Genomic DNA, 50,252 nt, shown 5'->3' on the forward strand with positions numbered 1-50,252 from the left:
GATACCGAATCGGTACTTGGTGCCTCAGAGCACGAATAAGAAAAGGAATATCAATAGTTACACCATTAGGTGAGGGACGACTACGGCCTAAAAAGACTTGAAGATAGATTTGACGGGGTGCTTGACATTGTGCCGCATAAGAAAAAGGAGCAGACTGTTTAAACAGTCTGCTCCCTGATAGCCATGGGGCTTTAGAGGCTGAAACTAAGCTCTAGTGAGTGGTAGTCCCGGCCTTTTGCGCCGCATCTTTACAGGTCAGGCGTGCAAGTGCTCTCTGGAGAGCTGCCTGTGCGCGAGCTGATTCAATGCGATCCTGTGCTTTAGCCAAACGAGCCTTCGCTTTATCCTGAGCTTTCTGAGCCCGAGCGATGTCGATCTCAACGGCCTTTTCAGCAACTTCGGCGAGAATGGTCACTTTGTTGCTTCCGACTTCAGCAAAGCCGCCGGAAACAAAGATGTAGTGAGTGCGGTTACCTTCTTTAAAATAAAGGTTACCTACGCCGAGAGCCGAAAGAAAGGGTATGTGATTGGCCATAATACCAAACTCACCCTCAATCCCTGGTGCGCCGACATAGTCGACTTCCTGGGAAAGGACCTTGCGATCAGGAGTAACGATTTCCAAAAGGAGCTTACTAGCCATAATCGCGTCCTATGCTATTTGTTTTTCTCTTTTTCGATGGCTTCTTCGATTCCGCCAACCATGTAGAAAGAGTTTTCAGCCATGTCATCGTATTCGCCATCAAGGATTCCTCTGAAAGCCTTAACAGTGTCCTCGAGCTTTACGTAAACGCCGGGAGTACCGGTGAAAACTTCAGCAACGTGGAAGGGCTGAGAGAGGAAACGCTGGATGCGACGAGCACGTGCAACAGTCTGTTTATCTTCATCGGACAGTTCATCCATACCAAGAATGGCGATGATGTCCTGAAGGTCTTTGTATTTCTGCAGAACCATCTGAACTTCACGGGCAGTCGCGTAGTGCTCAGCACCCAGAACATCTGGAGCGAGGATACGGGAGGTGGAGTCAAGAGGGTCAACCGCAGGGTAAATACCAAGCTCTGCAATCTGACGGGAAAGAACGAGAGTACCGTCAAGGTGAGAGAAGGTGGTTGCCGGTGCGGGGTCAGTAAGGTCATCCGCAGGGACGTAAACAGCCTGAACAGAGGTAATAGAACCTTTGTTTGTGGAGGTAATACGTTCCTGGAGTCCACCAAGGTCAGTACCGAGAGTCGGCTGGTAACCAACTGCGGAAGGCATACGACCGAGAAGTGCGGATACCTCAGAACCTGCCTGGGTGAAGCGGAAGATGTTATCAACAAAGAGAAGAACGTCTTCACCTTCTACATCACGGAAGTACTCAGCGATGGTCAGAGCGGTCAGTGCAACACGTGCACGTGCTCCCGGAGGTTCGTTCATCTGGCCGTATACGAGAGCAGACTTCTCAAGAACGCCTGCGTCTTTCATTTCGTGGTAGAGGTCGTTACCTTCACGGGTACGCTCACCAACACCTGCGAAGCAAGATTTACCACCGTGCTGTTTCGCAATGTTGTTGATCATTTCCATCAGAATAACGGTTTTACCAACACCTGCGCCGCCGAAGAGGCCCATCTTACCACCCTTGGGGAAGGGAACAAGAAGGTCAACAACTTTGATACCGGTTTCCAGCAGTTCAACTTTGGTGGACTGCTCGGTGAATTCCGGAGCTGCGCGGTGAATAGGCATGCTCTTATCACTATTGATCGGTCCCAGTTCATCAACCGGGCGACCAACAACGTTAAGGATACGTCCGAGTACGCCATCGCCGACAGGTACGGAGATAGATTCGCCGATTGCTACGACTTCCATACCGCGAACGAGACCTTCGGTAGCGTCCATAGCGATGGTACGAACAACGTTATCACCGAGGTGCTGTGCAACCTCACACACCAGGTCAGGTGCGTCGGTGTTGTTCGGGTTATCAATCTCGACCGCAGTCAGAATGTTGGGCAATTGCCCTTCAGGAAATTCGACGTCAACAACCGCGCCGATAACCTGAACAATTTTACCTGTAACTTTACTCATCAGAGTAACCCCCTATATTATCCTTTCAGCGCTTCTGCGCCGCCGACAATGTCCATAAGATCCGCGGTAATAGCGGCCTGCCTGGTTTTGTTATAAAGCAAGGTCAGTGTTTGGGTCATATCGTCACATGCTCTGGATGCGTTATCCATGGCAGCCATACGAGCAGCGTGCTCACTGGTGGATGTGTCGAGCAGACCGCGATAAACCTGAACCTTAACAAAACGGGGCAGCAGCTCCGCGAGAAGGCCTTCAACGGAAGGTTCGTAAATGTATTCGCTGCTAGCGCCGGACTCTGCTTCTTCACCTACTGCGTCAGAAGACATAGGCAGGATCTGAAGGGTGGTCGGGGGCTGGCTGGCGACGCTTACGAATTTACCGAAGACAAGGAAAACCTCATCAAGCTCTTCAGCGAGGTAGGCGTCGATAACTTTGTTACCGATGGATGCAGCCAGATTGAAGTCGAAGGAGCTCATGTCATCATTGTAAGCTTCAATGATTTCGTGCTCAGTCTTCTTAACGGCGGCAGCGCCTTTTTTACCTACGCAGTAAAACTTAACAGCCTTACCTTCAGCCTTCTTTGCAGCAGCCAGTTTAAGGGCTGCATTTATCATATTCGTATTAAAACTACCGCAAAGTCCGCGATCGGAAGTAGCGAGGACAATGCCTACGCTTTTGATCTCTTCGTGAACTTCGAGCAGAGGGTGGACTGAAGAGTCCGCGCCTGCTGCCAGATCGCCAAGCATTTCATAGAATTTGTCAGCATAGGGGCGGAAGCGCTCAATTCTATCCTGAGCACCGCGCAGTTTTGCCGACGCAACCATGTTCATGGCTTTGGTAATCTGCTTAGTCTTCTTAATACTGACGATTTGGTTTTGGACATCCTTAAGAGAAGCCATCAGTACCTCCCAGGATTAAGCTGTGAAACCTTTATTGAACTCTTCCAGAGCGGCCTTCAGCTTGCCTTCGATATCGTCGTCAATAGCGCCTTTAGTCTTGATGCCTTCAATGATTTCAGGTTTCGCGTTAGCGATGAATTCCTGAAGATCATCTTCGTATTTACGTACTGCGGTAACAGGTACTTCATCCATGTAGCCGCGAGTACCGGCGTACAGGGAAATAACCTGCTGCATTACGTTCATGGGCTTGTACTGAGGCTGCTTAAGAAGCTCAACCATGCGTGCACCGCGGTTCAGCTTCTGCTGTGTGGCTTTATCGAGGTCGGAACCGAAAGCTGCGAAAGCGGCCAGTTCACGATACTGAGCGAGGTCAAGACGCAGAGTACCTGCAACCTGCTTCATAGCTTTAATCTGAGCAGCACCACCAACTCGGGATACGGACAGACCTACGTTAACAGCAGGACGGATACCGGAGTTGAAAAGGTTGGGCTCAAGGTAAACCTGACCATCGGTAATGGAGATAACGTTGGTCGGAATATATGCGGATACGTCACCGGCCTGAGTTTCAATGATAGGCAGAGCTGTCAAAGAACCAGCACCGAGGCTGTCGTTAACTTTGCAGGAACGCTCAAGGAGGCGTGAGTGCAGGTAGAAAACGTCACCGGGGTATGCTTCACGTCCCGGAGGGCGACGAAGCAGGAGAGACATCTGTCTGTATGCAACAGCCTGTTTGGAAAGGTCATCATAAGCGATCAGGGCGTGCTTACCACCGTCACGGTAGTACTCAGCCATGGTTGCACCGGTGTATGCAGAAATAAACTGCAGAGGTGCAGGCTCAGATGCTGTTGCAGAAATGATTGTGGTGTATTCCATTGCACCGTGCTTACGCAGAATGTCAGCAACAAGAGCAACTGCTGCTTTTTTCTGACCGATAGCTACGTAGAAGCAGTGGATACCGGAATCTTTCTGAGCGAGGATAGCGTCAACACAAATCGCAGTTTTACCGACCTGACGGTCACCAATTACGAGTTCGCGCTGACCGCGTCCGATGGGAGTCATAGCATCAATCGCTTTCAGACCGGTGTACATGGGTTCATGTACGGACTTACGTGCGATGATACCGGGAGCTTTAAGCTCAACCGGACGGGTTTCTTCCGCTTCAATGGGTCCGAGACCGTCAATGGGCTGACCGAGAGGGTTCACAACGCGACCCATAACTGCCGGTCCAACGGGAACGGAAAAGAGTTTGCCGGTACGTTTTACCGGGTCACCTTCTTTAATGCCGGTATCGTCACCCAGAAGAGCAACACCGACGTTATCTTCTTCGAGGTTGAGAACCATGCCCATCAGGCCGCCGGGGAACTCAAGGAGCTCCATAGCCATTGCGTTCTCAACACCATGAACACGAGCAATACCGTCACCAACATAGAGAACGGTACCGGTTTCGCTCATCTCGACCTTAGACTCATAATTCTGAATCTGATCTTCAATGATTTTGCTGATTTCTTCCGCTTTAATTTGCATGGCCCTACACACCCCTTTTAATCTGTTCTTTCATCATTTGCAGCTGTGCGCGAATGCTTGCATCAAGAACTTTATCGCCAACCTGAAGAACAACACCACCGAGGATGTCTTTATCCATAGCAAAATCGAGCTCGAGTTTACTTTTCAATTGTTCTTCAAGACGGGTTTTAATTTCTTTCTGACGCTTAACAGTCAGCTTGATTGCAGTCACCAGTTTGCCACGGACGACACCTTGTACGCTGTCCAGCATTCCTGCGAAGTCACTTGAGATCTCAGGAATGACCGGCAGACGACCTTTGTCGGCCAGAAGGCTGCAAAAGTTTTTAACCACAGGTCCTGCCGAGGTCTTCTCAAGCAGTTTTTCAAGTACGGCTTTCTTTTCTTCCGCACTGAAAACAGGATTCTGGAAGAGCCTCAGGGCCTCCGGGGAATCTTCCAGTATCTGGGACAACTCGGTCAGTGCCTTGCCATACTCCGCAAGGTCTTGTTCTCCCTGCTTTTGGCCAACAGAGAACAGCGCCTTGGCGTATCTGCGTGAGACTATGTTCCCGGTCATTAGAGCACCACCTTTGTTAAGTATTCATCCACCAGAGTCTCGTGCTGAGCTTTGGTAAGTTTACTCTTGACGATTTTCTCAGCTGCTTCAATGACCTGATCGGCCATTTCTGCACGCATTTCGTCGAGGGCAACATTTACTTCCTGCTCTGCGGAGACTGTGGCCTGAGCTTTGATCTGCTTGGCAGTCTGCTCGGCTTTCTGGATGATCGCCGCCTTCATGGCCTCGCCCTGAGTTCTGGCTTCGGAAAGGATGGAATCCTTCTCCTGTTCCAGATTAGCAATACTTGATTCGACGTCGCGGAGCTTTTTCTCTGCTGCTTCCTTGCGGGACTGCAGATCGTTAAGCTCCTGTTTGATACCTGCCTGGCGTCCTTTAAAGAGAGAGGCGATTTTCTCACCTGCAAACTTGTAAAGGATCCCGAGGACGAGGATCAAGTTAAGTACACGCCAACCGAAGTTTGCCCAGGGAATCTCGTGCGCCCCTTCACCACCGCTTGCATAGGCTGCGCCTGCTGCCAGCAGTACGGAAAGAGCGGCTGTTGCCATGATCATGTTTTTCCGCTTCAAGGCTAAACCCCCCTTCGATATTGATTAGGCCTAGCCAAGAACCTTGGCTGTAACCTTCTGAGCAAAAGCTTCAACTTCGCCACCAAGAACCTTCATTGCTGCACCTTTGTCAGCTGCAACCTCCGCGCGAGCTTCCTTCATAGTCGCGGCTGCGACTTTTCCGGCCTCGGCGAGCAATGTCTGTTCCTGATCGGCTCCCTGTTCTTTGAAGTCGTTCCGGATTTCCATTCCCTCTTTACGGGTAGAGTCCAGAGCAGCTTCGTAATCCTTAACCTTAGTTTCAGCCTGTCCGTTGAAATTTTCAACTTTGGAGAGCTGGTCGCTCATGAGCTCTGCGCGTCTCCTGATAATTTCACGAATAGGACGAAACATGAGAAGGTTGAGAACAAGAAGGGTGATGATGAAGTTCGCTAACTGGATAAAAAAGCTAATATCTAAATCAATCATGCCTGCTCCCGAAAAGGTTGTGAATTTTTGTCCAAAGTCAGTTGCGGTGTAGCTAAATTCTAAGCTTGTGTCAAAGGGTTTTTGAAAATGAATCGGTTACTTTTCGCCGATTAAGCCCCGTGAACACTGGCTTGTTATTTTTTTAACTAATTTCTTCTGTTTCTGTTTCAGGTGCGGCAGCAGAGCTTGAACTCATGGTTACACGCCCCTCAAGAACCGCTCCTTCTTCCACAACCATAACCGGAGTGACCAGGTTGCCCTGCAAATTTGCAGTTTTGTGCAGTACAGCTTTTTCAGCTGCGTAAACCTCTCCGGTTACATGGCCGCTCAAAACAAGCTGACCAACCCGCAAAACGCCTTCAACTTTGGCTTCCCGGCCCACAACCAGAGTTCCCTCTGATTCGACTTCACCGTTGAAATTACCGTCAATACGTACAGCACCCTGAAAATTCAGCTTTCCCTGATAATCGGTTCCGCTGCCTAAGAATGCATTTATTTCATCTCTTGCCATTTTTATCTCCTTTTCCCCAGAGCCGGTTTTAGAAAATCCAAACATACGGCTTACCCCTGTTTAAATACGTAACGTCTCATGGAAACGTTCAAAACGAGTCCCACGAGACAAAGATTGACCACAGTGCCGCTACCACCGTAGCTGATGAATGGTAAAGGGATGCCTACTACCGGCATTAGCCCGAGGACCATACCCATATTGATAAGGATTTGCCAGAAGAAATAAAAGAACACGCCTGCCGCAAGATAGCTTCCGAACAGGTCTTTTGCCTCTCTGGCCGTGACCACCATTTGATACAGAAACACGCAAAAAAGACTCAGCAAAGCCATGGCTCCGGCAAAGCCCCACTCTTCACCGAAAACAGCAATAGCAAAGTCAGTATGCTTTTCAGGCAGAAAACGCAGTTGTGACTGTGTGCCGCCCAAAAAACCCTTGCCCCAGACCCTTCCTGAACCGATGGCGATTTCCGATTGAATAATATGGTATCCCGCCCCCAGCGGATCGCTGGCTGGGTTCATGAACGAAACAATACGCCTCTTCTGGTAATCATGCAGAAAAAACCAGCCGATCGGTACAAGGCAAGGCCCTACAAGAGCCAATGTCTTAAACAACTTGGGAGTCAGCCCCCGGTACAGGATCATTCCGCCCAGAATAAGCAGGATATTAAGCCCCGACCCAAGATCCGGCTGAGTAATGACCATGGCCGCCGGGATCAACCCCACACCCACAACATAAGCCAATTTTTTGATATTAAGCGGATCACTGCTGCGCGAAAGAATCTTGGCCCCGATGACCAAAATGGTGATCTTGGCCATTTCACTGGGCTGGAAATTAAAAAAACCCAGATCAAGCCAACGCCGGGCACCGTAGATGGTTTTACCAATTACCGGAACGCAGGCCAGCAAGATTACTGTCACCCAGAAAAGGGGCCAGGCAATGGTCCGCAAATGTCTATAATCGAAAAGCATGAATGTAATCATGCCGGCAAAACCCATGAGACCCCAGATGAGCTGCTTCTGGTAAAAAGAACTGACACTCATGCCCTCTTCCAGCCGGAAGCCACTGGCAGAGTAGAGATTAAGGACTCCCACAAGGAAAAGCATGGCCGCCAGTCCCAGCAGGAACCAGTTCATGTGAATAAGTAGTCTGCGGTCAATGGGAGACATTATTTCTTACCTTTCTTGCCTTTGAAAATATAATCATAAATGGCTTTAACTATGGGACCCGCTCCGGAACCGCCGTGCAATCCGTGCTCCACCATGCAGACAACCACGTAACGCTCAGTTCCATTTTCCGCAAAACTGGCCATCCATGCGTGGTCTCTGTACTTGTAAGGTATATCCTCATCCTTCATATTCTTGAGTTCATCAGTAAGCTTAACCACCTGTGCGGTACCGGTCTTACCACCGACAACAACCCCCTTCATACGCAGTCTGCGCGCTGTACCACGAGGCTTATCAACTGTAGCGACCATGGCCTTGCGAATTATTTCACGTTGTCCATCTGTGAGAGGGACAACTCCCTGCTCTTCTGCGGGTTCCCCGGCCAGAAGCTGCGGACGGAGCAACCTACCGCCATTGATGAGGGAAGCAATGGAACGGGCCACCTGCAAAGGAGTAACAAGGGTGTACCCCTGACCGATGGAAAAGTTGAGGTTTTCTCCGGGATGCCAGATTTCACCGAATCTCCTGCGCTTCCATTTACGGGTCGGAATCAATCCGCCCTTTTCATGAGGCAGGGAAATACCTGTAGGCTTGCCGAATCCTGCGGCCACGGCATATTCACTAAGCCTGTCAACGCCAAGTTTTTTGCCTAATTTGTAGTAATAAACGTCACAGGATTCCACCAACGATTTTTCAAGATCAGTCTCACCGTGGCCGCCCCTCTTCCAACAGCGGAACACATACTTACCCAGTTTCATATGACCTGGACAGTAAACAGTGTCCTCCGGGGTAATCACACCGTAATGCAACCCGGCCCCGGCAACAGTCATTTTGAAAACTGATCCGGGAGGATACACGGATTGGATGACCCTGTTCTGCAACGGAGTTCTGGGATCATCTCGCAGTGCGACCCACTGCTTCTGGGAAAGGCCGTCAGTAAAAGAATTGTTATCGTAGGAAGGAGAACTGACGAAAGCCAGAATCTGACCGTTATCCGGGTTCATGACCACCACAGCCCCGGCTTTGCCTTTAAGTAGCTTGCCGCCCAGTTCCTGAAGCCCCAAATCAATGGAAAGATCTATATCCTCACCGGCGATAGGCGGATTAAGAATACGTTCTTTAAGCCTACGCCCGGTAGCGTCCACTTCACTCTGTCTGCGACCTTTGATGCCCCGGAATCTTTTTTCCAAAACTGTCTCAAGGCCCTGTTTACCGACGTAATCGCCGACCGCAAGATCAGAATCATCTTCCAGCTCCGCTTCGTCTACCTCTGAAACATAGCCTAGAACATGAGAAAGGAGCGGACCCTGCAAGTATTTGCGGCGGGGACGAACCACAACTTCCAGACCGGGCCAGTGAAGTGAATTGGCCTCGATAACAGCCACCTGTTCGAAAGTGAGATTGGGGACAAGAATAAGAGGTTCAAAGGGTTTGACCCTGCGCCGAGACTTCTTGAATACCTTTTTGAGCTTACCTAGATCTACCTCGGTCCACTCTGAAACGGTTTTCAACGTAGCGTCGAGATCCTTGCAGTCCTCACGGACAATACCGAGGGCATAAGCCGGTTCGTTAACCGCCAGCAAATCACCGTTACGATCCCTGATCAGACCACGCGGAGCATAAAGGTTATCCTGACGCAACTGGTTATTCCGGGCCTGCTCAGAAAAGTATTCACCCTTATGTATCTGTAGATACCAGAAACGCAGGGCAAAAATACAGAACAGAAGCAGGATCAGCCCCTGCAAGAGCAGCAGGCCGTTCTTGGGTGGCTGCTGGGTCTTGGATTCATACAGGCTCATGTTTAAACCTTTCCGGATAGAGATATTTCAGCAGGAGCCATTCGGCGGGGAAAAATGCGGCCTGAAGGATGCCCTCAAAAATATAACGGTCCGGCACCCAGACCATATCCGCAAGCATGGACATCATGCCGGTCAACGCGGGATGCAACGCACCTAACATGCAACCGCAAAGCAGAGCGAACATCATGGACTGCACGTCGAAAAACATGGCTCCGCAACGATACAAGGCAAGAATTGAAGAATACCAGAGAACGGAATAGCCGAAAGGAAGGCCGCCGATACCATCTTGAATAAGAGACCAGATCAAAATCAGCCAGATAATATGATATTTCTTTTCCAACTGGATGCAGAGCAGCAATCCCGGAGCAAGAAAATCAACTCCCGGCACAATCTTTTGCGCCCAGATCGCCGCAAAGCTGAAGCAGGCCCACCAGAAAGCGGAATACATGGCCTACCTCCCTTCTGTGGTAGAATTTCCGGCCTGTGCCGTGGAATTGGTGTTTCCTATTGTGGAATTGGAATCGAGCACAACCTTGTGCAGCAAGAGCACCTCTTCAGCATTCTCCATATCCACAAGAGGCACAGCCTCCACATTCAGAAAAAGCGAAATATCGGAACGTTCAACAGAAACGACTTTAGCCACCGGTAACCCCGGAGGGAACAACCCGGCAAGCCCAGATGTGACTAGAATCTCCCCTTCTGCAACCGGGGCGTTGAGCTTCATATACTTTACGCTGAGAGGTTCGCCCTCGCCGCTGCCGATGAGCAGTCCGGTGGAACGATGGATCTGCCCGCGAACAGAAATCCTGCTGTTAAGATCGGTAAGCAGCATGGCCTTGGAAGCACTGAGTCCCGGCTCCACCACCCTACCCACAACCCCAAGAGGGGTCATGACCGGAGTATCGGCTTTAACGCCGGAAACCACGCCTTTATTTATAATAATTGAATCAAGGGCTGCGGAAGGTCCCATGCGATGGGCAATGATCCTTGCTCCGTCGGTCTTCCTGTTCTGAACAGGCCCAATCTCAAGCAAATGCCGATAGCGCTCGGCCTCAGCGGCCTTTTCGCGCAACTTCATTATCTCAAGACGCATCAGATCATTCTGGGAGCTAAGCTGGTCATTGACCTGCTTCAAGCCCACGAGATAAATATACTTATCCCAGAATTCAACCGACTGGTCATGCACATATTCACAGGGCCACAGAACCCACTTGACGATTTCAAGACCGGTAAACCCGGCCAGACGGTCCAGCTGTCCGGACCTCAAGTTCCACGAATAGAGACTGAGGTAGACAAACAGGCCAATAATGACGGCTATAGCGGCGCGCTTAAGCTTCACACTTAATCCTCTGTAGATGAAAGCAGAGATTAAAAAACAATTAGAAAAAAGCTATAACCAGAAAGACGAAAATCCGGACAGGGATTGTTGAAATCAATCTCAAACCCGGGTGTGCTTAATTTCTGAGGACATAGTTTTTAGCAGATACAATCCGCAAAAAACTATGCCCTCAGCCGTAACAGGTGCACTCGATTCATCCGCGGCAAAAGAAGCGGAGTTTAATCAATAGTTACGTCTTTATAGATGTGTATCTCATCTAAAGCTCTACCGGAGCCGACAACAACAGCATCAAGGGGCAGATCAACCACAGTGATGGGCAGATGGGTTTCCTGACTTAAAAGCTGGTCAAGTCCCTTAAGCAGTGCTCCGCCGCCGGTAAGCACAATGCCCCGGTCAACGATGTCGGCTGCAAGTTCAGGAGGAGTCTGTTCAAGGGCAACACGTACGCCCTGAACAATAGAATCCACCTGTTCGGAAATTGCTTTCCTGATCTCTTCAGAGGTAATCAGGATATTCTGGGGGATACCGGTCACAAGATCGCGTCCCTTTACTTCCATCTCGATCTCTTCTTCCAACGGAAAAGCGGAACCGATCTTGATCTTGATGGTTTCGGCAGTGGATTCACCGATGAGCATGGAATATTTACGCTTCACATGCTGCATAATGGCCTCATCCATCTTATCTCCGCCCACGCGCACAGAGCGGGCGTAAACAATACCGGAAAGAGAGATCACCGCGATTTCGGAAGTACCACCGCCGATATCTACTACCATGTTGGAGGTAGGTTCGGTGATAGGCAGGTTTGCGCCGATAGCCGCTGCCATGGGTTCTTCAATAAGATAAACCTCACGGGCGCCCGCGCTCTGGGCACTTTCCTTAACCGCCCTCTTCTCCACCTGGGTAATCCCGGTGGGAACGCAGATCATGATCCGGGGACGGACCAGCCTGCGGCTGTTATGGACTTTTGAAATGAAATGGCGCAACATGGCTTCAGTAACCTCAAAGTCAGCAATAACGCCGTCTTTCATAGGTCTGATAGCTACAATGTTACCGGGAGTTCGACCAAGCATCCTCTTGGCTTCCAACCCAACGGCGAGAACCTTGCTGCCGCCGTTAACGTCTCTCTTGACAGCGACCACAGAAGGCTCGCTGAGCATGACGCCTTTACCTTTTACATAAACCAGTGTGTTAGCTGTACCGAGGTCGATTGCAAGGTCACTGGAAAACGAACCGAGTATCTTGTCGAAAATCGATGCCATATTAAACTGGAAACTCCAAAAAAAATGTGATTCTAAAAACACCTCAAAAGGAGGCGGACTTCACGTCTATCAAAAGAAAATCCTAGGAGTTAACTAGCAGAAGAAAGTGTGGCAGGCAACACATTACAGTACTTGGATCTGCTACTGAGATTTAACCTTAACTCTCTGTAAAGACATATATTTTAGTCTACTCAATAAATTAACACCCTGAAAAGCTTAAAATAAGGAATATTCATGCATCGTTTTTACGGTTTGGCTGCCCGGCTGAGACAAAGTTTTGGCGAAAGAGTTCAAAAAATCCCGCTTGATTTTGGTTTCACCTGTCCCAACCGGGACGGCTCCATTTCCCGCAAAGGGTGCATTTTCTGTAGCCCGCAAGGGTCCGGTTCAGGAATGCATGGTCTTGCCATGACAATTCCCGAACAGTGGGTTCACTGGCAGGAGAAGCTTTCCAAACTATACACTGCCAAACTCTACCTCGCCTACCTGCAATCATATTCCAACACCTATTGCAGCTACGATGAACTTAAATGCGCCTTAGACCAGCTTGATGGACTGCCCGGACTTGTAGGACTCTGCATCGGCACCCGCCCGGACTGCCTTGATGATGACAAACTGGCACTGATCAAAAATCTGGGGCTCAAGGAGACATGGCTCGATCTTGGGTTGCAAAGTTCCAACAACGAAACCCTTGAACGCATCAACCGCGGCCACACTGCCGAACAATTTGCCGAAGCAGTAAAAATGTCCCATGCACACGGACTTGATGTCTGCGCCCACCTGATCGCAGGGTTGCCCGGAGAAACCACCGAAGATTTTCTTGAATCGGTCCGTTTTCTCAACGAACTGCCCATTGCCGGAATCAAATTCCACAACCTTTTTGTAGGCAAAGGCACCCCGCTACAAAAAATTTATGATGCCGGAGAGTACACTCCCATTAAACAAGACGAATACATTGAAGCACTGGTGGAAGCCATCTCCATCCTGCGGACTGACATTGTCATCCACCGCCTGAAGGCTGACGCAATTCCCGGAGGATTGGTAGCTCCTGAATGGGTACGCATGAAACGCAAGGTGCTCAATGAAATTGAAAAAACTATGAAAGAAAAAGGCATCTGGCAGGGCTGTGCACGGCCCGATGCACCGGATGAGCCGCCCTTGTGGTATAGCCCCACCCTATCAACATAATTAGTACTGTCTCAAAAAGAGCCTAAACTTGACTTACATAAATAATAACAGCTATTATTATGAATGCGGGCGAATTATTTAAGTCAAAATAAGGTTTATCATGACTGAAACATTTTACAAAAAAATTCTAGATGCAGTTACTGATGGAATTTACTTTCTGAATACCGAAAGAATCATCACTTATTGGAACAAAGGAGCAGAAAAACTGGCTGGATATTCTGCTGCTGAAATTGAAGGAAAAAGCTGTAAAGACAACCTGCTTCGCCACGTTGATGGAAAAGGGACTGACCTTTGCGAGAACGGGTGCCCCCTTGAAGCAACAATGCTTGATGGTAAAGAGCGAGAAGCAGATGTATTCATGCACCACAAACTTGGGCATAGGGTTTTAATTCATGTAAAATCATTTCCCCTGAAAAACGAACTTGGACAAATTACAGGTGCTGCTGAGATTTTTACAGAAGTAAATGAAAAAACAGACCTAGCTTATGAACTTGAATTATTGCGTCAGGAAGCCATGACCGACCCCCTAACAGGTATGGCAAACCGACGCTACATGGATCTAACTGCTGTTCATTTTGAATCATCCATTAAACACAAAGAGCAGAGCCTTGGCGTACTATTCGTGGATATAGATAATTTTAAATCAGTCAATGACCGATTCGGACATGACACTGGCGACAAAGTCCTGACCATGGTATCAAAGACTCTGATTTCGGCTTTACGCCCAACAGATATAGCCAGCCGCTGGGGAGGAGATGAGTTTGTAATCTTTGTCCCCCATGTTAATGCGGAAGAATTAGGAGATCTCGCTGACCGCATTCGCAAATTGATTGAACTATCATGGATTGACACTGAAAAGGGGAGCATATCCGTCACGGCTTCAATTGGTGGAACTATTGTTGAACCAAATGAAACCATTTGCTCAGCAATCAATCGAGCCGACAAAAAAGCATATTTGTGCAAGCAATCCGGTCGCAACTGCACGAACATTAGCTAAAAAAGATTGTTATCTATAAACTGCGAAGACCTTCATCTAGTATATCCATTTATATAATACGGAAAATGGCCCGCACCCTGACTGCACGGACCGTTCCAAGCACGGGCAAAAGATTTAGGATGAAACCTATTTCATCTTTTTCTGCATCTTTGCCCTGATATAGATCGCCAGCATGTTCATGCTCAAAACTAAGGTAATCAGTACGAGGGAGGTGCCGTACTGAATGTGCCTTGTCTTCTCAATCTCAGTACCGGCGGTTGCCAAAACATAAATGTGGTAAGGAAGTGCCATAACATCATCGAACAAGGATTCCGGCATTTCCGGGGTGAAGAATACTGCGGCGGTAAACATGATCGCTGCGGTTTCCCCGGCTGCCCTTGAAAGGGTAAGAATGGCTCCGGTGAGCATTCCGGGCAATGCGGCGGGGAGTACAACTTTGTAGATGGTCTGCCATTTGGTTGCCCCGAGACCGAGCGAAGCTTCGCGGTAGGTCTGGGGTACAGAGCGCAGAGCTTCTTCCGATGCACCGATTACCAGCGGCAAAGCCAGCGCGCCAAGGGTGCAGACCCCGGCCATGATGCTGACTCCCATACCCATAACGGTAACGAACAGAGAAAGCCCGAAAAGCCCGAAAACAACAGATGGAACGCCAGCAAGATTATTGATACCAAGACGAATAATGCGCACCAGTCTGGGAGATGTAGCATATTCATTAAGATAAATTGCAGTGGCAATCCCCCAGGGCAAGGCGATCATCAACGCCCCGTAGCTGAGCACGATTGTTCCCACGATGCATGGGAAAATTCCGCCTGCGGTCATGGAGTCACGGGGATTTTCAGTAAGAAATTCCCAGCTCATAGCCGGAAGACCGTAATAAAGAACAAAGCCGACGATAATCAGCAGCGCAAGACCGTTGATAGCCGCAGCCCCTTTAAACATAAGGAAGACCACCTTCTGGATCTTCTCTCTCATTGAATAATTATCATTGCCCGGTTCCATCATGGTCTCGGCCATTTCAATATTACTTTCCATCATGGAATCCACTTGTTCTATTGTTTCAGCATTATTCATTTCTTTCACCAATTGTTATCCCGTAGGTTTCAGCTACAAGGTAGCGGAACCGACCTGCTTGTATTTGTGGGCCACATAGTCTGCAATAAGGTTGAAAGCCATGGTAAACAGAAAAAGCACCATACCAATTGCAAAGAGTGCGTAGTAATGATCACTGTGGAACGGAGCTTCACCCATTTCAGCGGCAATTGAGGCAGGCATGGGCCGGACCGGATCAAAAATAGATGTAGGCAGCAAACCTGCGCCACCCGCAACCATGAGTACAACCATGGTCTCACCGATGGAGCGGGCCATACCGAGAATAACCCCGGTGGAAATCCCGGACAGCGAAGCGGGAACGAGAACCTTATAAATGGACTGCCAGTGGGTAGCACCCAACGCGAGTGATGCTTCCTTGAGTTCCGGGGGCACGGAATAAAGGGCATCCTCGGAAATACTAGTGATGGTCGGGACAGCCATGAAAGCCAGCATGACCGAAGCATTAAAGAGGTTAAGCCCGACTGCGATATCAAAAGTATCCTGCAAGAAAGGCGCGACCACGACCATACCAAAAAAACCAATCACAACTGAAGGCAGGGCGGCCAGCATTTCAACTGCGGGTTTGACGATATTGCGCACCTTGAGCGGAGCAATTTCAGCGAGATAAATTGCAGTCATAACTCCAAGCGGAATCGCGATTATGGAAGAGACAAGAGTTACCGCGCCCGAACCAACGATCAGAGGCCAGATACCGAATGCAGGATCATCATCAGTAGGATACCATTCATGCCCGAAAATAAAATCGCCTACAGAAACATGTTTAAAAATCGGCATGCCTTCAATGAACAGAAACATCATAATCAGGAAAAGAACCAGAATTGAGGTAAATGCGGTGACCAGAAAAATAGAATGAATAATGCGCTCGATTGTGCGCCTGCTCAAAGAAAGACAGGAAAGTGCGAAAATGGTTAGCCCCAGAAAAGCGAGTACTCCGCAAAGCACGTACCAGCCGGTAGATCTGGAAGAGACCATGCTTTCAGCACTCATTTTGATATGAGTCATAACTTCAGCATTTGCCTTACCCTTACTTATAACTTCAGGATCAGTGCGAACGTAGGTATAAACCCTGTTCAATTCAGAATTAAGTTCTTTCATCCTGAGTTCTTTTTCAGCTCTGCTTAAGACTGCTTCATATGTTGATTCAGCAACCTCGTGAGTGGAAAGCATCATAACTTTCTTGAGCGCACCATCCGCGCTCAGGGAATAGTCTCCCCTCTGGGCCACCTTATCAGCTGAGGAAATAAAGATCTGTTCGGCTTCAGTGCGCACACCTAGCTTGTAAGCATATACTCCGGTCAGAATTGCGAGAGTAATGAGCAGTAAACAGATATTGCGGGACGTTATCACGACTTTTCCCCTGATATAAAAATTTATACTTTTATCTTGAAGGTTTGAAATTCCGGGGGGACTTTTTGAAGTCCCCCCGGACATTATTCTTATGTCGGACCCGGAGTTTCCGGAAAGCCTGTACTATTTTACGGGAATGAAACCGGTATCAGCAGCAAGCTTCTGACCTGCGGGGCTCATCATGTAATCAATAAGAGCTTTGGTTTCACCGCTGGGTGCGCCGGGAGTGTAGAGGTTCAGGCCACGGGAAATGGGGTAGGAACCGTCTTTAGCAGTAGCAACTGATGCGCCGACACCGTTAACAACAACACTTTTGAGTTCTTTATTCAGGTAAGCAAGACCAACGTAACCGATAGCTTTCTTGTTCTTGGCTACAGCCTGTGCAACTGCACCGTTTGATGCCTGAAGAAGAGCACCGGGGAATACGCGGTGTTTCTTACCGTCTTTCTTCATTACTTTGCTTTTCCAGCAGTCGTAGGTACCGGAGGAAGTGTCGCGGGAGATTACAACTATCTTTGAATCTGCACCGCCAAGCTCTTTCCAATTAGTAATTTTACCGGTGTAGATACCCCAGAGCTGATCCTTGCTGAGCCTGGAAACAGGGTTACCGGGATTCACAACAGGGACGATGCAGTCAAGAGCAACAATGAACTGGGAAGGCTTGCGGCCATTGTCGGTTGCTTTCTGAATTTCGCTGCTTTTCATGTCACGGGACATCATGGCAACATCAGTAGTTCCGTCGATCAGTGCTTTAGCCCCGTTGGAAGAACCACCACCGGAAATAGAAATGGAGACATTGGGGTTGGCTTTCATGAAAGTTTCAGCGGATTTCTGCATGAGCGGCAGAACAGTGGTAGAACCTTTAACCTGAATGGATCCTGCAAATGCAGAACCTGTAAAAGCCATCACCATCACAGCAACGAGAGCAATAATTTTTTTCATCTTTTTCCTCCAAAAATGGAATTTAAATTTCAGACTCAGTTCACTTTTACCGCGTCCGTTTTCTATCGTTGTGCAATGGTCTATCCGAACTTGGTTACAAACCTGTTACGCGCAAAAGAAAGATCGGTGACAGTACGATTTCCTTTCATCATTTCGAAATAAGTCAGATGGCATAGGCTTTGCTTCTGTAACGGCATATTCAAATTTTATGTTGCGGAGTTAAAGCGATGAAATGCAGATATATCATAATTGGCGCGGGTCCCACGGGGCTTGGAGCAGCCCGTCGACTTTCCGAACTTGGTGAAAAATCGTTCCTCGTGCTGGAAAAAAATTCCTGGCCCGGAGGTTTGGCTTCAAGTTTTACCGATAGAAAAGACTTTACCTGGGACATTGGCGGCCACGTGATGTTTTCCCACTACGACTATTATGACAATCTTATTGAAGAGCTTTTACAGGGTAATTACACCGAGCATCTCCGTGAATCCTGGGTCCGCGTACTCAACAGCTGGGTGCCCTATCCTTTTCAGAACAACATCCGCCATCTTCCCAATCAGGAAAAATGGGAATGTGTTCGCGGACTTCTGCCCGGCGAGCGTTCTGAACAAACACCTGAGAACTTTCTTGAATGGATTCACTCTGTCTTCGGCAAAGGGATCGCAAAATATTTTATGGAGCCTTATAATTATAAGGTATGGGCCACCCAGCCTGAGAAGATGTCTTTCTCATGGATCGGAGAACGGGTAAGTGTGATCGACCTGCGTTCAGTGCTTAAAAATATTCTGCTTGAACGGGACCACCTTTCATGGGGACCGAACAACAAATTCAAGTTTCCCCTCAAAGGCGGTACTGGAACTATATTTAAAAGGCTTGCCGCAACTGTCGCCGATCATATTACATATGATACCCAAGTTTCTTCCATCGACCAGAAAAACAAAACCGTAACTGATTCAAAAGGTAATTCTTTTGAATATGAATACTTACTAAACACCGGGCCCATCGACATCCTTGCTTCCCGCTGGCTGACTAATCCGCCCACGCAACTCGTGAACGCGGCAAAATCTCTCAAGCATAATAGCGTAGTTGTGGCTGGAATTGGACTTTCCAGCTCCAAGCCTGATTCACGCTGCTGGATGTATTTCCCTGAAGACAACAATCCCTTTTACAGGGTTACCAATTTCCATAACTACTCTCCCAACAACACCCCGGAACCCGGCAAAGGGCGGGCACTCATGTGTGAAGTCTCATATTCCAATGACAAAGTTATCGATAAGAACAACATAATCCAGCATGTGGAAGACGGACTGATTAACACCACCATGCTTAATGAAGACGAACGCAAAGATATTATCTCCCGCTGGTCAATAAATGTGGATTACGGTTATCCCATCCCTTGCCTGCAACGCGATGAAGCGTTAAAAGTTTTACAGCCTGCGCTTGAATCCATGAACATCTATTCCCGTGGTCGTTTCGGCGGCTGGAAATATGAAGTTTCAAACATGGATCATTCCGTAATGCAGGGCGTAGAATGGGCTGAACGGATGATTAACGGACAGCCGGAAACCACATACAGGATCAGTTAAAGCACATGACAATTTCCACCGCCACTTATGAACAACGGCGGGAGAATGTTCGCAGACGGCTCAAAGACCGCGGACACCCTCCTCTTCTGGTCAGCTTCGCAGCCAACCGCTACTACCTCAGCGGCTTTGAACTTCACGATCCCCAGTGCAATGAAACAGCTGGCTGGCTGGTCATTGATCCTGATGGGCGAGATTTTCTGCTCACTGATCCCCGTTACCACGATGCAGCCCGCAAGGTCTGGAAAGAAGAAGATATTTTCATTTATTCCGGGCGAAAATTCGACGCCCTGCGCGATTTTTTTAAATCCAATAACCTCAAAAAAATTTCATACGATCCCAAATCCATTAATATCTTTGAACATGAAAAGCTCACCGAGCTTTGTGAACTGAAACCGGTTTCCGGGCTGGTGGAAGATCTGCGTCTGATAAAAGATGAAGACGAAATAAAACTTATGGAAGAATCCTGCGCCCTGAACCACAAGGTTTACGAGCTGCTTGAGCCGAAGCTTGTTCCCGGTCGCACTGAAGCTGAAATTTCTTGGGATGTTGAACAACTTTTCCGCAACAACGGCGCATCCGAACTGGCCTTTCCTTCTATTGTAGGTATCGGCCCTAACGCAGCTCTGCCCCACGCCATCCCCGGCAATGACAAGCTCGAGGACGGATCTCTGGTGCTCATCGACATGGGCGGACGCTTAAACGATTACTGCTCCGACCAGACCCGCACTTTCTGGGTAGGTGACACTCCCTCGGACCGTTTTCTCACTGTCCGCGATCAGGTTCAGGAAGCGCAGATGGAAGCCATCAAAGTATTGCGTCCCGGCCTGCCCATTCAGCATGCCTATCACACAGCCAAGGCTGTTTTTGAAAAATACGGGGTCGAAAAGTACTTTACCCATTCGCTCGGACACGGTATCGGCCTTGAAACACATGAGCCGCCCAGTGTAAGCCCCATTGCTTCAGGTGAACTGAAGCCGGGCATGATCATCACCATCGAGCCCGGTCTCTACTACTCCGATTGGGGCGGTATCCGCTGGGAATACATGGTGCTCATCACTGAAGACGGATATAAGATACTTTAGTTGACGCGCTAAGCGCATTTATATTTATGACGCCTCCGGCGCCCTTGCCGGGGGCCTTAAACCCTTTTGCAAAAGGGTTTAAGAATCCCAAAACCTTTTATTAGGGCTTCGCCTCTTTGCATGGGACGAAGTAATATATTCTAAATGGCCCGTAGAAAAAGAAAACCGCGTCCGCGTCCCCTGCCACCGCCGCCGGAGAATTCCAGCCGCATGTATATTCAGATTGCACCTTCTGATATTGCAATCTTCCGGTTTCTTATGGAAGCTGTAGATAACCTTGCCCTTTTCACTATTGCTGACCGCTTCAAGGGAATCCTCATGCTGCGCTACAGTCCGCATCAGGAAAGGGAATTCCGCCAGTTCATGAATGGATTGAAACAGGAAATTGACATCAAATTTCTGCCCAATCCCTCTGGGTCAGCATAATTTTTATAAACTTGTGACTATTAGCCCGGTACTTTTGAGTGCCGGGCTTTTCTTATTTTCAGTGCCCTAATTCATTTGAATATGAAACTAGTTTCATATTTATTGACAATATGAATATGAATTTATATTCATAAAGTATATTTATAAAATACGGGGAAATCATGACCAGAGCACCGATCCAGAAAAGAAGCAAAGAAAAGAAAAGGCGGATCATTGTTGCCGGAATGAAACTATTTTCCGAGAAGGGATTCCACGGGACAGGAGTCACCGAAATAGCAAACGCAGCCAAAGTATCAGTGGGTTCATTTTACAGCTACTTCAAAGACAAAAATGACCTTCTGGATCAGGTCAGTGAAGCATATGCAGCCAGCATAACCAAAGGGGTGTACGGAAATTTTGCCCAAAACGCTCCATATAATAAAAAAACCCGTGAAATCACAGCATACATAATCGATACGGCCAAACAAGCCCACACTCTCTCAACAGAACTACACCGCGAAATGCTGGCCCTGAAAAACAGGGAAGCTCACATGGCTCAATTGGACCGCAGCATAGTTAAATCCTTGCAGGACGGAATAACGGAAATTCTGTTAAGGTGCGAAGAAAATACAAGGATCAAAGACATTAACCTCGGGGCAAGGCTGGTCAGCGGAGCCATAGAGGAAACTATGCATCGTTGTTATTTGGAGGGGGAAGAACCGGACTTGAATCAAACTTTTACCGAACTTACAGACATGTGCCACGTATATCTATTCAAAAAAGAATAACACTCAACAAACGGTTTTTGTTGCTCTTTTATTGAAACTGTTGGAATATGATGCTGTCAGGTATTCTATTCACGTGCAAATGCAACGGTGCTGATATCAACCGTAAAAGAGCGGAGCAGATTATGGAAGAACGCAAAATGAGTGTTTTCGGAGTCGGCTTGAAAATCTTCAGGCCCACAATTATCTACGGCCTTGCGGCATTGATCATTACCCTGATTTTTCCCAGATTTTTCTTAATGACCTTTCTACCCAGTGCGGCGTTCAATATTTTGGGCGGCATGCTTCTGGGAATCGGAATCGCTTTTCTTTTCATATCCGGGGTAACAGTCAAAAAAGCAGTAGCCGAACAAAGACTGGAAACCACCGGTACTTTCGCCATAGTTCGCAACCCGCTCTATTTCGCATGGATTGCCTTCATCTTCACCGGAAGCGCCATAGCAACTCAGGCGTGGCTGCTTTTTGGAATGTGCTTTGTGGCCTACTACAAATTCCTACACCATATCCCGGAAGAAGAAGCCGTTCTGGAAGAAATATTCGGCAAGGAATACATGGACTACAAAAAGAAAGTTCCTTCAATTGTGCCGAACCTGAAAGAACTGCTCTAGAAAACAACTAGATTTAATCTAAAAAAAGTCTGACCTTTTGGTCAGACTTTTTTTTGGAAATAATTTTGGGCGCTTCAACTGAAACGCAAGGAGGCTATCATGTACCGCCGGGGCAATGATAGTGCGCCCGGTTACGGGAAAACGGCACCTTATCAGCACGCCTTTTTCCATAGGAACATGATTCAAAGGTAGGCGCGTAACGGGTGGAGCATTTCTCCATCACAATACAAAAGAGATCACGCGGCAGTGCCCCTTCTTCGACCCGCTCAATGGATTTGATTTTAAAACCGCTAGCAAGCCCTTTCAGTTTATCCTCACTGAAAAAATGGACCGCAAACTTTCCTACCTCATAGAGATTCTCGCCCAGATGTTCCCCGGCACGGTAATGGCGGTCAAAAATAGAACGTACTGAATAAACAGCAAGGCCGCCAGGCTTGAGGACCCTGTGTAATTCACTCAGGGCGCAGGAAATTTCAGCCATGGTCAACTCCATACACATCAGCATGTGAGAGTAACAGGCATCAAAAGATTCAGATTCAAAAGGAAGCGGTTTGCGAATATCGAAGCAGCGAGGATCAACGTAGGAAGTGAGTGAGGAAGATGAGGCTTTGGCGGTAATCTCGTCAACAGCTCGGCTGGAATAATCAAGAGCTGTAACTTTTAATCCGTCTCCGGCAAAAAGAAACGTATCGCGCCCTTGACCGCATCCGGTCTCAAGCACGGAACAGACATCATTTTCACGGAAAAGCTCAAGCGACTTTTGCGCAAGCGCACTTGGCTGTTCCCCGAAATAGCACTCGGACTCTGAAAAAACTTGATTCCAAAGTTCCTGTTGCACAATACAAGCATTCATTACCGGCTTCATTACCCCTCCCTGAAATAACCAGCAGGGTAGGTAATATTACAGCAAGACGGACTTGGCAACAGCAGAAAGATGACAATTATAGGTCAAAAACAACATTTCCATTTTCATAGAATAACCCTGATTGCCTTTAAAATCAGCTCTGCCTATCCATACTTCGGTAATTGATAGCTTCAGCCAGATGCTGAACCTGAATCATCTCCGCACCGGCAAGATCGGCGATGGTTCGCGAAATACGTAAAATTCGAGTATATGCCCGCGCGGAAAGTCCCAAACTGCGCACAGCCTGTTCTAAAAAGCTATGCTCTGCTTCACTTATCTTGCAAAATTTCTCCAGCGATGAACCGGAAAGCTCGCTGTTGGTCAGAATACTCATGCCCTTGTAACGCTCAGTCTGAATTTCCCGCACCCGCTCAATGTTTGCACGCATGGAAGCGGAATCAAGCCCGGAGGAATCACGCAGATCCTTATATTCCACCGCCGGAACTTCAATCTGAAGGTCAATACGATCCAGCAACGGACCGGAAAGCTTGGAACGATAACGGTTAACCGCTTGCGCGGAACAGGTGCAGGCGTGCCGTTCATCAGTAAGATAGCCGCAGGGACATGGGTTCATAGCCGCAACCAACATAAAATCCGCTGGATATGAAAGAGACATGGCTGCGCGGGAAATGGTAACTTCCCCACCTTCAAGAGGCTGCCGCAGAACTTCGAGCACATTTTTCTTAAACTCCGCCAACTCATCAAGAAATAGAACCCCGCGATGAGCAAGAGAAACCTCACCGGGCCTAGGGTAAGCACCGCCTCCGATCAGTCCGGCATCGGAAATAGTATGATGCGGAGCGCGAAACGGACGGGTGACCATGAGCGATTTATCACGCTCAAGCTGACCAGAAACACTATAGATCTTAGTCACCTCCAATGCTTCCTCAAAAACCAGCGGAGGAAGCACCGTGGGAATACGCCGGGCCAGCATGGTCTTGCCGCTGCCCGGAGGACCTACAAAAAGTAGATTATGGTTACCTGCTGCGCCAATCTCAATGGCCCGCTTGGCATGCTCCTGCCCTTTGACCTCGGAAAAATCCAGACCGAATGATTCCCGTCCAGACCAGAGCAAGTCAGTATCAACAGTGGCAGGTTCAAGATTCTCCTCACCAATAAGAAAATTTACCAATTGCGAAAGGGTCGGCACCCCGTACACCGAAAGTCCTTCCACCACTGCGGCTTCATTGACGTTTTCAGGACTGACAATCAATCCCTTCGCGCCCTTGCGCCTAGCCTCGATAGCCAAAGGCAGAACTCCGTGCACAGGCTTTACCCCGCCGGAAAGAGAAAGTTCCCCGGCCAAAAACCAGCCTTCAAGCGCGGACTGCTCAATTACTCCGGCAGCCCCAAGCAATGACGTCGCCAAAGGCAAATCATATGCAGATCCGGCCTTACGGATGTCCGCCGGAGCAAGATTTACAGTGATGCGTGAAGGCGGGATGCGGTAACCGCTATTCTTGAGCGCAGAAAAAACACGCTCTTTACTCTCCTTGACCGCGCCCTCGGCAAGACCGACCATAGTAAATGCGGGCATGCCCTGCCGGGTCAAATCAACTTCCAGGTCAACTTTAAATGCATCAATACCCATGAGGGCGGCGCAGGAAACTTGTGCTATCATTGAACTTCCAACAGTAAAAATTGGTATTTAAATTAATAATCGACTTTTAGATATCCGGTTTAGACCTTCAAAGCAAGTGGCGGACAAAACTGCTGACCTTTTTCAGCATGATTAATCCCAGAAATGATTACTTTTGCCATTCCCGCAAACCGTATTTATATTAAGAATGGAAACAGACGGCTTAAATAATTCAAAGGATCATTAAAGTGAAAGTTTACCTCATCAAAGCATCAGCCCTCTGCCGAATAATCGCAATCGTTTGGCTAACCTTTACCCTAACGACACTTAGCTCGCACCCAGCTGCGAATGAACATTTTTGCAGCAATTTCTCAGCTGTTAAATCAGCCCATGCTTCAACAGAATTTAAATCGATAAACTACGGCATGAACTTGAAAGTTCCGCAAGAATGGGAAGTAGCACAGAGCAAGACAGGTGACGGACCGGAAATAAATGTCAGCGATCCCCAACAGCGAATGAATATAACCGCTTTGCGCATCAACATGGGCCAAAAAATTTCCATCCCTGACATCGTGGAGATTATGGAAAATGAAATTAATGCGGAAATTCCCTTTGTTGCTTCCGGCAAGGGAACGACATTGAGCAGCTTAAAACCGCTGAACCAAAATTTTGAAATTAATTTCAAGGAATATACAGGAACCCTGCAAGAAGAAGAGCTTACAGTTATCATTGGCTACGGATGTCTAAAAAATAAAGCCTATGTCATAATCGGAATTTACGGATCAGAAGACCGGGCCATGCGCAACAATATCATCAAAGTATTAGAATCATTCAGCCCCTAAAAGCCAGCCCTTGCGTCCACAGACGCAGGGCTGCTTCACTTAAATCAAGACGGTTCTTCCGTAAACTCAATCCTTTATATTCTCGGACCAATCTTTGGCTCCACCCTGCTTCACAAATTCGACAATATGGTAGTCAACACGCAAAATATGCTCGACCAGCCATTTGGTAAGCAGCTCTTTAATATCCTGCGCAGATATTTGCTCTTGATGAAAACGAGCAGCCTGTAATGATTTTACACTATTTTTGAGAGATGCATGTTTTTGACGGTGCTCGGAAATCTGAGGATAGCCAATTTTCTCCATATATTGTTCTTCGGCGTTAAAATGATAAACCGTATACTCTTTCAGCTTGCTGAGCAGACTGTCTATAGAAGCATCTTCTTCACCTTTTTCAAAAGCTTCCAGCACCTCATTAACCATACCGATCAAAGCCTTATGCTGTTCATCAATTTCCTTAATTCCCAGATTCAGGCCGTCGTGCCACTCTATCTTACTCATTAACTCCTCCCAGAATCAGAAGACGTATAGATTAAAAATGAGCATACACCATTTCGGAAAACAGCAGCAACTAACTGCAACAAAAATCTCTTATTTTTTCAGCCCCAAAGCAGTATAGACCGTATTCATATCCACATTTTCACGGACCACGGAAGCAAGGCGGTCAAGACTCTCTTCCATATTAAAAACCGACTGCACCCGGCCTAATTTGGGCAGTCCCTTGCGCTCTCGCAGGGAATCCACAAACCAACGCCGAAATTCATCGGCATCAAAAATACCGTGCAGATAAGTTCCCCAGATCAAACCGGACTTGGCTCCGAACCCTAACGCTTTAGAAACCGGTACGCCTCCGGTAATGCCCTGCGGAACAATGGCCGCCCGCACTGTGGGCAACAGCGGCTCGGTCTTGCCGTGATGGATTTCATAGCCCACCACTTCCTGCTTACTCTGGGAATGTATACCTCTTGTCCGGGTCAGGGTCTTTTCCGGGGCAAGGGTGGTCTGCAATGGAAGAAGTCCCAAACCTTCGGCAGAACCACCGGATTCTATCTCATCCGGGTCGCTGATGAACTGGCCCAGCATCTGGAAACCGCCACAGATTCCAACGATTACTGTTTTATCACGAAGCCCCTTCACAGCATCAGCCAACCCGCTCTCCCGCAAATGAGCAAGATCCGACAAAGTGGATTTACTACCCGGCAGGATGATAGCGTCCGGTTTACCGAGATCTTCAGGCCTATCCACCACCCGCAGATTCACGTCAGGTTCACCTTTAAGGGAATCAATATCCGTAAAGTTTGAAATACGCGGCAGGTCAATACAAACCACGTCCACGCAGTCCTTACGCTTACCCTCTGAACCGGACTTCCTCAAATCTTCCTTAAAAGAAACAGAATCTTCATCCGGCAACCCGAGATTGCCTATAAAGGGGATAGTTCCCAGCACGGGCTTTCCGGTATGGTTGAGAGTGAAATCAAGGGCCGGGGTCAAAAGCGATGCATCCCCGCGAAATTTATTAAGCAAGAATCCGCAAACCAACTCACGTTCTTTAGGTTCAAGAAGATCCATAGTCCCGGCAAGGGAGGCGAAAACCCCGCCCCGGTCAATATCCCCGGTAATTAGAACTTTAGCCTCGGCATACTTAGCCATAGCCATGTTTACGATGTCGTGCTGCTTGAGATTGATCTCTGCCGGACTGCCCGCACCTTCAATGACCATGACATCTGCATCCGCACTCAGGGAATCGTAGGCCTCCTTGACCGCATCAAAGGCCGTGGGTTTGTACTGCACATACTTTTGGACCTTCATATTACCCACCGGCTTGCCCATAACAATGACCTGCGAGCCGATGTCACTACCCGGTTTAAGCAGCACCGGATTCATGCGCACATCCGGGGCCAGCTTGCAGGCAGCGGCTTGAGTCACCTGCGCCCTGCCCATCTCCTGACCGTCTTCAGTTACGAACGAATTAAGCGACATATTCTGGGCCTTGAACGGTGCCACGTTATAACCGTCCTGCAAAAGGATACGACAAAAAGCTGCCGCAAGTATGGACTTCCCGGCATTAGAGCAGGTGCCTTGAATCATCAGGGCCGGAGTCTTTTCCGGCTTGGGTGCGGAAACCTCCATACCGGTAAAAGAACGAAGTCCGTCAAGGAGTACCCGATTCTCTTCTTCCGTACGCACTGCAATGCGAAAATAAGTGGAATCCAGCCCGTCGAAATTATCGCAATGACGCACCGCCACCCTGTTTTTGATAAGATGCTCAATCAGCCCGGAAGCATCCATACCCACCCGCTGCACCTGACAAAGCATGAAGTTGGCCTGCGAAGACAAGGCCCGGATACCGGGAACTTCCAAAATTCCCCGTGCCAATTCTTCGCGCAACCGGGTAGTGGTTTCAATGGTATTGCGCTCGTACTCCTCATCACGCAGACAGCGCAGCCCCACCTTCTGGGCCAGAATATTCACCGACCAGCAAGGCAGCACATTCTTGATCTCCATGATGATATCCGGTGCGGCAAAGGCCAGCCCCAACCGCAAACCGGGGATGGCGTAAAATTTGGTCATGGAAACAATGGTGATCACGTTGGAAGGACGTTGTCCGGCCAATCTCTCAAGACCCGGAACAAAATCAGCAAAGGATTCATCAATAACAAAACGGGAATCAGGATGCTTGCGGGCCAGAGCCTTCAGCTCCGCCGGATCAAAAGCAGTCCCGGTGGGATTGTTAGGCTGAGCCAGAAAGACCAGTGCCGGAGATACGGAGAGAAAAGATGAGAGGGTATCAAAGTCCGGGGCAAATCCGCGCTGCGGATCAAGGGGGATATGCTCAGTCTTCAATCCGGCCATTTTGCAGGATCTTTCGTAATCCACATAACAGGGAACCGGAATCACCGCCCGCTTGAAGCCACCCACACGGGCAATGGCTGCAATAAGTTCAGAAGCCCCGTTCCCGGCCACACATTCCGTAGGCCAGACCGAAAATTTCTCACAAGCCGCGAGGGTTAACTCCGAACATTCCGGGTCAGGATAACGGTCAACTTCAGCCAGAGCCCTTCCCACTTCCTGCTGCAACCATGAAGGAGGCCCCAACGGGTTGATATTAGCTGAAAAATCCACGATATCCGAAGAAGGACATCCGGCCCGTTCCGCCAGCTTACGCAAATTCCCGCCGTGGGTATATTTTCTTTTTTCAGTTTCTATATCAGCAAGTTGTTCTTTTAAGGGCTGCTCATTAAAAGACTTCATACGCTCTCTCCATGGGATGAAGGAAATTTATATTCAATGTATAACCGGAAATGCGGTGAGGTTCAAATGAGAGATTAAATTTCATACTGGCGAAACGAACTGAAGCCGTATACCATCAGGAAACTTCTAATAATATCAACCTAAATCGGGGAGCCACCATGAAGTATCAAGCCATCAATTTCAAGGACAAACTTTCTAAATTCCAAGAATATTGGTCCCCGCGCGTAATCGCGGAAATGAACGATTATCAATTCAAGCTGGTCAAGCTGAAAGGTGAATTCGTCTGGCACGACCACAAAGATACGGACGAAACCTTCATGGTCATTGAAGGGGAACTGGATATCCTCTTCCGGGACGGAAAAGTAACCCTAAACGCAGGTGAAATGTACGTGATCCCCAAAAATGTTGAGCACAAGCCCGTTGCAGCAGAAGAGTGCAAAGTCATGCTCATAGAACCGCGCGGGGTTGTTAACACCGGGGATGCGAAAGACGGGGAATTTACTGCTGAGAATGATGTTTGGGTTTAAGGGGCATAAAACCCGGCTAAAGTTTAAACACCCCGGCCACATGGTTCAATAGCTGATTGCTGTCCGTTTTAAGCAATGATGGCGGAGCACAATCTCTTTGCATAACCTGCATCAATAATTGCGGAATCTCGGCCATACCCTGATACTCATAAACCCCGTCCCGTCCGCCATAGCTTCTGGCGGCATGCTGGCTGGAAACGACAGGGATTCCGGCACGCAATAATTCGGGGATTTTGGTTAATGCCCCAGCGCCGACATCCTGATGCAATACACAGACACTGCATTCAGTCAAAAGGGCTTCAAGCCTGACGTCATCGACTCCCCCAACAACATTAACTGCTTTGGGTACATTCTCCCGATCAAAAAAACGATCCACACCGTAACCAGCCAGCACAAGAGGTAGATTTCCTCCTGTAATTGTTGACCAGTTATTAACCAATTTTTTCATCCCAAATAATGTAGGAGGATTGTAAGCAGTCCCCATACATAGACAAAATTTTTTCTTTGACTTGCGACGGGCGATACGGATTTTTGCCAATTGAGCTTCGTTTTCTTCAGATGGAAAGTAAGGATAATTGTAACATTCCGCGCCCATATTCCTGAGCAACCATGCATCTTCGCGGGCAATGGTCACACATAAAGCTGAGCTTGCCACAACATCCACTTCCTCTTGAAACAAATCCCATTGCGCTTTGACTTGCAGAGAACGAGGCAAAAAGGATTCAATATTGTGTATGACTGAAACTACCGGGATCTTCCTTTCCGCAAGAACCTGTACTGTGAGTGGGAAAAAGACAGGATCATCTACAACTGCCCCTTTAAGATTAGCACCCCCCACGACTTTAGATAAAACCTTATCCAAACCGAGTTGTGAAGCTATGTGCCCGTTAAAACCATAAAGAGAGTCAAAATCCTGATCAGCAGAAAACAATGCAGAAGTAAATTCGGTTGCCGGACTATGCGTATAAGAAGAAAGATCTGCAAGCTCAACTCCAATATCTGCAAAAAGAGAGGCCATCTGCCTTGTTCGTCTGTTTCCACCGTGCCCACCGGAGATTGCAGCGAATCGCGTAATATATGGAAGTTCAGGTAACACTATTTCCCCTCTGATTTAAGGCGCATAAAACCCGGTACACCCGCGGCACAACTCAATCTCATCCTTGCGACCTTCCTTAAAGGCCCGGATCATTTCCAACCGGGTGGGGTGAGCGGCAAGTTCTTCGAGACTATTATCCAAAATAGAGCCGAATACCCCACGTTCGTTGAGATCGTTACAACAGACCGTAACTTTTCCTTCAGGCAGAATGACCAGATTCTTCTGGAGTAGAAAACAGACCTCACCCACACGTTTTTCGGCAATCACCTGATATCCGCTATCGTCAACGCCGAGATCTACACTGCCGTCCCAATTATGCGGATTACGCACACTGACCTTATCGGCCAGTTGCAAGAGCGCGCTGAATTCCGGTTCCATCTTGCCGTCCGGCAATCCTTCTGCCGGGATCATGCAGATAATCTCAGTTTTTACCGGCTCCTTGGCCCGGCTGTTAATCTCCATGAAAGCCTGCACATTACGCCGGACCACATCCCACTTGGCACCCTTGCGGATGGACTCAAATGCTGCGGGAGAACCGCCATCAATGCTGAAGCGGACTTGCGTAACCGCCCTACTGCGGCAGATTTGTTCGGAAACTTTCGGAGTCAACAACATACCGTTGGTCAAAAGACCGATGGCAACTGAAGAAGGGATAGATGGGCGGTAACGACGGATCACGGATAGCATTCCCGGTAAATCAGGATGAAGCAGGGTTTCCCCGCCGTTGTGCAGGTCGATGCGCCGCAAATTTTTAAATGATCCCGTTCCTAACTCCTGCATCACCTTTTCCAGCACCTCACGGGGCATGATCTTGCGTTCCTTAGAGTGATCAAGGGAACACCACTGACAACGCAGGTTGCAGGAGGAGTTAAATTCTAGATTTAGCAGGGTAATTGAATCCGCATGTGACATGGCGGACAGGTTACGCCAACTTGCGAACCTTTCAAAGTTTTTTATTCAACACACCCAAACAGCGTTCACGGGCAACAACCACTTTGGGATGCTCATCCGGCAGCAGCTTGGAATAAGTATCAAAAGCCCTGCGACAAAGTTCGGCAGCCTCTGCGTGGTCCCCGTGTTTTTCCTTGCAAAGGGCCACTCGGGTGCAACCATCGGCCACAGGAACGGATTCCTCGCCGTAAATGTCAATTGCTGACGAAAGCGCGGATTCATAAAGAGGCAGAGCCTCATTAAATTTATCCGAATGCATGAAGACATCGCCCAACCCAATCTGACATTTACTGATAATATTCCGGCTACATTCGTCAGTATCACAGACCATACCCAGCCCTTGCTTGAACAGGGCTTCAGCCTGCCAGTAATCTTCAGTGATCAGTGCCAGCTTTCCGGACTCATAAATATGTACTACCCCGACCTTCCCGGTCTCAATACCCTTAACCAGCGCGTCCATGGCTTCATCATAATCAAGATCATTTTTGGCCAACAATCCCAAATGAAAATATGCGTCAGCCTCACGGCGGGCATAGGCCTCTCTCTTCACCCCGGACTCTTTCGCAATCCGACCCCAAATGGCGCGGGCTTCTCCGGTATCACCGGAAGCAAGCATTGATTCAGCAGATTCAATTTCAGTCTCTGAAACCCAACCGCGCAAAATTTCCAATTGCTCGGCAAGACTGGAAATGGCTCTTAAGGAGTCAGCATACCCGGACTCAATAAAAAGCAAACGTTGTTCAGCCTCTTTCATGGCTGCGGACACCTTACGGAACTCAGGGGAATCCGCCTCACTTATAATTTGCAAATCCACCTTCAGCCCGTCAATCTTGTCCCGAAGATCTTCCTCGTACTTCTCCAAAGTAAACTTCCCGCGACCAGGCATATTGGGTTTAAGCACAGAAAAAACAACGATGAGTACGGCAATGCCCGCAACAGCAAAAGCCATAATTACAAGCTTACCTTCAGGGGTCACAGCCTCCCACCATTTGCCTGTCCTCTTCGCAGCAGCAAAGGCTTCCGGCACAAACGCCAACAGCAGACCGAGCAAAATCAAACAAACCGTCAGCGTGAACTTTCCAGCAGTAAGTATTTTCATAAGGCCACCCTCCTGCGGGCCGGGGATAATTCATCGCCTTAAATAATAACAGAGCAGGTTGGGGCGTCAACGGGAATTAAAAATTGCTATTCTGAATATTTCATTAAGATCTTTTCAACATCACCAAATTGCGTCGGCTTGGCCAGATAACCATTCATTCCTGCTGAAGTGAACTCTTCTTTATCTCCCGCCATAGCATATGCAGTGCAAGCGATAATTGGAATATCCTTAACTGCCTCACCGCCCTCTCCTGCCCGAATTCGTGAAGTAGCTTCAAGTCCATCCATTTTCGGCATCTGGATATCCATAAAGATCAAATCAAAGACCGCCTGTTGGGCATTAAGAATCTCCATAACCTCACACCCGTCATCGGCAACGGAGACATTACAGCCATGTTGCTCCAAAAAAATCTTAAGTGTAAGCTGGTTAACTTTTTCATCTTCAGCCACAAGAACATTAAATTTTTTAATAGAATGACTATCCGGAGCCCACAAAGTTTCAGCTACCGCCCCTGCTTGCTCAGCCTCATCTAGGTCCAGAAAGAAATAAACAGATGTCCCGACACCAACTTCACTGATAACCGAAAGACTCCCGCCCATTAACCCCAAGAGATTCTTCACAATTGCGAGTCCTAAACCTGCCCCCTCATAACTGCGGGCTTTGCTGGCATCTGCCTGGGTAAAAGAATTGAAAATTGATTCCAATTTGCTGTCCTCTATACCAATTCCCGAGTCGGAAACAGAAAACAAAATCCTATGCTTTCCTGCCTGATCTCTTTTTAATGGATATGCTTCTACAAACACTCCACCGACATCAGTAAATTTCAGCGCATTGCCAATCAAATTATTAAATATTTGATGTAATCTATTGCTGTCACCCAACAGTGTGTCCGGGACTTCTTTTGAAATGCTGAATTGCAAATCAACATTCTTCTGAACAGCAGCAGGCTTAAAAAGTGCGTGAACTGAATTTAGCACATCAGTCAGATCAAACTCAGCATTCACTACCTTCAAATGACCGGATTCAATCATGGTAATATCAAGAATATCGCTCAGCAACTGGGTCAACCGCTTGCAGGATTCCATTGCAAAATGATTATGCTTTTCCTGCTTCTGATTCAGCCCGCTTATGTGCATCAGTTGCAGCATCCCCATAATGCCGTTAAGAGGAGTCCGAATCTCGTGGGACATGTTTGCCAGAAATTCTGACTTTGCGGTGTTAGCGGTTTCAGCCTCCAGCCTTGCCGTGATGAGTTTTTCCTCAACTTTTTTCCGCTCTAAAACCAAAGTGATATTCTTACTAAACAAGGACAATATATCGATATCTTCATCCGACCATTGCCGATGTTTTAAGACAGAATCAAAGCCCACAAATCCCACGAGTCGATCATTGAAAAACATCGGTTCAATGAGAACAGACCATATTCCCTGAGCTGTCAGAACCTGCTTATCCGGCAGATCGTCAGGTAAAGCAGAGACATCCGGGATATAATATGGCTCCCAATTGCAAAGCTTTTTCCAGAGCAAAGATTCCGGTTCCTTTAAATCTATATTCTGTAATTTATGAATTTGCGGTTCTATCTTTTCGGCACACCATTCGTGCGTATTATCACAGATGGAAGTGTTACCACGCATAATAAAAATATAAGCCCGCCCCACTCCGGTAAAACGACAGACATCCTCCAAAGCCTTTGTCAGTCCGTCATCAATCCGATCAAGAGACACATTGAGAAAGTCAGAAGCTAATTTACTGACCAGATTTTCAAATACGATTCGTCTTGAGAGTGAATTTTCAGCTTCTTTTCTCTTAGTAATATTCAGTGCCGTAAAAGAAACTCCTTTGGACCAGTCATCAGAATCCAAGGGTTTTGAACTCAGTATTACGTGTATGATGCTCCCATCTTTACGTTTAAACCTTGTCTCAACACTGCCCGCACCTTTTTCTCTTATCTGGGCATACTTATACTTAGTCACGCGATTAAAATCATCATCACTGGGATAGACAAGACGTGAGGAAACGCCCACCATTTCGCCTCTGGAATATCCAGTCATCTCACAGAAAAAATCATTAACTTCATGAAAAACACGATCAACCACAACCCCGATACCTATGGGAGCGGCAGACAAGACTGTTTTCAACTGAATTTCCCTTGCTTCCAGCAATTCCTCTGTCTTTCTCTGCCTTCGTACAAACAACGTATATAAATAAAAAACAGCACCAGTAATTGAACCAAAAACAAATGGAACAGCAAATGATTGCGGAAGCAAAGGCCAGCCCATTAAATATTTCTGAGCAACTGAAAGCAGGCACAAGAGAACAGCCCCACATATAGCTGATAAGATGAAACGAAAGGCTGAAAACATACTTCCTCCAAATTAAATCATACCACCTATACGCTGAGTATTTCAACTATAACATTATTTAGTTTCTTTCGACTTAACCCAATATCAGTCAGTATCCGCACAAAAAACTAAAGCCCCGGTACAAATGTACCGGGGCTTTCATGTATCCAGATTTCAACTGCTGGCGATTAGTGCAGGATGTCACCAATTCGATCCCAGCGAACGGTCTTGGGACCACCCCAAGACCAGTAGATAATCCACGCCTTTCCTAAGATGTTCTCTCTGGGAACATTGCCCCAGAATCTGGAATCGTTAGATCCATCGCGGTTGTCACCCATTACGAAGTACTCGTTTTCGGGAATTACCCGGGGCGGCATGTTGTCGCGCAGCGTTGAAACGTGGGTGGTATCGGTGTACTGCACGTAAGGCTCGTTAAGCTCCTTACCGTTTACGAAGACCATCTTGTTCTTGATCTCCACAGTATCACCGGGTACGCCGATAACCCTTTTTATGTAGTCCTTACTGGTATCTCCGGGATATTTAAAGACAATGATGTCCTGATACTCCGGGTCACCCATGGGCACGATAACCTTCCCGGTAAAGGGAACTTTCACGCCGTAGGAAAATTTGCTTACCAGCAGATGATCTCCGATCTGGAGGGTCTGCAACATGGAACCGGACGGAATCTTGAAGGCCTGCACAATAAAGGTTCGGATGAAAAGAGCCAGTATGAGTGCGATAAAAAGAGCTTCAATATATTCCTTCACAGTGCTCTGCCATCTGGGATTCATAATCTAATATCCTTATAGTTTCCTGCGTTTAACGCAGGGCGTATCGTTTTACCTCGGAGCGTTCCGCGCTTTGCTAGTCTTCGCCAGCCTTGAGAACAGCCATGAACGCTTCCTGCGGAATCTCAACATTACCCATCTTCTTCATGCGCTTCTTACCTTCCTTCTGCTTTTCCAGAAGTTTGCGCTTACGGGTAATATCCCCGCCATAACACTTGGCGGTAACGTTTTTCCTGAACGGGGCCACTCGTTCCTTGGCAATGATCTTGCGACCAATTGCGGCCTGAATAACAATTTCAAACATCTGGCGCGGAATAGCTCTTTTCAGCTTGAGGGCAAGGGAACGTCCGAATGGGTATGCGGAATCCTTATGCACAATGGCTGAAAAAGCATCCACCGGATCAGTATTGATCAGGATGTCGAGCTTTACCAGATTCGATTCACGGTAATCAATAATTTCATAATCAAGGGAAGCATAGCCCTTGGTGTGCGACTTGAGCTTGTCAAAGAAGTCGTACATAATTTCCGCAAAGGGAACTTCGTAAGTAATGATAACCCTTGAAGATGTCAGGTAACGCATATCCTGCTGGATTCCGCGTTTCTCCTCACAAAGCTTGAGAACCGCGCCAACATACTCGTTGGGCACGTGAATTTCAAGGCGACAGAAAGGTTCGGCCAATGATTCAAGATCACCGCCGTCAGGCATCTTGCTCGGGTTGTCGATTTCAAGAACATCGCCGTTATTCAGCCTAGCCTGATAAACAACGGAAGGCGCGGTGGCGATAAGCTTGGCCTGAAATTCACGCTCAAGCCTTTCCTGAATAATTTCCATATGCAGCAATCCGAGAAAACCGCAACGGAAACCGAATCCGAGAGCTGTTGATGTCTCCGGCTCATAAGAAAAAGCAGTATCATTGAGCTGCAATTTTTCCAGAGCACCCTTAAGGGGTTCATATTCCGCAGGTTCCACTGGATAGAGACCGCAGAAAACCATGGGTTTGACTTCCTGAAAACCGGGAAATGGATCTACAACCGGATTCTCAGCCAAAGTAACTGTATCACCAACGGGCGCGTCATTAAGTTCCTTCATGCTGGCGCAAAGGAAACCGACCTCACCGGCAGCAAGAACTTTTGTCTTCTGCGGTTCAGGAGTATAAACACCGAGAGTGGTTACATCAAAGGTTCGTCCGGTGGAGTGAATCTGGATCTTGTCACCCTTCTTGAGAGTACCGTCCAGAATCCTGAACAGAACCACAACTCCCTGATAAGAATCGTACCAAGAGTCGAAGATCAGGGCCTTGAGCGGCGCATCAGGATCACCTTCCGGCGGCGGCAGGTCCTTGACGATGGACTCCAGCACGTCCTCCACGTTCAGCCCGGTCTTGGCACTGATCATGAGCGGGTCGGAGCAATCCAATCCGATGACTTCCTCAATTTCCTGTGCCACACGTTCACAATCAGTACTGGGCAAATCCACTTTGTTGAGCACGGGCACGATTTCAAGATCGTGGTCCAGTGCCAGAAATACGTTGGCAAGGGTCTGGGCTTCCACACCCTGAGTGGAGTCAACCACCAGTAGTGCGCCTTCGGACGCAGCCAGACTTCGGGATACTTCATAGCTGAAGTCCACGTGTCCGGGAGTATCGATCAGGTTGAGGATATACTCCTCGCCATCCTTGGCCTTGTATGGAATGCGAACAGTCTGGGCTTTAATAGTAATGCCGCGTTCCTGCTCAAGTTCCATTTTATCAAGGTACTGGTCCTTTTTCTCACGTTCGGAAACCATCCCGGTAATTTCAAGGATGCGGTCCGCGAGAGTGGACTTGCCATGGTCGATATGCGCAATGATGCTGAAATTTCTTATTTTATCTAAATTTGCCATATGTAAAATTGTCGGCGGCCTCCATGGACCGTCGGCTTATGTTTATACTAAGGGATTTCTTATTACGGTATTTGTGAGCCGCTGTCTAATATGTAATTGCCGTTCCGGCAAGCTTTAACTGGGCAACCATGGACGGAAATCAATATTAATGAAAGGAATATATTACATACAAAAAGAAATGTTGCGATATTTTTACAAAACCAATTGATTGACCCATCAATTTATATTAAAGAAGAAATCAGTCATCATTGAAATTCTTACTGCGACTGAACGGTATCTTGAGAAAAGGTGTTGATGATTCTCGTGGGTTGAAAAGGGAAAAACACAACACCAAAAGGGACAGAAAAAACATTTTTCTGTTACAATCAGGATACTCACTGGAATCAGACTTTGCCGAGAGCGCTGCCCGGAGGCGTATGACTATGAGCACCGGACTGTCGGGAATAGGCATTGAGAGCCCTGGTCCTCATGTAACCGGTACTCCCGGGCTTAAAAATGGCGGAATCCTCAGAAAGAGCCGTCTGAGTAAGAGCTAACTGCTGATACACATTCTGCACGTGCTGCTCTTCGCTCTGAGTACGGGGATAGGTTTTTGATCGGAACTCGCGCGAAGCTTTCTGAGCTTCGTCCGGTTCAAATTCGAGGTCCTTTGCAGTGAAATTTACACCGAGTTTGCCTATACTGAAGCCAAATTTACGCGTGGTCACGCGTGCCTTCACCTTTTCCACTTCAGCCGCAGTCTCTCCGGACCATCTTTTAGAATTATCAGCATATTGGCTGATGCCCTGCGCTGCTATTCTCACTACTTACTCCACCTTGAAAACCGTTCCGCGTACACAAAAAAAGGCCGACTGCCTGCAAGGGCAATCCGCCGTATCTGCGATAAATTCGCAATCATCCATGAAGGATACGCGGTATTTCCGGCTTCCGTCCGTGGAAGCTGATGAAAATAAAAATCTGTTAAGATGTATTAATATATAATACGTCGAAGCAGAATTGGCAAGAGGGCGAGCGATAAAATCAAACTGGCGATAAGGCTTAACCCGGCGAACACAGGGAAAAATTTAAAAGACTGAAAAACAGCAGAGCGAGGGAAGCAAATATTTCAGTTTTTTCGGAGAAAGGGAAAGCTAACGCCTTATAATCAGTCTGAAACTTGCAATCCGGTGGGGAAAACCTTAACTTCCCCTGAAACTTAAGCAGTGTAGGAGATTATGAGCAACAAAATTCTGACTAAAAAAGCACTTATCCCCGGCCAGACATCCATGCTGGTCATTGACTGTCCTCAAATTGCCAAAAAGGCTAAACCGGGAAATTTTGTAATTCTACGCATCCATGACAAAGGTGAACGAATTCCCCTCACCATAGCTGACACCAACAAAGAAGCTGGCACCATTACCATAGTATATCTTGTCGTCGGCAAAAGTTCAGCCCTGCTTGAAACATTAAATGAAGGGGACACCATCCTTGATGTCTGCGGTCCTCTGGGCAAAGCTACCCATATTGAAAAATCAGGCACTGTCATCTGTGTGGGCGGCGGAACCGGAATCGCAGCCATGCACCACATTGCCAAAGGCCACCACATGGCCGGAAACCATGTTGTCGCCATTGTGGGCGCACGCAGCGAGAACATGCTCCTTTTCTGTACCGAACTGGGCTACTTCTGCCCTGAGCTGCTCATTGCCACTGATGACGGCAGTACCGGACACAAAGGGTTTGTCACCGATCTCCTGCGTGAACGTCTTGAACAGGACAAAGACGTATCCGAAGTAGTGGCCATCGGCCCCGTGCCCATGATGGAAGCGGTCGCCAAGGTAACCAAGCCTTTCGGCGTCAAGACCACTGTCAGCCTGAACTCCATCATGGTTGACGGCGTGGGTATGTGCGGAGCCTGCCGTTGCAGTGTTGGCGGAGAAACCAAATTCGCCTGTGTGGACGGCCCGGAATTCGACGGTCATGAAGTTGATTTCAATGAACTGAAAATGCGCCTCACCCAGTACAAGGAAGAGGAAGACCTTTCAATGCAAATGTTCAGGAGTTGTAGCTGCCATGGTGAATAAACAGAATTTTACCCCCACACGTACCCCCATGCCGGAACAACCGGCTGACGTCCGCAACAAGAACTTCAAAGAAGTAGCCCTCGGCTATTCAAAAGAAGAAGCCATGGCCGAAGCTGCGCGCTGTCTACAGTGCAAAAAGCCGTTCTGCCAGAAAGGCTGCCCTGTTGAAATCGACATCAAAGGTTTCATCAAACATTTAGCTGACGGCGACATTCCTTCCGCTTACCGGGTCATCAAGGACACCAACGCCCTGCCCGCTGTCTGTGGACGCGTCTGTCCGCAGGAATCCCAGTGCGAAGGAGCCTGCATTCTCGGCAAAAAGTACGAACCGGTAGCCATCGGCCGTCTTGAAAGATTTGTTGCCGACACCTTTGACAGTGATTCCGCCTGTGAAATGATCACCGGGCACACAGCCTGTTCCCTGCCCAACGACCAATTCAAGGTCGCCTGCATCGGTTCCGGGCCTTCCAGCCTGACCGTAGCCGGATACCTTGCCGCGCGCGGTGTACCTGTAACAGTCTATGAAGCCCTGCACGAAGTGGGCGGCGTACTCATCTACGGTATCCCTGAATTTCGTCTGCCCAAAGACATCGTTGCCCGTGAAGTGGGCGCGCTCTGGTCCAAAGGCGTAACTTTCATGCCCAACTATGTGGGCGGTAAGACCATCACCGTGCAGGATCTGTTTGATGATGGTTTTGATGCCGTATTCATCGGCGTTGGTGCAGGTCTGCCGTGGTTCCTGAATATTCCCGGCGAGAACCTCGTCGGTGTATATTCTTCCAACGAATACCTGACCCGTATCAACCTTGGCCGCGCTTACGAATTCCCGAAATATGACACTCCCGCTCCCAAGGCCCGCAACGTGGCTGTCATCGGCGGCGGCAACGTAGCCATGGACGCTGCGCGCACTGCCCTACGTCTCGGTGCTGAAAATGTTTACATCACCTATCGCCGTACTCAGGAAGAGATGCCCGCCCGTCTTGAAGAGCTGCATCATGCCATTGAGGAAGGTGTACAGCTTGAGCTTCTCACCTCGCCCATTGCCATCAACGGTGATGAAAATTCGCATGTTAAGTCCATGACCCTGCAGGTGATGGAGCTTGGCGAGCCTGATGAGTCCGGTCGTCGCCGTCCCGTTGCAGTGGAAGGCAAGACCAAAGAGCTTGAAGTCGACATGGTTATTCTCGCAGTGGGAACCGGAGCCAACCCGGTTCTGCTCGAAGCTACCCCCGGACTTGATCTCAACAAGTGGGGTTACATCGTAACCGATGCGGAAAGCGGAGAGACTTCCATTCCTAATGTATACGCAGGCGGCGATATCGCAGGCGGGTCCGCAACTGTAATATCAGCCATGGGCGCAGGACGCCGCGCGGCTAAGACTATCGCGGACAAATTGGGGGTATAGTCTGCCTCCGGCGGCTCTCCGAGGGCCAAAGAACCCTTTTGAAAAAGGGTTCTCTGGACTCTCCTAAAACTTTTAGTTTGGCTTCGCCGCTCTGTACGGCTAAGTGCAATAAAAATTAGAAGACGAAGCAGAACTTCTCTCTGCTTCGTCTTTTTTCATGCAAAATTTAACATTCCCCTTAACTGGAGGGGGTTTGCCCTGCTTGGGCTTTCGTATAAATACTATTTCCAAGAACAGACCATTAAAAACTAAGTAAATGTAATTTCCGCCAAGCTCATGAAAGATCCCCTAGACTCACCTTAAGGTGGACACGGGCTCATCGCCTTGCTGCGCACTGCCTCCGTGCTCGGCAACGGCCAAATGCAATTCAACTACGTTAATAACAAAACCCTGCTCAAAGCCCAGCAGAACCATGCTTGATTAGTATTAAACCTCCTCTGCTCAAGCAAAAAGCAAAGCCCCCGACCATGCAGGATCGGGGGCTTCTTGTTTTCGTCTATCCAAGGAAGGACGAACTTAAAGGGGGGGGGGAGGTGTAGGTATATAAAGATTAAGCTGCCGGAGCAGTTGTGTGTTTTTCAGTCATAATCTTGAGAATTACCTTATCTGTCTGAGCCATACCCACGGAACCAAGCTCACCAACGTTGCGGATGCAGGCTTCGATATCATCATCTAGGATTCCGTCTTTACCGGGAATGGAGATTCCTTTCATGGCCAGTAGTGCGGAGTTGATAGCCGCTTCAACTGCGGAAGCAACCTTCAATGCGCAGGAGGTCTTTGCACCGTCACAGATCATTCCGGCAATATCGCCAAGGGTGTTCTTCATGGCACCTTCAACTTCTTTCAGCCCGCCACCGAATAGAAGCACAATGCCGCAACCAGAAGCCGTGGCAGCAAGACTTGCACCGCAAAGAGCGGAAAGCTTGCCGAGGTGACTCTTCATATGCACAGCGGAAAGGTGGCTGAGGATCAGGGCACGGATAAGTTCTTCTTCAGTAGCATTACGGCGTCTGGCAAAAGCCAATACAGGCAAAGTCGCGGTGAGTCCCTGATTACCGCTACCGGAGTTGCTCATTACCGGCATCTGGATGCCTTCCATACGCGCATCGGAAGCTGCGGCAGTCATCTTGATTGCGTAGGAAACAATGTCATCAGAACGGATGCCGTCTTCAATGTCCTGAGCAATGGATTTACCGACTTTTAAGCCCCAATCATCAGTAAGCCCTTCAGTGGCAACTTTTTCATTAAGCTCAACAGCTTCAAGGATAAAGCGCAGATCTTCCACTGGAGCCTTAGTGGCGTATTCAAAAATTTCTTCCATGCTCATGGTGCAGCCGGATTCTTTCTTCTCATTGCTGAGCAGCGGAGCGGAAAAAATATCTTCACCATTCTTTTCCACCAGCACAATGGCGGCATGCGCACGGGCGATTACGCAGCGGGCTGAATCAGCACCTGATTCAACAACAGCTTCCACGTAAAGCAATTCTTCTGTATCGGCCAACTCTACGTGCAAACGTCCGTCAGCCAACAATTTCTTACCTGCTGCCAGTTGCTCAGCATCAAGGTCACGCAGCACTTCCAGTGCGAGTTCAGATTTACCGCCGGTAACACCCACGGCTGCAGCGATGTCCAGCCCGGTCATCCCGGTGCCGGGAACGCCTACGCCCATGCCGTTCTTGAGCAGGTTGCCGCTCACTTTAACAACGACCTTCTCGGCTTCTTTACCAAGAGTTTCAGCAGCCTTGGCAGCGGCAAGGGCGATTGCAACAGGCTCTGTGCAGCCCAAAGCAGGAACAACTTCACGCTTGAGAATTTCTGCGAATTCAGACCATTTTTTATTAAGCATAGTATGCCTCCGGCGGCTTAAACCCTTTTGAAAAAGGGTTTAAGAATCCCAAAACCTTTTAATTTGGCTTCGCCGCTATGGATATTAAATTTGTGCTTTTCGAAATCCCTGCGGAGTCATAAACTCCGCAGGGTATAATGGAAGACCGGGCTAAGAGGCTCGGCTTTTGTCGAGTTCACCGTTACGGTTGAAGATACCTTCCATCATGAGGGCAAGGGCACCGTCACCGGTAACGTTACAGGCAGTACCGAAGCTGTCCTGAAGGGCGAAGACTGCCAGCAGCAGTGCCACACCTGCGGGGTCGAAGCCGAGTACGCCGACTACGATACCAAGGGAAGCCATAACGGTTCCGCCGGGAACACCGGGAGCGCCGATGGCGAAGATACCGAAGAGCAGGATGAACATGGTCATTGTGCCCACGGAAGGCAGGGTACCGTAAAGCATCATGGAAATGGTCATGGCAAAAAAGGTCTCAGTGAGCACGGAACCGCAGAGGTGGATGGTTGCGCCAAGGGGAACCATAAATTCAACGGTGTCCTTGCCGAGAGCCTTGGATTTACCTGCGCATTCAAGGGAAACAGGCAGGGTTGCGGCACTGGACATGGTACCAACCGCAGTAAGGTATGCGGGGGGATAATGCCTGAACACTTCAAGGGGATTACGCTTGGAAATAATACCTGCGAGAGAGTAGAGAAATGCAAGCCAGATAAAATGCCCGGCAAGAACAATCACGATAACTTCCAAAAATACGGGAAGCTGCTTGGTGAGGCTGCCTTCGTAAGCAAGACCTGCAAAAGTGGCTGCAATAAAAAAGGGAAGAACAGGAATGATGATACGGGTAACAACCTGCATCATAATATTTTCAAATTCACCGAGCATACTTTCAAAAGTCTTGGCCTTGACCCAGATGGTGGCGATACCGAGTACGATAGCGGTAACCAGAGCGGTCATAACAGACATAATCGGCGGAATGGAAAGCTGAAAGACAACTTCGGGAAGTTCGCGAAGACCTTCAACCTGAGTTGCAATGGAAAGATGCGGGATAAGAACATACCCGGCAACGGCAGCCATAGTGGCGGCCCCGGCTGCGGAAAGGTAAGCAAGAGAGACGCCCACGCCCAGCATTTTTGATGCGTTCTGGCCCAGTCTGGTAATCGCCGGGGCGATAAAAGCCAGAATGACAAGAGGAACAGTATAAAAAATGAACTGCCCCATTACGTACTTAGCAGTAACCACAACTTCCATTACCGCATGGTTGGCAAAAAGACCGATACCAACACCTGCTGCAATACCGAAAAGCAGTTTAATGATTAGCCCAAACTCTTTAAATTTTGATTCCTTAGACATTTTCCACTCCTTTGTAAGGGCCGTAAACGACCCTTAGAATTAACCCGGCAGCACCACGAGCCGAATTTAATTATTTCGCCGCAACAGCCTCAATCTCCACCAAAGCACCAAGAGGAAGATTAGCCACTTCAAAACAGCTGCGAGCCGGGAAAGGCTCAACAAAATAAGTCGCGTAGACTTCGTTGATGGCGGCAAAGTCTTCGATATTCTGGATCAGCACAGTGGTCTTGACCACGTTATCCATGGAAGAGTCCGCTGCTTCAAGAACGTACTTAAGATTATCGAGAGCCTGCTTAGCCTGCGCAGCAGGGCCTTCAGGCATCTTTCCGGTTTCTGCATTGATGGGCAGCTGACCGGAGGTAAAAACCATATTTCCGATTTCAATCGCGTGAGAGTAGCATCCGACTGCTGCTGGAGCTTTCTCACTTACAACTACTTTTTTCATTTCTATCTCCTATCTGGATATTTTCTTTGAGCTCAAAAACAACCTTCACGTTGTTACGGATTCACGTATAGCGATAAGAAAATCTCACGTCAATAATTTTTTATTCAAACAAGAAAAAATTATTACTACTTTGAAAAAATATAGATATGCGAAATAAACAATCCTTATTTTCCTCAAAAATAATTTTTATAAGCAAACGCTCACACAAAAGACAAAAGCCGGACCAAGCTCAAAAGAGCTCGATCCGGCTTAAAGCACCTATGGTGATGCTAATTATTTATCGTTAATCTTCTGTAAATAGCGGTAAACAGTCGCCTCGGAGACCACCAAATGTTTGGCTACGTCCTTAATCGCACCTTTAAGCATAAACACACCCCGCTCGTTAAGAGTAGAAACCACATCCATTTTTTCCTCGGAAGTCATTCGTTCCGGCAAGATGTTAGTGTCGGAAATAACCCGCACAATCAGCGATTCAGTTAGATCTTCCATGGATTTCGGGAAAGTCTCGCTGTGCTCTTCTCCGGTAGGCGAGGATGCGTAGTCTTCCTTCTTCACAGAACGGTCAAAACCGGCACTATGAATAACCTTATTGATCAAGTCTCGGGCTGCCAGCATATCTGATGTATCCATATTCAGGCAGAGCATACCGAGAAGCTCCCCGTCGGAATCCTTGATAAAATACGTCGCAGAATGAAGAATATGACCATTTCTCCCCTCAGTGGTATAGCCCATCATCCAATCCTGTTCACGGTAGACCTCGTCCACCATAAATTTCAAAGCCAGATCAGTGAGTGGCGCACCAACACCACGCCCGGAAATATGTTCATTGGCAATGGCAAGAACCGACTTTTCTTTGCTGGTGGCGTCATGCAAGACAACCTCGCAGTTTTCTCCCAGAAAAGTTCCCAAAAACTCCACAAAAGGAATATAATTATCAATCTTTCTTGGCTTAGATTTTGATTTGGCTATGACGGACAAAACTCTCTCCCTAATAATAATTTTTTATCAGCTCCAGAATTTTTTGTACTCATGATAAAAAATTTGYCAATCACCCAGTTCAACTAAACTCGTTTGCGCGAAATTTCACGAGAATCTTGTGCTGTCTTTTTAGGCCGACTCATTGTATGCAAAGAATGCACACCAACACCAACCCCCCAGACAAATCATGTCCATAGATAAATTCGATTTTGATTCAACGCTGTTGACTATAAATTTTGCAACCCGGCTTCTGGCTATGGAAGTAGATCCCGACATCCTTGTGGACCGGGTTCTGGAAGCTTTTTGCGATCTTGGTAATTGTCAGGACGCAACCCTGATGATGTATGATGAATATGACCAGCTCAAAGGAGTTGCGGCTTCACACAAGCAGCACAGATTCATTATTGATGAACAGATTCCGCTAACCAAGGCGATGATTGAAGCTGCCCAGTCCCTGAAACCGGTAGTCCGCCCGGTCTGTGATGATTCAATCTACCCTCTGCCCTCGGAATACTGCAACACGGACAAAACATGCCTGTGCCTTCCGCTGGTTGGTTCCCGCGACCACATTCGGGGATTTGTGACCCTCTATAGGGATAAAGGGCAGCAATGGGATATTTCCGAACTTTTTCAGCTGGGAATCGTTTCAACTGTTGCGGCAATTTCCATCGAGAATTCAAGACTTTTCCGTCAGACGATCGAAGACAGCCTCACCGGGCTGTATATGCGCCGCTACCTGTTCATCAGGCTGCGCGAAGAAATCCAACGTTTCAAACGTCGCGGCGGCCCGCTTTCCGTCATTATGATTGATGTGGACAATTTCAAAGCCGTTAATGATACATATGGACACGCCACCGGAGACGTGGTTCTACGCACCGTAGGCCAAATCCTCCACGAGAACTGTCGCCAAGGTGTAGATATTCCATGCCGTTACGGCGGCGAGGAATTCGTAATCCTCATGCCCGGTTCGGAAAAAAGGGAAGCAGAAATTGTAGCCGAAAGGATCAGGGCGGCCTGTGAAAACAGAACTATTTCCGCCCCCGAAGGAGAAGTAAAAATCACCGCCAGTAGCGGTATTGCTTCCATTGAAGAATGTCAGGACCCCTCAGCGGATAAACTTTTACACATAGCTGACAAGCGACTTTATTGTGCCAAGGAATCCGGGCGTAACCGGGTGGTTAGCAGATAAGAAACCGACAGTTTAACGCTGCCAACTCATCACTAATTCAATTCGTCCTGCGTGCTCATCCTCTCGCTCTGCGCCAACCTTGAATCCCTGCTTTTTGTAAAATGCGACAGATGGCAGGTTTTCTTTGTAGACACAAAGATTAAGACTTTCGTGCTCTTCTTTGGCGTGCTGCAAAAGACGTGAACCAAGGCCTCTTCCCTGCTTATCAGCAGAAACAAACAGGGCCGCAATGGTTTCACCCACAAGACTCATAAATCCGGCAACTTCGCCATCCTGCTCAATCACCCACGTTTCAGAAGCCGGCAGATATTCATGTTGCATGGCACTGAGATTCTCTTCCCAAAATTCACGGGGAACAAAATCATGCGCTTTGATAGAAACTTCGAGCCATAAATTACCTAAAAATTCGTACTCTTCGGGTAAAGCCTTTCTGATCATTTTGATTCCATTAAAATTTTATCACGCAGCAGTTTCAGAGCAAAAAGAGTGTTGGTCACCAGATACCTTTTCCACATCCGCCGAGGTTCCTGCACCAGACGGTAGAACCACTCCAGCCCGCATTTCTGCATGAACTGCGGAGCACGCTTTGTCTTGCCTGCAAGAATATCAAATGCCCCGCCCACGCCCATAACAAAACCAACTCCGAGTTGTTCTTTTCGGCGGTTAATGAAATTTTCCTTTTTCGGAGAAGTTATGGCCACGAAAAGCATTTTAGCACCGGAATTCGCAATATCACTGACCACGGTTTCTTCATCATCCCAAAAATAACCGTGATGATGTCCGGCGATTAACAATTTCGGGTACCTGCTTTGCAAACTGGCAACCGCTTTATCCTGCACTTCCTCTCTTGCACCCAGCAAGTAGACAGATTCGCCTTCCTGCTCCGCCCTTTTAAGCAGCGCATGAAAAAGATCGATACCCGCCACACGCTCCTGCACTTCATGTCCCAGAAAACGCGCGCCCCAGAGCACGCCCATGCCGTCAATGTTGACGATATCGCAGCTCTGCACAGAATCATAAAGTTGCACGTCCCGGCCCATGTTCACCAGCTTGGCAACATTGATCACCACATGCTGGGTGAACAGGCCGAACTTCAAGCGGTTGAATATCTCATCAACAGTCTCAGCCATGGTCCACGCATGCATGCGCGTATTCATGAAAGTTATGACTTTATGATTAATCACGGGAATTTGCCTCCGGCGGCTTAAACCCTTTTGCAAAAGGGTTTAGGAGTCCCAAAAACTTATAGTAGAGCTTTGCATCTTCGTTAACGGACAACCCCCCTCACAAAACGGCAAAGGCATACAACCTATAAATTAAAGAATTTATGTGCGTTGTCTGAACAAATTTTCCAGAGTTCGTTCACATCCATTTCTTTCAGCTCTGCAACCTTGGCGGCAGTAAAAACCACGAACGCAGGTTCATTACGTTTGCCTCGCCACGGTTCGGGGGTCAGGAATGGACAATCAGTTTCCAGCACCAGACGATCAACCGGGATAGATTTCACTGCTTCCTGCGCAATTTCATTCTTTTTATATGTAACAGGTCCGGGAATAGAAATATACCAACCGTGATCTATTATGCGTTGTGCAATCTCAGCATCACCGCCAAAACAGTGCCAAAGCAACGGCTTACCGGACCAGCCGAAATCTTCAAGCACTTCAAGGGTACGCTCATGAGCATCGCGGCTATGTATGACTACTGGAAGATCAAGTTCCTCCGCCAATTTAAGCTGTTTGCGGAAAACATCTTCCTGCACATCATACGGCACACGGTCCCAATAAAAATCCAGACCTATCTCGCCCACGGCTTTCAAGCGCGGGTCTGCCTTGAAAGCATCACGCATGGCCGCAATATCTTCTTCTACAAATTTACCGGAATCATTGGGATGCACGCCGAGTAGAAAGAAGACTTCCGGGGAATCCGCAAAGATCCCCTTGTTTTCATGGTAGGCCTGCGGTCCTAGAAAGACGTTACCGATTTTGCCTACTCCGCTCTCTTTGGCTCTTGCCAGCACTTCCGGCAGATCTTCACGGAATTCTTCCAAATCCAGATGGGCATGAGTTTCCACACCCGGAACATTTATGCCCACGCTCTGGGGCAATGCTCTGTTTTTCTTTTTTTTCTTAGCCATAATATAGATATGATGCGCTACGCGCTTTTGATGAAAGAAGCCTTCGGCGCCCCTCCGGGGACCAAAGAAACTTTTGCAAAAGTTTCTCTGGACTCTTCAAAACCTTTTAGTTGGGCTTTAGAGGGGGATTTCTATAAATTTTCCCAAATACTAAGAACAGCTTTTTCCTGCTCTTTCATAGTATATGAACGGATGGTCTGTTGCCCTGCTTCTAAGGCACTGTCAAGAACAGGACCACCCTCGCGCCAAAGGGTAATGGCTTTTTCAAGATTGAAGGCCGCGTCCAGCACGTCCGCATCTGCGGACCAGAAACCGTTGCCGGACCACGGGACATCACGCAGAGGCCACCACGGTTTGAAGGTCGCGCCTTCAATCTGGCGCATGTAGTCCCAACCCCCGAAACCGGAAAAGCCAACGGGGATACAACCTGACGCAAGAGATTCAAGAGGCGGCAACGGGCAACCTTCCGGGAAGCCGGAAACAAGAAAAATATGGCAGGACCGCAAAGCCTCGGCCACGCCCTTGGCATCCATCCCGGAAATCTCCACCCAACGGACCTCGGCACCGGGGTTACGAGATTCAAAAATGGACTTGATCTGGCTGACGAGAGCTTTGTTCTTACGCGGCATGTACGCAATTTTAATCTTTCCGCCGGACTTCTTCTCAGGAGGATAAAACATCTCCGTATCAATACCCGGCCGCAAAATCGGCGAAACCTTACCAACGGTCTGTTGCATAAACCACTCAACAGGATGGGAAACCGCCAGAAATGAAACAGGCAAATTAGCCCAAGATACTCCTTCCGGCAGGGAGGAAAATAAATAAGCCCAATTCTGGCAGTAAACCAAACATTTAGCCTTAGCATTCAGCCCCGGAGCAAGGCTGTTCACCCAGCCCTCGGGCACCAGCCAGAGATCATCCGGGGTCAGCTGCACATCATCCCAATGGACAGGATCAGGATATCCTTCCGCAAGCTGCGGCATCCAACTACCCTTTTCACGCATGACAAGCTGCACATCCTTGCCGTGACGAGCAAGAATAGAAGCAATCTGGCAAAAAACCGTAATCCCCCCGGTAGGCTTCCGAACCGGAGGTATAAATATATATGTTTTCATAGTTTTGTTTCCCTGACCGGAACATACAACCGTTTCAACAGATTGAAAAGCAATCCCAAAAAATCAACCCCGACAAACCAAACGAAGCGGCAAAGCCTCAATAAAACGTCTTTGAAAGAGAGGGGATGGGGTCTGGGGAAGGGGAGAGAAAACCTTTGGGCGTGAAGTGCCCTATAGATGACGGACAGTCTTCGAGAGGTTAAGGTCAGCTCATGGAGAGACAGTCATGAGTAACCGAGAGTATTCAGAAGAATTTAGGAAGTCTGCCGTCAAGCTCGTCACCGATCTAGGCTATTCATATAACGAAGC

General features: G+C 48.2%; 47 protein-coding genes. 12 read left to right on the top strand and 35 right to left on the bottom strand.

Translation table 11 applies throughout. The annotated features are described in order from the left end of the window. Positions 1–211: 211 nt before the first annotated feature. From D0S45_18360 to D0S45_18420, 13 genes are all read right to left on the bottom strand, one after another. Positions 212–640, bottom strand: a complete 429-nt coding sequence (locus D0S45_18360; GenBank protein ID TIH12305.1) for a F0F1 ATP synthase subunit epsilon — start codon at positions 638–640, stop codon at positions 212–214. Between the two features lie 14 nt (positions 641–654). Beyond that, the gene (atpD, locus tag D0S45_18365) at positions 655–2,058 is read right to left on the bottom strand and encodes a F0F1 ATP synthase subunit beta (protein ID TIH12306.1); all 1,404 of its coding nucleotides are present in this window, start codon (positions 2,056–2,058) and stop codon (positions 655–657) included. A 17-nt stretch (positions 2,059–2,075) separates the two neighbouring features. Then, positions 2,076–2,954 carry an ATP synthase F1 subunit gamma gene (gene atpG / locus D0S45_18370; GenBank protein TIH12307.1) on the bottom strand — a complete coding sequence of 293 codons (879 nt, stop codon included), beginning with the start codon at positions 2,952–2,954 and terminating at the stop codon, positions 2,076–2,078. 15 nt (positions 2,955–2,969) lie between these two features. After that, a complete protein-coding gene (locus D0S45_18375) occupies positions 2,970–4,478 on the bottom strand; it encodes a F0F1 ATP synthase subunit alpha (protein ID TIH12308.1) in 1,509 nt (502 codons plus the stop codon). A 4-nt stretch (positions 4,479–4,482) separates the two neighbouring features. Next, entirely contained in the window at positions 4,483–5,034 is a 552-nt protein-coding gene (locus D0S45_18380; GenBank protein ID TIH12309.1) for a F0F1 ATP synthase subunit delta, read from the bottom strand. Beyond that, positions 5,034–5,588, bottom strand: coding sequence for an ATP synthase F0 subunit B (gene atpF / locus D0S45_18385; protein ID TIH12346.1), 555 nt, complete (start codon positions 5,586–5,588; stop codon positions 5,034–5,036). The genes D0S45_18380 and atpF overlap by 1 nt, the downstream gene beginning before the upstream one ends. Before the next feature lie 45 nt (positions 5,589–5,633). Next, entirely contained in the window at positions 5,634–6,050 is a 417-nt protein-coding gene (locus tag D0S45_18390; GenBank protein ID TIH12310.1) for a hypothetical protein, read from the bottom strand. 142 nt (positions 6,051–6,192) lie between these two features. Next, a complete protein-coding gene (locus tag D0S45_18395) occupies positions 6,193–6,561 on the bottom strand; it encodes a polymer-forming cytoskeletal protein (protein TIH12347.1) in 369 nt (122 codons plus the stop codon). Between the two features lie 50 nt (positions 6,562–6,611). Next, the gene (gene rodA, locus D0S45_18400; GenBank protein TIH12311.1) at positions 6,612–7,727 is read right to left on the bottom strand and encodes a rod shape-determining protein RodA; all 1,116 of its coding nucleotides are present in this window, start codon (positions 7,725–7,727) and stop codon (positions 6,612–6,614) included. Next, entirely contained in the window at positions 7,727–9,523 is a 1,797-nt protein-coding gene (gene mrdA / locus D0S45_18405) for a penicillin-binding protein 2 (GenBank protein TIH12312.1), read from the bottom strand. Before mrdA ends, rodA begins: the two co-directional genes overlap by 1 nt. After that, positions 9,510–9,971 (bottom strand): hypothetical protein, encoded by a 462-nt coding sequence (locus D0S45_18410; GenBank protein TIH12313.1) that lies wholly within the window; start codon positions 9,969–9,971, stop codon positions 9,510–9,512. The genes mrdA and D0S45_18410 overlap by 14 nt, the downstream gene beginning before the upstream one ends. 3 nt (positions 9,972–9,974) lie before the next feature. Further along, positions 9,975–10,862: a rod shape-determining protein MreC gene (gene mreC, locus D0S45_18415; GenBank protein TIH12314.1), complete on the bottom strand. Its 888-nt coding sequence runs from the start codon at positions 10,860–10,862 to the stop codon at positions 9,975–9,977. A 218-nt stretch (positions 10,863–11,080) separates the two neighbouring features. Then, on the bottom strand, positions 11,081–12,121 hold the full coding sequence (locus D0S45_18420) for a rod shape-determining protein (protein TIH12315.1): 1,041 nt from the start codon (positions 12,119–12,121) through the stop codon (positions 11,081–11,083). A gap of 234 nt (positions 12,122–12,355) precedes the next feature. Here D0S45_18420 and D0S45_18425 point away from each other — a divergent pair, with 234 nt between their 5' ends. Then, on the top strand, positions 12,356–13,309 hold the full coding sequence (locus D0S45_18425; GenBank protein ID TIH12316.1) for a TIGR01212 family radical SAM protein: 954 nt from the start codon (positions 12,356–12,358) through the stop codon (positions 13,307–13,309). A gap of 100 nt (positions 13,310–13,409) precedes the next feature. Continuing rightward, entirely contained in the window at positions 13,410–14,306 is an 897-nt protein-coding gene (locus tag D0S45_18430; GenBank protein ID TIH12317.1) for a diguanylate cyclase, read from the top strand. 126 nt (positions 14,307–14,432) lie between these two features. Here D0S45_18430 and pstA read toward each other — a convergent pair whose 3' ends face one another. The 3 genes from pstA to D0S45_18445 form a co-directional block, all read right to left on the bottom strand. After that, positions 14,433–15,377 (bottom strand): phosphate ABC transporter permease PstA, encoded by a 945-nt coding sequence (gene pstA / locus D0S45_18435; GenBank protein TIH12348.1) that lies wholly within the window; start codon positions 15,375–15,377, stop codon positions 14,433–14,435. Positions 15,378–15,410: 33 nt separating this feature from the next. Next, positions 15,411–16,763, bottom strand: a complete 1,353-nt coding sequence (gene pstC / locus D0S45_18440; protein TIH12349.1) for a phosphate ABC transporter permease subunit PstC — start codon at positions 16,761–16,763, stop codon at positions 15,411–15,413. A gap of 123 nt (positions 16,764–16,886) precedes the next feature. Continuing rightward, a complete protein-coding gene (locus D0S45_18445; GenBank protein ID TIH12318.1) occupies positions 16,887–17,705 on the bottom strand; it encodes a PstS family phosphate ABC transporter substrate-binding protein in 819 nt (272 codons plus the stop codon). 227 nt (positions 17,706–17,932) lie between these two features. Here D0S45_18445 and D0S45_18450 point away from each other — a divergent pair, with 227 nt between their 5' ends. The 5 genes from D0S45_18450 (at position 17,933) to D0S45_18470 (ending at position 22,165) form a co-directional block, all read left to right on the top strand. Next, a complete protein-coding gene (locus D0S45_18450; protein ID TIH12319.1) occupies positions 17,933–19,285 on the top strand; it encodes an amine oxidase in 1,353 nt (450 codons plus the stop codon). A gap of 5 nt (positions 19,286–19,290) precedes the next feature. Continuing rightward, entirely contained in the window at positions 19,291–20,367 is a 1,077-nt protein-coding gene (locus tag D0S45_18455; protein TIH12320.1) for an aminopeptidase P family protein, read from the top strand. A gap of 144 nt (positions 20,368–20,511) precedes the next feature. Beyond that, positions 20,512–20,793, top strand: coding sequence for a DUF4911 domain-containing protein (locus D0S45_18460; GenBank protein ID TIH12321.1), 282 nt, complete (start codon positions 20,512–20,514; stop codon positions 20,791–20,793). Between the two features lie 161 nt (positions 20,794–20,954). After that, positions 20,955–21,560 (top strand): TetR/AcrR family transcriptional regulator, encoded by a 606-nt coding sequence (locus D0S45_18465; GenBank protein TIH12322.1) that lies wholly within the window; start codon positions 20,955–20,957, stop codon positions 21,558–21,560. Positions 21,561–21,682: 122 nt separating this feature from the next. Next, positions 21,683–22,165 (top strand): isoprenylcysteine carboxylmethyltransferase family protein, encoded by a 483-nt coding sequence (locus D0S45_18470; protein TIH12350.1) that lies wholly within the window; start codon positions 21,683–21,685, stop codon positions 22,163–22,165. Positions 22,166–22,262: 97 nt separating this feature from the next. Here D0S45_18470 and D0S45_18475 read toward each other — a convergent pair whose 3' ends face one another. Together D0S45_18475 and D0S45_18480 are read right to left on the bottom strand one after the other, a co-directional pair. Beyond that, entirely contained in the window at positions 22,263–23,030 is a 768-nt protein-coding gene (locus D0S45_18475) for a class I SAM-dependent methyltransferase (GenBank protein ID TIH12323.1), read from the bottom strand. Positions 23,031–23,163: 133 nt separating this feature from the next. After that, positions 23,164–24,690 carry an ATP-binding protein gene (locus D0S45_18480; protein ID TIH12324.1) on the bottom strand — a complete coding sequence of 509 codons (1,527 nt, stop codon included), beginning with the start codon at positions 24,688–24,690 and terminating at the stop codon, positions 23,164–23,166. A gap of 383 nt (positions 24,691–25,073) precedes the next feature. Between D0S45_18480 and D0S45_18485 the strand changes: the two genes are divergently transcribed. Beyond that, positions 25,074–25,490 (top strand): hypothetical protein, encoded by a 417-nt coding sequence (locus D0S45_18485; GenBank protein ID TIH12325.1) that lies wholly within the window; start codon positions 25,074–25,076, stop codon positions 25,488–25,490. Positions 25,491–25,556: 66 nt separating this feature from the next. Here the strand turns inward: D0S45_18485 and D0S45_18490 are convergent, their stop codons facing one another. Then, positions 25,557–25,988 (bottom strand): hypothetical protein, encoded by a 432-nt coding sequence (locus tag D0S45_18490; protein ID TIH12326.1) that lies wholly within the window; start codon positions 25,986–25,988, stop codon positions 25,557–25,559. A 90-nt stretch (positions 25,989–26,078) separates the two neighbouring features. After that, positions 26,079–28,739, bottom strand: a complete 2,661-nt coding sequence (locus D0S45_18495) for a cobyric acid synthase (protein TIH12327.1) — start codon at positions 28,737–28,739, stop codon at positions 26,079–26,081. A gap of 158 nt (positions 28,740–28,897) precedes the next feature. Here D0S45_18495 and D0S45_18500 point away from each other — a divergent pair, with 158 nt between their 5' ends. Continuing rightward, entirely contained in the window at positions 28,898–29,266 is a 369-nt protein-coding gene (locus D0S45_18500) for a cupin domain-containing protein (GenBank protein ID TIH12328.1), read from the top strand. Between the two features lie 16 nt (positions 29,267–29,282). On the opposite strand, the gene D0S45_18505 is transcribed toward D0S45_18500, so the two are convergent. The 7 genes from D0S45_18505 to D0S45_18535 all read right to left on the bottom strand — a co-directional run bounded on the left by D0S45_18505 (position 29,283) and on the right by D0S45_18535 (position 38,227). Further along, positions 29,283–30,284 (bottom strand): glycosyltransferase, encoded by a 1,002-nt coding sequence (locus tag D0S45_18505; GenBank protein TIH12329.1) that lies wholly within the window; start codon positions 30,282–30,284, stop codon positions 29,283–29,285. Positions 30,285–30,377: 93 nt separating this feature from the next. Beyond that, positions 30,378–31,274, bottom strand: a complete 897-nt coding sequence (locus D0S45_18510; GenBank protein TIH12330.1) for a radical SAM/SPASM domain-containing protein — start codon at positions 31,272–31,274, stop codon at positions 30,378–30,380. Positions 31,275–31,305: 31 nt separating this feature from the next. Beyond that, positions 31,306–32,412 (bottom strand): tetratricopeptide repeat protein, encoded by a 1,107-nt coding sequence (locus D0S45_18515; GenBank protein ID TIH12331.1) that lies wholly within the window; start codon positions 32,410–32,412, stop codon positions 31,306–31,308. Between the two features lie 86 nt (positions 32,413–32,498). Next, positions 32,499–34,775 carry a response regulator gene (locus tag D0S45_18520; GenBank protein ID TIH12332.1) on the bottom strand — a complete coding sequence of 759 codons (2,277 nt, stop codon included), beginning with the start codon at positions 34,773–34,775 and terminating at the stop codon, positions 32,499–32,501. 167 nt (positions 34,776–34,942) lie between these two features. Next, complete coding sequence (gene lepB / locus D0S45_18525) at positions 34,943–35,545, bottom strand: signal peptidase I (protein ID TIH12333.1); 603 nt, start codon at positions 35,543–35,545, stop codon at positions 34,943–34,945. Between the two features lie 73 nt (positions 35,546–35,618). Next, complete coding sequence (locus tag D0S45_18530; GenBank protein ID TIH12334.1) at positions 35,619–37,424, bottom strand: elongation factor 4; 1,806 nt, start codon at positions 37,422–37,424, stop codon at positions 35,619–35,621. A 383-nt stretch (positions 37,425–37,807) separates the two neighbouring features. Continuing rightward, the gene (locus D0S45_18535; protein ID TIH12335.1) at positions 37,808–38,227 is read right to left on the bottom strand and encodes a hypothetical protein; all 420 of its coding nucleotides are present in this window, start codon (positions 38,225–38,227) and stop codon (positions 37,808–37,810) included. Between the two features lie 411 nt (positions 38,228–38,638). On the opposite strand from D0S45_18535, the gene D0S45_18540 reads away from it, so the two are divergent. Both D0S45_18540 and gltA read left to right on the top strand, forming a co-directional pair. Beyond that, positions 38,639–39,484, top strand: a complete 846-nt coding sequence (locus tag D0S45_18540; GenBank protein ID TIH12336.1) for a sulfide/dihydroorotate dehydrogenase-like FAD/NAD-binding protein — start codon at positions 38,639–38,641, stop codon at positions 39,482–39,484. Then, positions 39,474–40,889 (top strand): NADPH-dependent glutamate synthase, encoded by a 1,416-nt coding sequence (gene gltA, locus D0S45_18545; GenBank protein ID TIH12337.1) that lies wholly within the window; start codon positions 39,474–39,476, stop codon positions 40,887–40,889. The genes D0S45_18540 and gltA overlap by 11 nt, the downstream gene beginning before the upstream one ends. Before the next feature lie 550 nt (positions 40,890–41,439). Here the strand turns inward: gltA and D0S45_18550 are convergent. The 4 genes from D0S45_18550 to D0S45_18565 all read right to left on the bottom strand — a co-directional run bounded on the left by D0S45_18550 (position 41,440) and on the right by D0S45_18565 (position 45,520). Beyond that, entirely contained in the window at positions 41,440–42,735 is a 1,296-nt protein-coding gene (locus D0S45_18550) for a serine dehydratase subunit alpha family protein (protein TIH12338.1), read from the bottom strand. A gap of 150 nt (positions 42,736–42,885) precedes the next feature. Beyond that, positions 42,886–44,082 carry a dicarboxylate/amino acid:cation symporter gene (locus D0S45_18555; GenBank protein ID TIH12339.1) on the bottom strand — a complete coding sequence of 399 codons (1,197 nt, stop codon included), beginning with the start codon at positions 44,080–44,082 and terminating at the stop codon, positions 42,886–42,888. A 70-nt stretch (positions 44,083–44,152) separates the two neighbouring features. Continuing rightward, positions 44,153–44,527, bottom strand: coding sequence for a RidA family protein (locus tag D0S45_18560; GenBank protein TIH12340.1), 375 nt, complete (start codon positions 44,525–44,527; stop codon positions 44,153–44,155). Positions 44,528–44,800: 273 nt separating this feature from the next. Further along, positions 44,801–45,520, bottom strand: a complete 720-nt coding sequence (locus tag D0S45_18565) for a hypothetical protein (protein ID TIH12341.1) — start codon at positions 45,518–45,520, stop codon at positions 44,801–44,803. Positions 45,521–45,692: 172 nt separating this feature from the next. On the opposite strand from D0S45_18565, the gene D0S45_18570 reads away from it, so the two are divergent. Then, entirely contained in the window at positions 45,693–46,694 is a 1,002-nt protein-coding gene (locus D0S45_18570) for a GGDEF domain-containing protein (GenBank protein TIH12342.1), read from the top strand. 12 nt (positions 46,695–46,706) lie between these two features. Here D0S45_18570 and D0S45_18575 read toward each other — a convergent pair whose 3' ends face one another. The 4 genes from D0S45_18575 to D0S45_18590 form a co-directional block, all read right to left on the bottom strand. Continuing rightward, a complete protein-coding gene (locus tag D0S45_18575; GenBank protein TIH12343.1) occupies positions 46,707–47,132 on the bottom strand; it encodes an N-acetyltransferase in 426 nt (141 codons plus the stop codon). Continuing rightward, a complete protein-coding gene (locus D0S45_18580; GenBank protein TIH12351.1) occupies positions 47,129–47,851 on the bottom strand; it encodes a glycosyltransferase in 723 nt (240 codons plus the stop codon). Before D0S45_18580 ends, D0S45_18575 begins: the two co-directional genes overlap by 4 nt. 152 nt (positions 47,852–48,003) lie before the next feature. Then, the gene (locus tag D0S45_18585; GenBank protein ID TIH12344.1) at positions 48,004–48,828 is read right to left on the bottom strand and encodes a TatD family deoxyribonuclease; all 825 of its coding nucleotides are present in this window, start codon (positions 48,826–48,828) and stop codon (positions 48,004–48,006) included. Between the two features lie 131 nt (positions 48,829–48,959). After that, positions 48,960–49,943: a glycosyltransferase family 1 protein gene (locus tag D0S45_18590; protein TIH12345.1), complete on the bottom strand. Its 984-nt coding sequence runs from the start codon at positions 49,941–49,943 to the stop codon at positions 48,960–48,962. Positions 49,944–50,252: the final 309 nt, after the last annotated feature.

The sequence above is a fragment of the Marinifilum sp. JC120 genome (genome assembly GCA_004923195.1).
Classification (GTDB): domain Bacteria; phylum Desulfobacterota; class Desulfovibrionia; order Desulfovibrionales; family Desulfovibrionaceae; genus Maridesulfovibrio.

What these genes read in the sequence shown, in the direction of transcription:
- D0S45_18380 (TIH12309.1), bottom strand. Translation starts at nt 5,034, where the DNA reads ATGACCGGGAACATAGTCTCACGCAGATACGCCAAGGCGCTGTTCTCT.
- D0S45_18490 (TIH12326.1), bottom strand. Translation starts at nt 25,988, where the DNA reads ATGAGTAAGATAGAGTGGCACGACGGCCTGAATCTGGGAATTAAGGAA.
- D0S45_18585 (TIH12344.1), bottom strand. Translation starts at nt 48,828, where the DNA reads ATGGCTAAGAAAAAAAAGAAAAACAGAGCATTGCCCCAGAGCGTGGGC.
- D0S45_18395 (TIH12347.1), bottom strand. Translation starts at nt 6,561, where the DNA reads ATGGCAAGAGATGAAATAAATGCATTCTTAGGCAGCGGAACCGATTAT.
- D0S45_18575 (TIH12343.1), bottom strand. Translation starts at nt 47,132, where the DNA reads ATGATCAGAAAGGCTTTACCCGAAGAGTACGAATTTTTAGGTAATTTA.
- D0S45_18560 (TIH12340.1), bottom strand. Translation starts at nt 44,527, where the DNA reads ATGAAAAAAGTAGTTGTAAGTGAGAAAGCTCCAGCAGCAGTCGGATGC.
- pstA (TIH12348.1), bottom strand. Translation starts at nt 15,377, where the DNA reads ATGAATAATGCTGAAACAATAGAACAAGTGGATTCCATGATGGAAAGT.
- D0S45_18520 (TIH12332.1), bottom strand. Translation starts at nt 34,775, where the DNA reads ATGTTTTCAGCCTTTCGTTTCATCTTATCAGCTATATGTGGGGCTGTT.
- D0S45_18430 (TIH12317.1), top strand. Translation starts at nt 13,410, where the DNA reads ATGACTGAAACATTTTACAAAAAAATTCTAGATGCAGTTACTGATGGA.
- D0S45_18540 (TIH12336.1), top strand. Translation starts at nt 38,639, where the DNA reads ATGAGCAACAAAATTCTGACTAAAAAAGCACTTATCCCCGGCCAGACA.
- D0S45_18390 (TIH12310.1), bottom strand. Translation starts at nt 6,050, where the DNA reads ATGATTGATTTAGATATTAGCTTTTTTATCCAGTTAGCGAACTTCATC.
- D0S45_18475 (TIH12323.1), bottom strand. Translation starts at nt 23,030, where the DNA reads ATGAAGCCGGTAATGAATGCTTGTATTGTGCAACAGGAACTTTGGAAT.
- D0S45_18550 (TIH12338.1), bottom strand. Translation starts at nt 42,735, where the DNA reads ATGCTTAATAAAAAATGGTCTGAATTCGCAGAAATTCTCAAGCGTGAA.
- D0S45_18460 (TIH12321.1), top strand. Translation starts at nt 20,512, where the DNA reads ATGGCCCGTAGAAAAAGAAAACCGCGTCCGCGTCCCCTGCCACCGCCG.
- D0S45_18515 (TIH12331.1), bottom strand. Translation starts at nt 32,412, where the DNA reads ATGAAAATACTTACTGCTGGAAAGTTCACGCTGACGGTTTGTTTGATT.
- D0S45_18450 (TIH12319.1), top strand. Translation starts at nt 17,933, where the DNA reads ATGAAATGCAGATATATCATAATTGGCGCGGGTCCCACGGGGCTTGGA.
- D0S45_18465 (TIH12322.1), top strand. Translation starts at nt 20,955, where the DNA reads ATGACCAGAGCACCGATCCAGAAAAGAAGCAAAGAAAAGAAAAGGCGG.
- D0S45_18445 (TIH12318.1), bottom strand. Translation starts at nt 17,705, where the DNA reads ATGAAAAAAATTATTGCTCTCGTTGCTGTGATGGTGATGGCTTTTACA.
- D0S45_18530 (TIH12334.1), bottom strand. Translation starts at nt 37,424, where the DNA reads ATGGCAAATTTAGATAAAATAAGAAATTTCAGCATCATTGCGCATATC.
- rodA (TIH12311.1), bottom strand. Translation starts at nt 7,727, where the DNA reads ATGTCTCCCATTGACCGCAGACTACTTATTCACATGAACTGGTTCCTG.
- atpG (TIH12307.1), bottom strand. Translation starts at nt 2,954, where the DNA reads ATGGCTTCTCTTAAGGATGTCCAAAACCAAATCGTCAGTATTAAGAAG.
- atpD (TIH12306.1), bottom strand. Translation starts at nt 2,058, where the DNA reads ATGAGTAAAGTTACAGGTAAAATTGTTCAGGTTATCGGCGCGGTTGTT.
- mrdA (TIH12312.1), bottom strand. Translation starts at nt 9,523, where the DNA reads ATGAGCCTGTATGAATCCAAGACCCAGCAGCCACCCAAGAACGGCCTG.
- D0S45_18555 (TIH12339.1), bottom strand. Translation starts at nt 44,082, where the DNA reads ATGTCTAAGGAATCAAAATTTAAAGAGTTTGGGCTAATCATTAAACTG.
- D0S45_18485 (TIH12325.1), top strand. Translation starts at nt 25,074, where the DNA reads ATGAACTTGAAAGTTCCGCAAGAATGGGAAGTAGCACAGAGCAAGACA.
- D0S45_18425 (TIH12316.1), top strand. Translation starts at nt 12,356, where the DNA reads ATGCATCGTTTTTACGGTTTGGCTGCCCGGCTGAGACAAAGTTTTGGC.
- D0S45_18375 (TIH12308.1), bottom strand. Translation starts at nt 4,478, where the DNA reads ATGCAAATTAAAGCGGAAGAAATCAGCAAAATCATTGAAGATCAGATT.
- D0S45_18495 (TIH12327.1), bottom strand. Translation starts at nt 28,739, where the DNA reads ATGAAGTCTTTTAATGAGCAGCCCTTAAAAGAACAACTTGCTGATATA.
- atpF (TIH12346.1), bottom strand. Translation starts at nt 5,588, where the DNA reads ATGATCATGGCAACAGCCGCTCTTTCCGTACTGCTGGCAGCAGGCGCA.
- gltA (TIH12337.1), top strand. Translation starts at nt 39,474, where the DNA reads ATGGTGAATAAACAGAATTTTACCCCCACACGTACCCCCATGCCGGAA.
- D0S45_18470 (TIH12350.1), top strand. Translation starts at nt 21,683, where the DNA reads ATGGAAGAACGCAAAATGAGTGTTTTCGGAGTCGGCTTGAAAATCTTC.
- D0S45_18590 (TIH12345.1), bottom strand. Translation starts at nt 49,943, where the DNA reads ATGAAAACATATATATTTATACCTCCGGTTCGGAAGCCTACCGGGGGG.
- D0S45_18420 (TIH12315.1), bottom strand. Translation starts at nt 12,121, where the DNA reads ATGGCATCGATTTTCGACAAGATACTCGGTTCGTTTTCCAGTGACCTT.
- D0S45_18410 (TIH12313.1), bottom strand. Translation starts at nt 9,971, where the DNA reads ATGTATTCCGCTTTCTGGTGGGCCTGCTTCAGCTTTGCGGCGATCTGG.
- D0S45_18360 (TIH12305.1), bottom strand. Translation starts at nt 640, where the DNA reads ATGGCTAGTAAGCTCCTTTTGGAAATCGTTACTCCTGATCGCAAGGTC.
- D0S45_18500 (TIH12328.1), top strand. Translation starts at nt 28,898, where the DNA reads ATGAAGTATCAAGCCATCAATTTCAAGGACAAACTTTCTAAATTCCAA.
- D0S45_18570 (TIH12342.1), top strand. Translation starts at nt 45,693, where the DNA reads ATGTCCATAGATAAATTCGATTTTGATTCAACGCTGTTGACTATAAAT.
- D0S45_18480 (TIH12324.1), bottom strand. Translation starts at nt 24,690, where the DNA reads ATGATAGCACAAGTTTCCTGCGCCGCCCTCATGGGTATTGATGCATTT.
- lepB (TIH12333.1), bottom strand. Translation starts at nt 35,545, where the DNA reads ATGAATCCCAGATGGCAGAGCACTGTGAAGGAATATATTGAAGCTCTT.
- D0S45_18455 (TIH12320.1), top strand. Translation starts at nt 19,291, where the DNA reads ATGACAATTTCCACCGCCACTTATGAACAACGGCGGGAGAATGTTCGC.
- D0S45_18505 (TIH12329.1), bottom strand. Translation starts at nt 30,284, where the DNA reads ATGGCCTCTCTTTTTGCAGATATTGGAGTTGAGCTTGCAGATCTTTCT.
- D0S45_18510 (TIH12330.1), bottom strand. Translation starts at nt 31,274, where the DNA reads ATGTCACATGCGGATTCAATTACCCTGCTAAATCTAGAATTTAACTCC.
- D0S45_18580 (TIH12351.1), bottom strand. Translation starts at nt 47,851, where the DNA reads ATGAATACGCGCATGCATGCGTGGACCATGGCTGAGACTGTTGATGAG.